Source organism: Paenibacillus sp. XY044, from assembly GCF_002257645.1.
Taxonomy (GTDB): domain Bacteria; phylum Bacillota; class Bacilli; order Paenibacillales; family Paenibacillaceae; genus Paenibacillus_AQ.
In genome coordinates this window covers 519,042-576,712 of sequence record NZ_NQMO01000005.1, presented here as the reverse complement: position 1 = coordinate 576,712, position 57,671 = coordinate 519,042, and the positions used below count along the sequence as shown (strand labels likewise).

Genomic DNA, 57,671 nt, shown 5'->3' with positions numbered 1-57,671 from the left:
TCGAAAATAAGGTCCGCCTGCATGGCGTCTTCAATCGTCACCTGCAGCATGGTGCGGCTCTCCGGATCCATGGTTGTCTCCCACAGCTGCTCCGGATTCATCTCTCCCAGACCTTTATACCGCTGGATATTGAATTTGGCTCCCTCTCCGAATTCGGCGATGATTTCATCGCGCTCCTTCTCGGAACCGGCATAACGGACCGTCTTGTTGCGCTCAACTTTGAAGAGCGGCGGCTGCGCGATGTACACGTATCCCGCTTCCAGCAGCTGTCGCATGTACCGGTAGAAGAAGGTCAGCAGCAGCGTACGGATATGCGCGCCGTCGACATCGGCGTCGGTCATGATAATGAGCTTGTGGTACCGGGCTTTGCTCAAGTCGAAGTCTTCGTCGCCAATGCCCGTACCCATCGCCGTTACAATTGCCCGAATCTCCAAATTGGACAAAATCCGGTCCAGACGCGCCTTCTCGACGTTCAGGATTTTACCACGGATCGGCAAAATCGCCTGGAAATGCCGGTCACGCCCCTGCTTGGCGGATCCGCCGGCAGAGTCCCCTTCGACGATGTACAGCTCGCAAATGGACGCGTCCTTCGAGGAGCAGTCCGCCAGTTTGCCGGGAAGGGCACTGACTTCAAGGGCGCTCTTGCGGCGCGTCAGTTCACGGGCCTTACGGGCAGCCTCACGCGCACGAGAAGCCTGCAGCGCCTTTTCAATGATCCGCCGGGATACGGCAGGATTCTCCTGCATGAAATCGGACAGCTTCTCCGAAAACAGCGATTCTACGATGCCGCGGACTTCACTGTTGCCGAGTTTGGTCTTTGTCTGACCCTCAAACTGCGGCTCCGGAATTTTGACCGAAATAATGGCCGTCAGGCCCTCGCGCACATCATCGCCGGACAAATTGGATCCGTCTTTGGCAAGGCCGCTCTTGCGGACATATTCGTTAATGATCCGGGTCAAGGCGCTCTTAAAGCCCGACTCGTGAGTTCCGCCCTCATGCGTATTGATATTGTTCGCAAAAGAGTAAATGTTCTCGCTGTAGCTCTCATTGTACTGCAGCGCGATCTCCGCCTGAATGTTGTCCCGGGAGCCCTCTACATAGATCGGCTCTTCATGAAGGACTTCCTTTTTCTCATTCAGGAACTTGACGTATTCAATAATACCGCCCTCGTACTTGAAGTAGTTGGAAGCCCCCGTACGCTCATCGGTCAGCGTCAAAGCAATGCCTTTGTTCAAGAAGGCCAGCTCACGAATCCGCGTCAGGAGAGTATTATAGTCATACTCCGTTGTCTCCGTGAAAATTTCCGGATCCGGCAGGAAGGTAACCGTCGTACCGTGCTCGTCGGTATCCCCGATGACTTTGACATCATACTGGGGTACGCCGCGCCGGTATTCCTGCTGATAAATATGCCCATTCAACCTAACTTGGACAACGACCTTGGTGGACAGTGCATTCACGACCGAAACGCCGACACCGTGCAGACCACCGGATACTTTATATCCGCCGCCGCCAAACTTGCCGCCGGCATGAAGCACGGTCATGACGACCTCAAGCGTCGATTTTTTCAGCTTCTCGTTCTCACCAACCGGAATACCGCGTCCGTTGTCGACAACCGTGATGCTGTTATCCTTGTGGACAATGACTTCGATATGATCGCATACGCCCGCCATCGCCTCGTCGATACTGTTGTCCACCACTTCCCACACCAGGTGATGAAGTCCTTTGGCGCTGGTTGATCCGATATACATGCCCGGCCGTTTGCGGACGGCTTCCAGACCCTCCAGAACCTGAATCTGACTCTCATCATATTGCGGTTGATTCATAGACATGCCTGTCACCTACTTCTATATATTCTACGTTTGCTGATTGGAGTGTACCTGCGTTCACAGTGTCCTAAGCGTTGGCGAAGAAGACATTCGCCCGCTTCTTAAGCGTGGATGAGGAAATTGGAGAGTAATAGACGGTGCTCTTCGTCACGACGATGGATTTGGCTTCCTCTTCGCCGATAAACTCCACGTTCTTCTCCTGCATTGCGTGGCTAACAAACTGCTTTGATATTTTGGAGGATTTCTCGATCGAAATGTCAAAGATCGCAACCAGCTCCGCAGAACGGATAATTTTTTCACCGCCTAGATGGATATACATAACCATTCCCCATTCCTTAAGTGTTGACCTGTCCCGCATGAACATGATAGATGTTCGCGTTCTTCAGCTTATCGGCATTCAAGCTTTCGATTCCCGTTGCCGTGATAAAGGTCTGAACCTTGCTCTGAAAAGTCTCAATCAATTGCGTTTGCCGGTAAGGATCAAGTTCAGACAGCACGTCATCCAGCAAGAGCACCGGATACTCTCCGATCTCCTCCTGGATCAGTTCGATTTCCGCCAGTTTAAGAGACAGAGCGGTTGTTCTCTGCTGTCCCTGGGAACCGTACGTATGAACTTCTTTGCCGTTAATGAAAAAGGCCATGTCGTCGCGGTGAGGCCCGGCAAGGGTCATCCCGCGGCGCACTTCTTGATCCTTCACTTGTGATAACTTTAACATAAATTGTTCAAAAAGATAAGCTTCATCTTCCTCCTCGGCGTCGCCAAACGACGGCTGATAGACAAGCTTTAGCGATTCCCCGCCGCTTGTAATGCCTTGGTGGATCGTTTCCGCCCACTTCTGCAGCTTTATTATGAATTGTTTCCTCTTTTTGATGATTTTAACACCATGCTCCACGAGCTGCTGGTCCCAGATTTCCAGCATTCCCGGCTTCACGCCGTCTTTCCCCCACATCTGCTTCAAGAGGTTGTTCCGCTGATTAAGCACCTTCTGGTACTGCTGGAGATGATAGAGATACCCCGGTTGAACCTGGCCGATTTCCATATCGAGAAACCGCCGGCGGATGCCCGGCGTGCCCTTCACAATTTCCAGATCTTCAGGGGCAAACATAACGACGTTCAGCGCACCAATAAAATCGCTCAGCTTCCGCTGCTCGAGCCCATTAATCTTCGCCTTCTTCCCCTGTGGGGACATCGTCAAATCGAGGGTAAGCGGACCGTACTTCTTATCCACAACAGCGGACAGATGCGCGGTTCCTCCTTCAAACGAAATCAGCTCCCGATCTTTGGAGGTCCGGTGACTTTTGGTTAATGCCAACACAAAAATAGCCTCCAGCAAATTGGTTTTGCCTTGGGCATTTTGTCCGATCAGCAGATTTACGTCTCCAAAAGAATCCAGCTGCAGCTTCTCGTAGTTGCGATAATGCTGCAGACTGATATTTTTAACAAACACGCCTTATCCTCCCCATCTTCGCCGGCCGCCGCGTAAAAGCGGCGACCTGGGGGCACTTTTATGCCTCTTGTGCTACCACAAATTCACCGCAGTCCGTCACTTTGACTTGATCGCCCGGATACAATTTCCGCCCCCGGCGATCTTCCGGCTCCCCATTCACGGTCACCATGTTCTCCGCCAGGAGGGCTTTGGCCATCCCCCCTGTGGATACGCAGTTGGCGAGCTTCAAAAATTGATCAAGCTTAATATATTCACTGTGGATAACTATTTTGTTCATCAGAAATCCTTTCGCTGTGGACAAGTTTTGCGTTAGTTGGTGGTCCGATATGGAAGGATAACGTACAGGCTCTTGCTGTCATCCACCGGCTTCAGAATGATCGGGCTCATGATGCCGGTAAAAGCAATTTTGAGCTGCTCGCTTTCCACCACTTTCAGCACGTCCAGCATATATTTCGAGTTAAACGAGATTTTCAGGGGTTCCCCTTGGAAATCAATGACGTCCAGCTCTTCGCGCACCTTGCCGAGTTCCGACGAGCTGGAAGAAATTTCGATACCGCCATGCTCCATCGTCTGCAGGCGTACGATATTCGTTTTCTCCTCTCTGGAGAGCAAATAAGCGCGGTCGATCGATTCGCTTAATTTTTTTGTGTCCAAAACCAGTTCTGTTTTGTAGTTTGTCGGAATAATCCTAGAAGTATCCGGATAAATGCCGTCCAGGATGCGGGAATAGAACAGAACCCGGTCGATTTTGAACAGCACCTGGTTGTCCGCTACGACGATGTCTACCAGCGTATTCTGGTCGGGAATGATTTTGCTCAGCTCGTTCAGCGTTTTGCCGGCAATGACCACATTGTGAAATTTCACTTCTTCGGTCCCTTCCAAATGTGCGGAGCGGGTGGCCAGACGGTGACGGTCCGTAGCTGTAAACTTCAGCTCGTTCTGATCCAGGTTCCACAGGACGCCTGTCAGGATCGGTGTCGTTTCATGAGTGGAGATGGAAAAGCCGGTTTGGCGGATCATGTTCCTGAGCAGTGCTCCCGGCAGGGAAATCGTTTGGTTCCCCTCGATATCCGGCAGTACTGGGAACTCCTCCGGATCCAGTCCGACCATTTGAATTTCAGTGGCTCCCGAAGAGATAAAGGTTTGGAATTGATCCTTTACCTCCATTTGGATTTCCTGAGAAGGCAGTTTCTTGATGATTTCCACGAAAAACTTGGCTGGCAGTACGACGCTGCCCGGTTGATCCACGGTAACGATCGTGCGTTCGTTATCCTCTACCGGAATAAACGATTGAATGGAAATATCAGTGTCGCTGGCTGTGAGGGTTACCCCCGAATGGTTCACGTCCAGCTTGATGCCCGTCAAGATCGGAATCGTAGTTCGGCTCGATATGGCCTTGGATACGTGCTGAATAGATTCATTAAGAACGTTTTTAAGGATGCTGATTTTCATAGTTTCACTCCTAGCAGAAAATTCGGCTTGCTTAACTTTTCCGGATTTGCCGGCTGCGTGCAGCCTATTTATGAATATTATTTTATTTAAATAATATAGTAATAGCAGTAGGGGCCCTGAATTTGTGGATAAGCTCAAAAACTTCAATAAAATCAAGCCTATTCACATGTGTATAGATTGTGCATAGGCTTTGAACTTGTTCAGGTTGGGTTTTTGATTTTTTCCGTGATGTTATTGATGACTTTGAACAGATCCTGGTCCTCTTTTAGAGACTGGGATATTTTCTCGTGGGCGTGGATGACGGTTGTATGGTCTCTTCCCCCGAAAGCCTCACCGATTTTGGGCAGCGAGAAATCCGTCAGTTCCCTGGACAAATACATGGCAATCTGTCTTGGAAAAGCGACGGCCTTAGTCCGTTTGCGCGCTTTGAAATCCTCCAGCTTCAGGTTGTAATACTCCCCGACCTTCTGCTGAATGTCCTGAATGGTGATCATCTTCGGACGGCTCGATGGAATGATATCCTTCAGCGCTTCGGCGGCCAGATGCGTGGTCACATCTTGATTGGTCAGCGAGGAATAGGCGACAACGCGAATCAGCGCGCCTTCCAGCTCCCGGATGTTCGTGTCGATCTGATTGGCGATATACATCATCGCTTCGTTCGGAATATCGAGATTCTCCGCCTTGGCCTTCTTCCGCAGGATCGCAATCCGCGTCTCCAGGTCCGGCGGCTGGATATCCGTAATCAGTCCCCATTCAAAACGCGAGCGCAGCCGATCCTCCAGCGTCGGAATTTCCTTGGGTGGCCGGTCACTCGAGATGATAATTTGTTTCTGTTCCTCATGCAGGGCGTTGAACGTATGGAAAAATTCCTCCTGCGTCGACTCTTTACCCGCCAGAAATTGAATATCGTCAATCAGCAAAATATCGACGTTCCGGTACTTGTTGCGAAAACTCTCGGCCCGGTTGTCACGGATCGAGTTGATGAATTCATTCGTAAATTTCTCGGAAGAGATATATACGACCCGGCTGGCGGGATTGTGCTCCAGAATGTAGTGTCCGATCGCATGCATCAAGTGGGTCTTGCCAAGCCCTACCCCTCCATACAAAAACAATGGGTTATACGCCTTCGCCGGTGCTTCCGCGACAGCCAAAGAGGCCGCGTGCGCGAACCGGTTGCCCGAACCGATGACGAACGTGTCAAATGTGTATTTCGGGTTAAGCATATGGGTCAGAGCCTCGTCAGGGGTCGCCTGAGGCATGGGCGCGGGCTGTTGTGGGGCGAGTTCGGCAGGTTTGTTCTCCTCGATGACAAATTTCACGTCAACCTGCTTCCCCAACACTTCATAGATCGTGGAGCTAACGAGTTTTGTATAGCGGCTTTCCAGCCATTCGACAGCAAATGTGGTGGGAGCGGAAATTACGATGGAATGCTCGCTCATTTGTATCGCTTTGGTTGCTTTAAACCAGGTGTCAAAACTCGGCTTGCTGAGCTTGGTATGAATAATAGATAGGATTTGCTGCCATAATTCGGAAGTATGGCTGTCCACAGACTGTCACTCCTTTAAATCTTCCAAATGTGGCTGGGATCGAGCCATGAGTGGAAATGTCGAAAAAAGATGAATGGTGCAGAATATATCCCCAGTTTCAAAAACGGGGGAAAATAAAAAAAGTGGACAAATTGAAATTGTTCACAAGTTTATCCACAGCTTGTTGATAATATATGGGGTGAAATCACATATTCACATCCAAAAACAATATAATCATAGCAAAAGAACGCCCGTTTATCAATGAAATGGCGTAAATTATCCACAAATTCAATAAGTTGTGTATAATTTTTATTCACACCACTATATATTGTTTATAAGGTGTTTAATTTTCGACAGCATCTCCCAAAATAAAAAATCAGTTGTGCACAGGTTATGCCGGATCTTAGAATTTTATTGCGAACCATGTGAACAAGTGGATAAATGGGGTTTGTGGATTTTTGAGGTGCGTTGAGCGGAGGGCTGTGGAAAACTCGGGTCGGCTGCCTTTATGATGTAATGACGTGGAATCAACCAAAGTTAGATGAATACCAAACGAATGCAAGGGGAAGGTGTCCACAGAAACGGAAAAGAGGAAAGAAGTACGAATTGGTGATTGTGGCCGTTGCCCGATGATTGTGCTGAAGCAAGAGCTGCTGGACAGATCGAGACAAATTGGAAGAGGAAAAACTAAAAAGAGGGAGAAGAGCGATCGCTAGGGTCAAATTCCGAAAAGTGGGGGAGCAGGTTTGAGTTGACTTTTGGGCCTGTTCATGATTAAATGTATAAAGGCATTTTCTGTGTGAATGAAAATGAATATTTAACCATAAAGGTTATGAAATCCTGTAAGGGGGTGTGCAATACATGAGACCGACATTTAAACCGAATGTAAGCAAGCGCAAAAAGGTGCATGGTTTCCGGAAAAGAATGAGCACGAAAAACGGCCGCAAAGTGCTGGCTGCTCGTCGCTTGAAGGGCAGAAAAGTACTGAGCGCGTAAATTTCGTACATGAAGACCACCGAGGTGGTCTTTTTTTCATAAGAAAAACGTCTATCGGCGTACATTCTATGAAGCCAGACCCGATTAGGGGAAGTTCTTCTTACGAGATCAGGATGTTTAGCCTCGGAAGTTTATACTTTCTGATTTCTTAAAAATGAGTTTTATTACTTTCTCATCTACAGATTTCTTCATGAAAAAGAGGGAGAAGCGGGCTTGGTAGCCGAGTAGAAGACGAAAATAGGACCCGATCCCGCTGAAATTAAAGAGACCGGGCCATGCTCAGAGATGAGCACCGTTTCTTTTTATGGTTTATTTCGCAGATTGGATGACCATACTAGGAAGTGGAATATCGCTATATATTATATGAAGCAAAATTTTGACCGCTGATATTTTTGGAGGAAAGGCCGCTGTACATTGGTATGGCGGGCAGCAAGCAGGGGATATTCGTGCATAAAAGTTTACGTTTACGAAACCGGGCAGACTTCAGCCGCGTATATAGGCATGGGAAGTCATTTGCCAATTACCAATTCGTCGTATATTGGTTCCGCAAAAAAGAGGTAGAGAAGTTCCGCGTCGGAATATCCGTCAGCAAGAAGGTCGGCAATGCCGTTGTACGCAACCGGATGAGAAGACTGGTCAAGGAAATTATGCGTCACCATGAAGACAAGCTTATTGAACACGTCGATCTGGTGTTCATCGTCCGAAAAGGCGCGGTTGAAATGTCCTATAAAGACCTTGAAAAAAGCGTTCTGCACGTACTTCGGAAGGCGTCGCTGCTGAAGCCTCCGGGGCGCTGAATGCTGGTTTCTTTGTCCAATTAATTATGGTATGATTTACGGTGAATGGAAGCGTTAAGAGAGGGGTTATGAAGTGTCGCTACTTAAGACTAGCCGAGGCAGGAAATGGATCCTCCTCATCGCTGTGATGATGCTCGCAGTGGTTGTATTAGCTGGGTGCGGAACGGGCAACACTGTGACGCATACTACAGAAGAAATGAAGAACGGCGGCTTTTGGCAGGCTAACGTCGTTTATTATTTCTCGCTCGCATTAGATACGTTCGCCGGTTGGTTTGGCGGGGCTTACGGCTTAGCCGTCCTTGTGATGGTAATTATCGTCCGTACGATTATTTTGCCATTGTCCATTAAGCAGGTTAGAAGTTCCAAGGCGATGCAAGCGATTCAGCCTGAACTTGCAAAGATAAAAGAGAAGTATAAGGATCAGCCGGAGAAACAGCAGCAGGAAACGATGAAGCTGTTTCAGGAAAATAAGGTTAATCCGATGGCGGGATGTCTGCCGCTGATTATCCAAATGCCGGTATTTATCGCACTCTATAATTCCATCGTGTACAACTCGCATCTTCGTGACCACTCATTCCTGTGGCTCCAATTGGGTAAGCCGGACCATACATTCGTCCTGCCGCTGGTGGCTGCTGCAACGACCTTCCTGCAGTCCCGCATGATGATGAAGATGAACCCGAGCCCGCAGCAGGGTGCCATGCAATTTATGATGCTGGTGTATCCGGTTTTGATTTTCTTCATGTCTTACCAGTTCCCATCCGCACTGCCGCTGTACTGGATTTACAGTAACCTGTACACCATCATCCAGAACTACTTCCTGTATCGTAACAACCATACGACAGCAAATGTAGCCGCCGTTTCTTCAGCTGGAGTTAGCGGAAATGCCAAGTCTGGAAACAAAGGCAGCAGCAACAAAGGCGGTAAAGGAAATAACAAGGGAAAGAAGGGGGCAAAAAAATCTAAATGAGCAAAGTCGTCGCTTCAGGAAAAACCGTTGAAGATGCTGTAAATCAAGGGCTAACCCAGCTTGGGGTAGGCCGCGACCGGGTCACGGTCCAAATCGTATCGCAGCCGTCAAAAGGATTCCTGGGACTGATCGGTGTCAAGGAAGCAAAGGTGGAACTTACATTGCTGCCTGAGCCCGCACCGGAACCAGTGGAGACGGCGAAACCTTTGCCACTAGATTTGAATGAACCCGAAGCTTCCGATGTGGAAGAAGAGAAGGACCCTTACGAAACGGCTGCCGAGTTTATCATTGACGTCGGAAAGAGCATGGGGCTGGATGTGAGCGTCGAAATTCAGCACGCAAGGGATGCTACGACACTTCATATTTTCGGTCCTGATTTGGGACTGATCATCGGCAGAAGAGGACAAACCCTCGATGCCCTGCAGTATTTGGCTAACATTGTGGCGAACCGGGTGTCAAGCAGTTACGTGCGGCTTGTGCTCGATGCCGAGAACTTCCGTGAACGCCGGAAGAAGACGCTGGAGGATTTGGCTGACCGGTTGGCAGGTCGGGTGATTCGGACCCATAAAGAGGTCGTTCTTGAACCGATGTCCCCGCAGGAGCGCAAGGTGATCCATTCCAGACTGCAGGATCATCCACAGGTGAAGACCTACAGTAAAGGGGAAGAGCCCAACCGGCGCGTAGTCATTACGATAAAGTAAAGAGAGAACTGTACAATGACTTTATTGAGCTTACCTTTAGCTTATGAAGTCATTGTTTTTTTTGAATCTTGAATGGGGTCACCCGGCGGTGCCGGCCCAGGGCAAAGCAGGTCTTGAGACGTCTTGTTATGGCAACAATAGAGCTAACAGAAACGGATGAACGTTTAATATAGGAAAAAGAGGTGACAGCCTTGCTTACGGATACAATCGCAGCGATATCGACGGCTGTAGGGGAAGCGGGAATCGCCGTCATCCGCGTGAGCGGACCGGACTCGATTTCTGAAGTCGAACGGATTTTTCACAGCAAAACGGCGTTAACGAAGGCGGAGTCGCATACGGTTCATTATGGGCATATTGTCGATCCGGATACCCAGGAGCGGGTGGAGGAGGTGCTGGTCACCGTGATGCGGGCTCCGCGGTCTTTTACCACGGAAGATGTGGTGGAGATCAGCTCGCACGGCGGCGTCATTTCGGTCAAACGGGTGATGGATCTGCTGCTGCAGCTGGAGATCCGTCTGGCGGAACCGGGTGAGTTCACCAAGCGGGCCTTTTTGAACGGCCGGATCGACCTTTCCCAGGCCGAAGCGGTGATCGACCTGATCCGGTCCAAATCGGACAGGGCCTTCTCCATCGCCTTGAAGCAGGTAGAGGGATCCTTGTCCCAGAGAATCGGGGAGCTGCGCCATACCTTGGTGGAAACGATGGCTCACATCGAGGTCAATATCGATTACCCGGAGCATGACGTGGAATCGCTGACGGCGGAGTTCATTAAGCAGAAGAGCAGCAAAGTCATGGAAGGCATTCAGAAGCTGCTGAAAACTGCTGAAGAGGGAAAAATTTTGCGCGAGGGCATCACCACGGCCATCGTCGGACGCCCAAACGTGGGCAAGTCTTCGCTGCTGAATGCGCTGGCTCATACGAACCGTGCCATAGTCACCGATATTCCGGGCACGACGCGGGATGTCATTGAGGAATTCGTCACAATCAACAACATCCCGCTCAAGTTGCTGGACACGGCAGGAATCCGGGAAACGATGGACGTCGTGGAGAAAATCGGCGTGGAACGCTCGAAGCATGCGGTCACCGAGGCCGATCTCATCCTGCTCGTTTTGAATGCAAGCGAACCGCTGCATGAGGACGAACTGGAATTAATGGAACAAATCCGTGGTAGACAATCCATTGTCATTATGAATAAAATGGACTTACCTTCGCAATTGGACAGGGATCTGCTGTCCAGGTACTATCCGGATGAATTGATCGTCCCGATGTCGGTGATGACCGAAGAGGGGATCGACATTTTGGAAAAGGCGATTTCATCGCTCTTTTTCAGCGGGAAGCTTGAGTCAGGCGATTTGACTTATGTCAGCAACGTCCGGCATATTGCACTCCTTAAAAAGGCGTACAAATCCCTTCAGGATGCCTACGAAGCGGCGGATCAGTTCATTCCGATCGACATGATCCAGATTGATGTCCGTCTTGCTTGGGAACAGCTTGGTGAGATTACAGGTGATACCGCAGCTGAGACACTGCTGGATCAAATTTTCTCCCAGTTCTGTTTAGGTAAATAAGTCGTTCGTTCATATAGATCCATGCATTTATTTTCAGAAAAATAAAGGAGGTTTGTCCGATGAGTTATGATGGAGGTAGCTATGATGTCATCGTCATCGGCGCGGGTCATGCCGGCTGTGAAGCTGCCTTGGCCGCAGCGCGGATGGGCTGCAACACACTGATGATTACCATCAATCTGGACATGGTCGCATTTATGCCGTGCAACCCTTCGATCGGGGGACCGGCCAAAGGGCATGTCGTCCGTGAAATCGATGCACTTGGCGGCGAAATGGGCCGTAATATTGATAAAACGTTTATTCAAATGCGGATGCTGAACACAGGAAAAGGGCCGGCGGTGCATGCACTGCGTGCTCAAGCCGACAAGTTCCTGTATCAACAAACGATGAAGGAAACGATGGAGAAGGAACCGAACTTGACGATGCGTCAAGGCATGGTGGAACAGCTGATTGTTGAAGACGGTGTCTGCGTCGGTGTAGTGACGAAAACCGGCACCTCGTACCGGGCCAAATCAACGGTACTGACTACAGGCACGTATCTTCGCGGTAAAGTCATTATGGGTGAGCTGACCTACGAAAGCGGTCCAAACAACCAACAGCCTTCGGTGAAGCTGGCGGAAAATCTGCGTGAACTGGGCTTCGATCTCGTTCGTTTCAAGACCGGTACGCCGCCGCGCGTACACAAGTCTACCATCGATTTTTCCAAGACGGAAATTCAGCCGGGAGATGAAAAGCTGAAGTTTTTCTCCTATGAAACGGAATCTTCCGATAATGAGCAGCTTCCTTGCTGGTTGACGTATACTTCGGTGGAAACCCACCGCATAATTAACGAAAACCTACACCGGGCACCGATGTTCTCCGGTATTATTGAAGGAACGGGGCCGCGTTACTGCCCGTCGATTGAGGATAAGATCGTGCGCTTCAGCGACAAGCCGAAGCATCAAATTTTCCTCGAGCCGGAAGGCAAGAACACCTCTGAATATTATGTCCAAGGGCTGTCTACGAGTATGCCTGAAGACGTTCAGCTGGCGATGCTGCGCAGTATCCCTGGCTTGGAGAAGGTTGAAATGATGCGCAACGGCTATGCGATCGAATATGACGCTATGGTGCCGACGCAGCTGTGGCCGTCCCTGGAAACGAAGAAGATGCCGGGCTTGTTCACAGCCGGTCAAATTAACGGAACCTCCGGTTACGAAGAGGCTGCTGGTCAAGGCATCATGGCGGGCATTAACGCCGCTCGCAAAGTACAAGGCAAGGAAGCGGTCATTCTGGACCGTTCGCAAGGCTATATCGGGGTTCTGATCGACGACCTTGTAACGAAAGGAACCAACGAGCCTTACCGCCTGCTGACATCCCGTGCGGAATACAGACTGTTGCTTCGCCATGACAACGCCGATCTGCGTTTGACGCCGGTGGGTCATGAGATCGGCCTGATTTCGGATGAACGGTTTGCGAAGTTTTTGGATAAGAAGGAAAAGGTCGAGCTCGAAATTGAACGCCTTCGTTCAACGAAGGTAGGTCCTTCCCATGTAAATGCGATGCTTGAATCGATCGGCTCAGCTCCCATTCAGGATGGCAGTAACCTGCTGACGATTTTGCGCCGTCCCGAAGTGACCCACAGCCATATTGAACAAATTTCACCTTCACCGTATGAACTGACGGAAGAAATGAAGGAGCAGGTGGAAATTCAAATCAAGTATGCAGGGTATATCGAAAAGCAGCTGATCCATGTGGAACGTCTGCAAAAGATGGATAAGAAAAAGATTCCGGAAACGATCGACTATAACGATGTTCAAGGTATCGCCATTGAAGCACGTCAGAAACTGAGCAGCATCCGCCCGATTTCGATCGGCCAGGCTTCACGGATTTCCGGCGTTACGCCGGCGGATATTTCGATTCTGCTGGTGTATCTGGAACACTATAATCGCGTTACAGCGGCAAGAGGTTAACGAATGGATCCGATACAAGAGCAGTTTGTACAACGTTTGAATGAACATGGCATTACACTAGTACCATCCCAGTTGGAACAATTTGAAATTTATTTCAAGGAATTGGTCGAATGGAACGAGAAAATGAACCTTACCGGGATTACCGAGCGGGAGCAGGTATACACCAAGCATTTCTATGATTCTATCTCCCTGGCGTTTTATGTGAGCATGGGGGAGATTAAGACAATGGCCGATATCGGCTCCGGCGCGGGATTCCCCGGAATTCCACTGAAGATCTGCTTTCCGCACTTGAAGCTGACGATTATTGATTCGTTGAATAAGCGGATTTCCTTCCTTCAGCACGTTGTGCAGGAGACCGGACTTAAGGATGTGGAACTCCTTCATGGCCGAGCCGAGGACTGGGGAAGGAAGGCGGGGTACCGAGATCACTTCGACCTCGTTACCGCCCGAGCAGTGGCCAGGTTGGCCATACTGAATGAATTCTGTCTCCCCTTCGTCAAAGTGAATGGTTTGTTCGCTTCGATGAAAGGAAGTGATCCAGCGGAAGAGGTACGAGAGGCTGCCAAGAGCTTGAAGGAGCTTCGGGGGAAGGTGGTTGGAGTTGACCAATTCTTGCTCCCCGTGGAGGAATCGGCTCGCCACATTGTTCAGATTCGTAAGACGGCGGCGACTCCAGGCAAATATCCGAGAAAGGCCGGAACTGCGATTAAAACTCCTTTGGTGTAATGAAAAAAACATGGTTATAAGGAAATTATACTAAGCAGTGTAGGATGTAGCAGTCGACTGATTTTCGATTATTAAACTGTCTGTAACCAGCCATATATAATGAATGAAGAGGATTGTTTCACGTGGAACAGTCCTCTTTTTTTTAGATTATAGAATTTATAAATTTTCAGCGGAGCTGGACCATTCTATAATCTCAGAAAGCTTCCGCTAAACGCGGTCTGTCTTCAATGAATGTACGTCGATAGACGTTTTCCTTAATGTGAAATAATGGATAAATGGCAGGAAAAATCGGGAACTTTGGAGAATAGGATTATATGAAGAAAAGTGGTAGAATAGAGTATAAACTGTATTCTATGAACTGGCTTCAAATGGTATGATATAGAGGGATGATCGTTGGTAAGTCGTCCGAATCTCAGACCGTGCAGTCATGTAAACCTTATACATAAAACGCGAACGGATCTGATGATTTCCATCTTCCATGTTGAAGTCGCTGAACGTATTTCTATGACTGGATCGCTGCTTTCAAAGCTCAAAGTTCAAAGCTAAAAAAAGTAGGGTTATTACCCTGATCCGTCATGGATGTCTCTATGACCTGTACATTGTTGTTAGGTGCTCTAGCGGTGCGATTACGAAATTAGGTGGTAATATACGGAATGAAAGAACAATTTTCTAAATTGTTTGGTTTGACGGAACGAAGCAATGGGGATGAAGTAAAGCAAATTCCGGTGGCGGAAATCGTGAGCAGTCCTTACCAGCCCCGGACCATTTTTGATGACGATAAAATCGACGAACTCTGTCAAACGATCAAGACGCATGGGGTTATCCAGCCCATTGTTGTTCGTATCCGTAACGCCAAATACGAGATTATTGCCGGTGAACGGCGCTGGCGTGCCGTTTCCAAACTCGGTATGGAAACCATTCCCGCCATTGTCCGTGAATTCAATGATTCCCAGGCAGCTTCCATTGCGTTGATCGAAAACCTCCAGCGTGAAGGTCTGACTTCCATTGAGGAAGCCGTTGCTTACCAAAAGCTCATTGATCTTCATCAACTTACGCAGGAGAGTTTGGCGCAGCGCCTTGGGAAAAGCCAATCGACGATTGCTAATAAAATCCGGCTGCTTCATCTTCCGGACGAAGTGAAGAACGCACTGATGGAGCGCAAAATTACGGAGCGGCATGCGCGCGCGTTATTGTCCCTCGATACCGAGGAACTGCAGCTGAAAGTGCTGGCTGAGATTGTAGCCAAAGAACTGAACGTGAAACAAACGGAGGCTAGAGTCGCGTTTTACAAAGAATCGGCCAAAATTAAAAAGGCAAAACGCATCTCATATTCCAAGGACGTCCGGCTGGCGTTGAATACGATTCGCCAATCCATTGACATGGTGTCGGGATCAGGGATGGCCATTAAAACACAGGAGAACGATCATGACGATCATTACGAGATCGTGATCAAAATTCCTAAACGTTAATACGATCGGGCTTAGCGGCTGAGCATCCGCTTTTTTCAGGAAATGTAAATGAGTAAACACCCAGACAAGCTTCTGCACAGTCCTGCATGATAACGGATGAATCCATTTTGCTTGAAGATCATGAATTCAAATGTCGCAGGCGGCTGAATTTCATAAGATGGAAGGATAGAGGGGAGGGGAGAAGTTCGCATCTCCCATTTTTCTCGTAATTGTTCTGAAATCGAAGTTGTTAATCGATGTTGATCGAATAATAGAGTAAAGGTTTTTCTTGTTATTCCAGTAAGGGGAAGCGCACTACTGCAGGGCGAAGCCGTTTCTGCGTATCTGTATACAAGCACCGGCAAGCTTGATTTGCCGCCGGGGGTCATACAGGTATAAGCAGCCGTTTGTTTTGCTGATGATCACAATCCCGCGACCTACAAGAAGAGTCTTCATACACATAGAGGTGAATTGAGTGTCCAAAATTATTGCCATAGCAAATCAAAAGGGCGGAGTCGGCAAGACGACAACCTCCGTCAATCTCGGTGCAGGATTGGCTTCGCTCGGGAAAAGGGTGCTGCTCGTCGATATCGATCCCCAGGGCAATACAACGAGTGGAGTAGGTGTCAACAAAGCGGATGTAGCGAACTGCATTTATGATGTGATTATCAATGATGTACATCCCAAAGATGCCATCTTGCAAACCCAAATCGAAGGCCTTCATATTATTCCGGCAACGATTCAATTAGCAGGGGCGGAAATTGAACTGGTGCCGACCATCTCAAGGGAGCTTCGGCTCAAAAAGTCGTTGCAGTTGGTAAAAGCAAATTATGACTATATTTTAATCGATTGTCCGCCGTCACTTGGTATACTTACTATTAACTCACTTACTGCCGCTGACTCGGTCATCATTCCGATCCAGTGCGAGTACTATGCCCTTGAAGGATTAAGTCAGCTGCTGAATTCGATTCGTCTCGTTCAGAAGCATTTGAATACTTCACTTAGAATCGAAGGCGTACTGCTTACCATGCTGGATGCCCGAACGAATTTAGGAATTCAGGTCATTGAAGAGGTTAAGAAATACTTTCAGGAAAAAGTATACCAGACGATCATTCCAAGAAATATCCGGCTTAGTGAAGCTCCGTCCCATGGTCAGTCGATCATTACGTATGATCCACGTTCGAAGGGCGCTGAGGTATATTTAGAGTTGGCAAAGGAAGTGATTTCTTATGAGTAAACGATTGGGCAAAGGACTCGATGCATTAATTCCTTCACTTTCGATTAATGAGGATGACAAAATCGTAGAAATCCCACTCAGTCAACTTCGTGCCAATCCTTACCAGCCGCGCAAGGACTTTAACGAGGAATCTATTCAAGAATTGGCCGAATCGATTCGTCAGCATGGGGTCATTCAACCGATTATTGTACGCAGCGTGCTCAAGGGATATGAAATCATTGCAGGGGAGCGGCGCTTTAGAGCTTCGCAATACTGCGGCAAGGCAACCATTCCGGCTGTAGTTCGTACATTCAGCGATCAGCAGGTCATGGAGATTGCCTTGATTGAAAACCTTCAGCGCGAAAACTTGAATGCGATGGAAGTGGCTGTTGCTTATCAAGGTTTGATGGATCAATACTCTTTAACACAGGAAGAACTGTCGTTGAAGGTAGGTAAGTCCAGATCCCATATCGCAAACTTTCTTCGATTGTTAGCTTTGCCGGATGAAGTAAAAGACTATGTTTCACGTGGAACAATTTCCATGGGTCATGCACGGGCGTTGGTTGGTCTCAAGGATCCGTCGCTCATTAAGCAGTTGGCGAAGCAATGCGTAAACAATGAGTGGAGTGTACGGGACCTAGAGGAAGCTGTGAAACAGCTTGACCGGAAACCGGTGGATAAAAACAAAGCGAAGGTCAAAAGGCGTGACCCGTATATTGATAATTTGGAAGAATCACTGCGGGAGCGGTTTAGAACGACAGTGAAGATCAAGCAAAACAAAGATAAAGGCAAAATCGAATTAAACTATTACAGCAAACAGGACCTGGAACGGCTGCTGGAGTTGTTGCAATAAAGATCAGTGGATGGGATGACGCGTCTAAGTGATTCCTGAAAGGGACCGAAGATGCGTCATTCTTTGTTCCTTGGAGCGGAGTGAAACGGGATATGAACTCAGTTGTATATCTGGATCATGCAGCGACTTCTTGGCCAAAACCACCGGGTGTTCTGGCGGCCATGCAAAAGGCAATGGAGGAAGCGGCAGCGAATCCGGGGCGGGGGAGTCATCAAATGGCCGTGCAAGCGAGCAGGGTTCTCTTTGAGGCCCGTCGTGTGTTGGCTCAGTTGTTTCGGGTGAAGAACCCCAATAACATCATTTTTACCCATAACACAACCCAAGCATTAAATATGGCGATCAAGGGGATTCTGAAGTCCGGTGACTATGTCGTTGCGACCATGATCGAACATAACTCGGTGCGGAGGCCGCTGGAATATTTAATGCGTACGCTGGATATTCAAGTGGATTACATTGGGGTAAATGATCAAGGAGAACTGAACATGCAGCAGCTGGAGGCTTGCTTATCTAAGAAGCCGAGGCTCGTTGTTTGCAGTCATAGCTCGAATTTATTGGGAAGTATTCTGCCGATCCAGAGGATTGGTGAGTTGGCACGCAGCAGCGGAGCGGTATTTTTGGTGGATGCGGCCCAAAGTGCCGGTGTGCTGGACATTGATGTGGAGGCTTGCTATATAGACATGCTGGCCTTTCCGGGCCATAAAGGGTTGCTCGGTCCGCAGGGGACGGGAGGACTCTACATATCGCCGGAGATTGACCTGGAGCCACTGATCCATGGAGGGACAGGCAGCCAGTCCGAGGAAAAGGAAATGCCCACCGTAAGGCCGGACCGGTATGAAGCGGGAACTTTGAATACGATCGGAATTGCTGGGCTTAAGGCAGGGGTGGAGTATGTATTGAAGGAAACTCCGCGGCGAATTTATCGGCATGAATGGGCATTAACCCAGACGATGATCGAGGGTTTGGGAGGACTGCCGGGCATGAATTTACTTGGTCCAGCACTCGGGAAGGATAGAACCGGAATCGTAGCCTTCACGGTCCAGGGAAGGGATTCAACGGAAATTGCCTTCCACCTGGATCGGCAATTTGGGATTGCAGTCAGAGCGGGGATGCACTGTACACCGCTGGCCCATTATGCGATGCAGACCGAAAAGACCGGAGCGGTAAGGGCAAGTGTAGGTGCGGACAGTACGGAGCAGGACGTTCAGCGGATGATTGAAGCGATGCACGAGCTGGTTCGTTGACTAAAGGCCTCGACGGAAAACTTTCAAAGTCGTTTTTTTAATTAAACCTCGATGGCAAGACAAAGCCGGTACACCCTGGATAGCTGAAGGGATGACCGGCAAAAATGGGTGGTTGGAAACAAACAACCCTATAAGTATCAAGTGACAGTGTATGTGGGATGACGATGCGTCGTGGAAAACGGGTAGGTCAAGATTGGGGAAAAGGAATGAACAGCATGTCGGACTTAAATGATTTAATCAGCGAACAATTACCAGGAATCATTGGCGGGATCGTACTCCTCATTTTGATCTTGCTCGTGTTGGTGCTGACACAAGGGGCAAAGCTAAGAAAAATTCGCCGTAAGTACGAAACGATGATGGCCGGCAGCGGGGTGGAAGATTTGGAGACGCTGCTCATCGATCTGAAAACACAGGTGGACAGCGTAGAGGATGAGCAGCAGCAGCAGCGAGAATCCGTGTCACTGGCATTGAACAAGCTCCAAACGATCAAAGGGAATATCGGCATCAAACGCTACAATGCATTCAGCGAACGAGGGAGCGATTTAAGCTTTTCGATTGGAATTGTTGATTCTAACCGGAACGGAGTCGTCATCACTGCGCTGTACAGCCGTGACAGTTCCTACGTTTATGCCAAACCGGTGGAATCCGGGCAGTCGACTTATCCCCTTTCTCTTGAAGAGGTAGAGGCGATTAATCTAGCCTTGCAAAAAGCGTAGTACGGGCTTTCCATTCCTTAATGGCAGAATGGAGGCTTGATGCAATAATCTCTGACAAACGCATCACCAAGCTGAGCCTGGTGTTCTGCAGCACAAAGTATTCCATGAAGCCGCCGACATTAACGATACCCGTCAAATGGATATCGCCAACCGGCGGTAATTCTTTATGTACACCTGCGCCGGGTTTGAGCGGGCCGTTAGCGACTTGAATGCAGCCAACGCTGGAGGATTGTCCTAGGCACGCATCAATGCCAATAACGAACGGATTGTCATACAGCGCATAGATAGAGGAGAGCGTCTCTTGGAGGTTCACGGCATGCACAGGCTCGTCCAGAGTGCCGAACAGATGAAACCAAGGGCTTTTATACCGGGCCAATGCAGTGCCTACCAAAGGACCGAGGCAATCGCCAGTGGACCGGTCGGTACCGATACATACGACGATGACCTGTTGATTTTCCCCGGCTTGAGAGAGATGAAACAGAAGACGATGAATAATAGCGGAATGGATTTCAGGGTCTGTATGTGGTATTTTTAAGCATGTAAGCTCCTGTTTGGGAGACGTTTTTGGCCACTGAGTCATAGTATCTTCCTTTCCTTGCAATTGGTAGTAACTAGTATATGGAAGGAAGAGTGTTTTTATACTTCATGCAGGCGTTCCATAGAAAAAGTATTGCGGACGGATGCGGTAGAAAAAGGGCAGGGGAGAAACGGATGGTGGCAAAGATGGAGACCTGGATGCTGATTGCCTTTGATTCGACACAGCAGGCGCTGCGCGCCGAGATGCTGCTTGAATATGCGGATATTGAAATGGATTTATTTCCTACACCAAAGGAAATTACGGCGGGTTGTGCACTATCGATCCAGTTCCCGCGGGAGGAGCTGGAGAGTGTGCAGACGATCATTGAGCAGGAACAGGTGGAGATTCGGGGAATCTACTTCAAAGACAACACAGAGGGATATAAGAGCATCGAAGATAGGAGGTAGAGTTGATTGAGTAAGTTATGGCTTGAAGAAACCATTCCCGATCCAGAGCAGGCCGTCAAGCAGGCGGTAAGTATCGGCGATAAGTTTCTGGACTGGGTGACGAATGTAGATATGTGGACCAACGTGCTGTTTTCGGGCATTCGGATCATTATCTTGTTCTTTGTTACCCGCGTCATTATCAAGGTCGTCTCCAAAATTATAGACAAGTCGCTGGCGCGTCATGAGCAGAGCAGGATGAACGTCAACCCGCGGAGGTTCGCCACGGTAGCCGAGCTGCTGAAAAACGTGACGGCAGTCACCTGCAATTTTATAATGGTGCTTCTGATATTGTCGGAATTCAACTTTCATTTGGGACCGCTCCTTGCAGGGGCAGGGGTGCTTGGTTTGGCCATAGGTTTTGGCGCGCAAAGTTTGGTTAAAGATGTGATTACCGGATTCTTCATTATATTGGAAGACCAATTTGCGGTAGGAGACGTCATCCAGACAGGGACCTTCAAAGGCACCGTAGAGATGATCGGCCTTCGGACCACTCGCATCGTGAGCCCTACCGGTGAAGTTCATATTTTACCTAACGGTTCCATTGCCAGCGTAACGAACTACTCCTTGTCCAATGCGCTTGCGATGGTTGACCTTCCGATGAAAAACGAGCGAAACCTGGATGAAACCGTAGCCCTGATTAAACAGGCGCTTACCGGCATTCAGCAGCGGGATCCCAACGTCATTTCGATACCGAATGTACTCGGGGTGCAATCTTTGAACACAAGTGAATACGTCATCCGGATCGTAGCCGAGTGTATGCCGAACACCAAAGGGGATGTCGAACGGCAGATTCAGGCGGACGTGAAGCAGGCTTTGGAATACGATGACATGATGAAACAGGCGCAGACCGAGCTTGCGGCAGGTAATGAAGGGAATAACGAAATGGGGGAAGGATAACGGTGGAACGTAAAGTGTTTCAGCTCGGAGATATCGTCCAAATGAAGAAAAACCACCCATGTGGAAGCAATGAGATGGAGATCATCCGCATGGGAATGGACATTCGAATCAAATGTGTCGGCTGCCAGCACAGCGTATTGATTCCCAGGGCGAAGTTTGAAAAAAACATGAAAAAGGTGCTTCGTTCGAAATCGGAAGAGGGGACGGAAGGACAGGTTTAGACCTCAATATCTTTTGGGCAACTAAGGCTTGCACAAATGATGGACATGTGCTATAATCAATTTTGCTGCGGAAAGGTACCCAAGAGGTCTAAGGGGGCTGACTCGAAATCAGTTAGGCGTCGCAAGGCGTGCGAGGGTTCGAATCCCTCTCTTTCCGCCACATTCCCTTTTTTAAGTGACTGCGCATAGAATACATACGGCGAAAACCTTCAGTTGACGAAACTGAAGGTTTTCTTATTTTATTAGATCCTGAGGCTTAATGAGAGTAGCAGGGTGTAAACCTGTTATGTGCCAATAACTCCTAAGGGTGCAGGGTCTTCATTATAAGCTGCCTGCAGACGGCTGCATATAAACCAAAGGAGGACCTAGAAGGTCCTCCGATTTGGCAGGCGATGCCATGATTTTTTGGAATTCATTCACATACACTTCAGCAAGTGAAACTCGGGTCAGCCTTTAGCAAATCTTTGCTTTAGACAAAAAGTGTTTTTAGCACTTCCCTCCGCTTCTTGAACGTGCTGTTTCTGACTTCCTGTGCTTTGTTGCGTTGATCATGTCCAACGGAACCACACCTCTCTCAAGCACCGCCTGATTGTATTATGTGCAGTTTTCGCACGGTTATTCATCCATTTTTAAAATTAGTGGACCCGGGCTTTCGTCATCTTTTTCCATTTGCGGTCTTTGTTCGAAGTCTCTGGAAAGGTATCACCCTTAGCCAGCTCCACCCGTTTCGGATCGTTGATTTCGGTATGAAAGCTGTTTTCGCCAACCTCCATGTACACGCCGGGATTCGGCGCTTTGTCGCCTGGCTCGAATTCCGTTTTTTCACCCATGGACAAGGCCTCCTTTACTCGTTAGAATGGACTGCCTCTGTAGTGTGTACCCTTGACGGATAATCATGTGCTATGGGGAATCAATACCTGCTTTGTACTTGCAATCATTAGGCCAATTTGATATATTAATATGGTGCGAGTTTAGGCTCGTTCCTTGCTCCTGACATGATCAGGGGCCGAAGTCCATAAGGAGGTGAAACATATGCGCAAATACGAAGTGATGTACATTATTCGTCCTGACATTGAACAAGATGCTGTTCAAGCTGCAGTCGAAAAATTCCAAGGCATCATCTCCAACGGTGGAGAAATCACTAAGCACGATGTGATGGGTAAACGCCGCCTTGCGTATGAGATCAACAAATTCCGTGACGGTACTTTTGTTCTGGTTAACTTCAGCGCCAATCCTGACGTTGTAGCCGAGCTTGAGCGCCTCATGAAAATTTCTGACGAAGTCATTCGTTATCTCATTACGCTTGACGTTGTTGCTTAATATCCGTTTACGGTATTAGTGATGAAATTCGCTCAAAGGAGGGGACTCGATTGTTGAACCGTGTTATTTTGATCGGCCGGTTGACCCGGGATCCGGAACTGCGCTATACACCTTCAGGGGTAGCCGTAACGCAGTTTACGCTCGCTGTGGATCGCCCGTTTACGGCGCAAGGCGGAGAGCGTGAGGCGGACTTTATTCCGGTGGTCACATGGAGGCAGCTTGCTGAGACCTGCGCCAATTATCTGCGCAAAGGCCGTCTGACGGCTGTAGAAGGGCGCATCCAGGTACGGAATTACGAGAATAACGAAGGTAAACGTGTATACGTCACCGAAGTCATTGCCGATAACGTACGCTTTCTGGAATCGTCCAACCGCGAAGGCGGAAGTGGCGGTGGAGGAGGAAGTACTCCGCGTGAAGAACCTTCATATGGAGGCGGCGGACGCGGCGGTAATAACAACTATTCGCGGAACAATTCCAATCAAGATCCTTTTTCCGATGACGGAAAACCGATTGATATTTCGGATGATGATTTGCCATTTTAAAAAGGAAAGGACTGAAACAGCATGGCTTTTAAACAAAGAGAAGGCGGAGACAACGACAAGAGACCGGCTCGCCGCGGCGGCCGTAACAAACGTCGTAAAGTGTGCTTCTTCACTGTGAACAAAATTACTCACATTGACTATAAAGATACCGATCTGCTGAAGAAATTCATCAGCGAACGCGGTAAAATTTTGCCTCGCCGTGTAACCGGCACAAGCGCAAAATACCAACGCATGCTGACGATTGCGATCAAACGCTCCCGTCAAATCGCATTGCTGCCATACACTACAGAGTAATCTGTACAATGGCCAGCGAGAAAGCCAGTACTTGGACATCCCAGGTGCTGGCTTTTTTTGCTGTGAGGAAATGTTCAAAATTATTCCATTTGTCTTACGGGAAATGAAAAAGTTATCATAGTGGTATTGCTGCATAGGCATTGGCGGCATGGTTGTAAGCGTACTCGCGGCAAAGTGAAGGGCAGGGGATTCCATTTCCCGGGCAATTTCCTGGTGATGATTTTTCGGTCTTGGAGGCTTAGCAAACAGCGTGTTCCTTAACGGCCAATGAGGGTATGATATAATGGAAAAACGGCGAGACGGGGGGATTACCATGGGACTAGGCAGAATCTACAGGAATTATTTTAAAAACAACATGTTCATGAGGGTTCTGCTGATCTTTACGATCGTTGCGATCTTTACGATTGTGATCCTGTCCTATCTGATGTTCTCTTCCCTGTCCCAATCGATCGTAGAGAAGGAACTCAACAACCAGAAGGCCGCGATGGAAAATGTCAGCCGGTACCTGGATCAGCGTTACCAATCGGTAGAGAATATTGCCAGGGATATGTACCGGAACGAAATGCTGTTCTCGAACATTTCCTTTTTGATGGAGCATCCTTATTCGCAATATGTGCAGCATCGCATGGACCAGTTTTATAACGAAACGAATAACAACTCGACGGACCCGCTGCAGTATTTCCAACAGGTGATGGACGAGAACGGGGATATCCGCAACATCATGCTGTACAGCTCGGAGCGGCAGTATCTTTCTGTATTCAAGCCAAACAAGCAGTACAAGCAGCTGACCACCGATCTGACCCACTCCTACATTCCGGACGTCATGGCGATGGATTATAAGGGTATCACTTCACCCAACTACTGGATACGGAAGGCGGCGGACCAATGGGCGCCAGAGCTGTATGCCATCCGGGTACCGATCAACAACCGGCAGCTCAAGAACGCGGGACAGTTTCTCGTTTACTTGGATTCTGGGGGCATTACCGATGCCCTGACCAGCTATAAGGACAGCTTCAAAGGGGATATTGCGGTACTTTCTGCGGACGGCAAGGTTTTGTATGATTCGGAAGGGAAATATTATGGAAAGACCTATCCATATATGGATGTGACTGATTCTCTGTACGACGGTGGGGATACCCGCCCGGCTGAGGTTAGCAGCCGAATGTATATCAACAAGCTGACCTCGGCCGATAACGGATATGTCGTGATTGGAGCCGTTCCGAAGAAGGTTGTTGAGGCCAGCTACTCAGGGATCCGGAAAACGATAATTACGATCAGCGGGATCTGTATTTTGTTTGCGATCTTTTTCCCGGCCTTCTTTGTGATTAATTTCGCCAACCGGACGAACCGGATTATCAAGATTACGCGCAAGGTGAAAAACGGGGATTTGTCCGCAAGGATCGATAACCCAGGAGAAGATGAGCTTGGCCAGATTTCCAGAAGCTTTAATGACATGCTGGACGAGCTGAACCTGTATATCGAGCGGGTGTACAAGGCCGAAATCAAACAGAAACAGACGGAACTGGTGGCGCTGCAGGCGCGTATCAATCCCCACTTTCTGTACAATACACTTGAAGTGATCCGGATGCGGGCTATTTCCCAGGGGGCCAAGGATGTCGGGGAGATGATTTACAGTCTGTCCGTGCTTTTCAAAAGTCTGGTTCAGAAGAAAAAGATTTACACGCTCAAGGATGAGCTGGAGGCATGCCGCCTATATCTGGAGCTGTTCCGGATACGCTATAAGGAGAAGTTCAGCTATACCATCGATTCGGACCCGACGCTGCAGGGCACATCGGTCATGAGGCTGTCGCTGCAGCCGCTGATTGAAAACTATATCGTTCATGGCATTCAGACGAATCGCGACGATAATCATCTGGACATACAGGTGAGGGAAGAAGGCGATACGTTGGTGGCCGTGATTACGGATAACGGTAAAGGAATCACGCCTGAGCGCCTGGCTGAAATCCATGAAGAACTCGGGAAGCCGGAGGAGTCCGGCGAAATGTTTGGGCTGCGCAGTGTACACAGCCGGCTGCAGTTTCTGTACGGCCCAGATTACGGGGTGGAAATTGACAGTCGGCCAGGAGTCGGTACGGTCGTCACCGTACGCTATCCTAACCGGGAAGGGACGGATACTGAAGATGTATAAAGTGTTTATAGTGGACGATGAGCCGTTCATTATTGAGGGGCTGTACGATATTTTAGATTGGGCCACGCTCGGACTGGAGATCGTCGGGCATGCAGAGAACGGCCGTCAGGCGCTCGAGGTCATGGCGTCCACGCCCGTGGATGTGTTGATTACGGATATTTCCATGCCGGTGATGGACGGACTGAGCTTGATCGGCGAGGCACGTAAAACCCGCAACGACCTGAAGGTGATCATCCTAAGCGGATACAACGAGTTTGATTACTTGAAACAGGGGATGAGGCTCGGCATCGAAAACTATTTACTGAAGCCGATCAATGTCGAGGAACTGGAATCGACGCTGCGCAATACCGTATCCAAACTGGACAGTACGAAAGCGGGCGGATTGTACAGCGCATTTGATGTGCAGATTTTGAAGGACAATACGCTCTACCGCTGGATGAATGGGCAGATCGCCCCTCCGGAATTTACGGAAAGGGCCGACCTGCTCGGCGTGGATTTGAACCGGCCCTATATGGCCGTGGCAGTTCTTCGGGCAATAGCCGATGAAGCGGTGTTCGAACAGGCCGACGGCTTGCTGAAAGACAGCACGGAACTGACGCTGTTCCGCGATGTGGACGGGGATACCGTGCTTATTGGCAGCCTGGAGGACCCTAAGGAGGGGAAAACACGTCTAATGACGGCGCTGGAGCAGCTGGAGGCTGATTTGGCGAGGCAGGGCTGCACAGTGCATATCGGCGTCGGCTCGGCGGTGAGCATGCCTGATGAGGCTTCTGTCAGTTACAGAGAGGCCAAGCAGTCGCTGGAGTATTTCATGGTATTCCCGGATCGACGGATCATCGATTACACCAGCCTGGAGGAGAATAGCGGCGGCCCGGAGCGCCATATCGCCATTGCCTGGGACGAATATGCCAAGCTGATTCTGGCGAGGGACGAAGCCGGGCTGAACCGAAAAATCAAGGAAGATTTTGAGCAGATGCAGACGGCAGGGCATATTCGGCCGGAGGATTTGCTGAATGCCGCCCTCGAGCTGGTGATCCGGTTCAAAATGGAGCTGGAACAGATCAAGCATACGGATGAGTCGGATATATTTAAGAACGGCCTTGGCAGGGTTCGGGAAAGCAACTCGCTGCAGGATCTGATTGCCGCGCTGCAGGAAGTGGCTGGGGCTGCTGTTCAGTCGCTGCTGCAGGACATGAAGAACCCTGTAGTGAATCAGGTGCTCGTCCATATTCACAACCATTATGCCGACGAACTGTCGCTGAAAACGCTGGGGGTACAATATCATATCCATCCTGTGTACCTGGGTCAGCTGTTTCATAAGGAAACCGGGGAAACGTTCGCCGAATACATCAACAAGTTCCGAATCGAGAAGGCGAAGCAGCAGCTGAAGAACACGAACCTCAAGGTACAGGAGATTGCACGGAACGTAGGCTACTGGGAGACCGGATATTTTTATAAACAGTTCAGGAAATATGTCGGGATTTCGCCGACAGATTACAAGGGGCTGGGTTGACCGGCTTTGGATACCCTAAATCAGATGAGACTTAACACCTACATCTCATCCGATTTAGGGTTTTTTTGTGACGTTTGATGCACATAAACTCAAATGAAAATGAAAGAAAAACAATAAAAGTAAGCGTTTCATCGAAAAAATGACAAAATTAGACAAAAAGAAAACCTTTTCTTTAATTTGTACACGGTTTTATTTAGTTTATCTTCTTTTTGTAACGGCTTACATCCGTTAAGGTTATCTTAGTTAAACAAACCGAGCCGGAAACAATAAAAGAAAAAGCCGGCTAGGCCGCTTGGTGGGCAGACATCATTGACTGCAACACAAAAAGGGAGGAACACACATGAGCAAGGGTAAGAAAAGCTTCTCGTTCGCACTGGCCATGTTGACGGCCTTCGCGCTAGTTCTCAGCGCGTGCGGAGGGGGCAACAAAGACGCGGAAAGCAGTGGTTCCGGATCTTCTGGGAGCTCCGAGAAGCCGGTTAACCTGATCTGGTACACGATTGGCACACCGCAAAAAGACGTTGACAAGGTTATGGCCGAGGTCAGCAAGTATACGAAGGAAAAGATTAATGCAACCGTCACCATGAAAATGATCGACTGGGGCGACTACACGCAAAAAATGCAGGTAAACGTGGCTTCCGGCGAACCAATGGACATTTTGTTCACATCCGCAGGCGGATTTGATTACGTACAGAACGCAAGAAAAGGCGCGTTCATGGAACTCGACGATCTGCTTGATAAATACGGAAAAGGCATCAAGGACACCATCGATCCTGCGTTCCTGGAAGGCTCCAAAGTCGATGGACACAACTACGGCATTCCGGCTAACAAAGAACTTCCTCAACAAGAAGTATGGCGCTTCAACCAAAACCTGGTGGACAAGTACAAGCTGGATACCTCCAATGTACGTTCCCTGGAAAGCATTGAGCCGCTGCTGAAAACGATTAAGGAAAAAGAGCCGAACGTAACGGCGTTCGCGATGGACAAAAACTACGTTCCTTATGTTCCTTATGACTATGTCATTCAGAACCTGCCAATGGCGGTGAAGCTGGATACGACCGATTACAAAATCGTCGACATCCTCGAAACGCCTGAAATGAAACAAGCGCTGACAACGATGCACAAATATTATCAAGCCGGTTATGTGGCTCCAGAAGCAGCAACGACGGGTTCCACCAACGATTTGATGACTTCCGGCAACTGGTTCATGGATCGTGCGCAAACCCAGCCGCTGGCTGACAACGCTTGGTCTTCAAGCTACGGCTACCCGGTTAAATCGACGCCTGCAAGTGATGCAATCATCACGAACACATCGGTTCAAGGTTCGATCATGGCGATTTCCGCGAACTCCGAGCATCCGGAGAAATCAATGGAATTCCTGAACCTGCTCAACACGGATCCGGTACTGCGCAACATGGTTGACTCCGGTATCGAAGGCACTCATTACAAGAAGGTTGACGACAAGCACATTGAGAACCTTCCAGAAGGCAAAAACTACGACATGCCGTCGTACTCTCTCGGCAACAACATGCTGCTCTACTTGAATCCGAACGACCCGGACGACAAGTGGGATCAATTCAAGAAATTTAACGCCGAAGGTAAAAATTCTCCAATCCTGAGCTTCAACTTTGACAGCACGAAAGTAGCAACCGAAATGGCAGCCGTACAGAACGTGAAAGAACAGTTCTGGGCATCCCTGATGACCGGTACCGTTGATCCGAACACGTACCTGCCAAAAGCGATTGCAGCATTCAAGCAAGCTGGACTCGACAAAATCATTGCTGAAGCTCAAACACAGCTCGATGCCTGGAAAGCTGCAAACAACAAGTAATAAAGAAAACAATTCGGAAAGGATCGGGCGGGTGGTTTAGCGCCCGGTCCTTTTTCACTGTATGACCAATCTATATGTAGGAGGGAAACAGAATGGCCGCATTTTTCAAAAGCCTCATTAAAAACAAAGTCATGCTGTTCATGGTACTGCCCGGTGCCATTTGGTTTTTCTTCTTTTCGTACCTGCCGCTGGTCGGTACGATTGTGGCGTTTAAGCAGTACCGGTTTAACCGGGAAGGCTTCTGGGCCAGTATCAGCAAGAGTGAGTGGGTAGGATGGGACAATTTCAAGTTCCTGTTCAGCACGAATGACGCGTTTACGATTACGCGAAACACGTTGTTGTACAACCTGACATTTATTATTCTCGGACTCATCCTGTCCGTAGCCATGGCGGTCCTGCTCTCCGAGCTAGTCGGCAAAATGATGGCGAAGGTGTATCAAACCGGGATGTTCCTGCCGTACTTCCTGTCCTGGGTTATCGTTGGATACTTCGCATTCAGCTTCCTGAGCATGGACCGCGGGATGTTCAACCAGATCCTCGGCTGGTTTGGCGCCGAGCCGGTTCAGTGGTATTCTGATCCGAAGTATTGGCCGTATATCCTCGTCTTGGTCAGCCTTTGGAAATCCGTCGGCTATAACAGCGTCGTGTATCTCGCCTCCATCATGGGCATCGACAAATCCCTGTATGAAGCAGCCATGATCGACGGCGCCAGCAAATGGCAGCAAATCAAGAACATTACGATTCCGATGCTCTCGCCGATCATCATTATCATGACACTCCTCGCAGTGGGCCGGATTTTCTACGCCGACTTCGGACTGTTCTATCAAGTCCCAAGAGATTCGGGTACGCTGTACTCCGTCACCAACGTTATCGATACGTACGTATACCGCGGTCTGAAAACGACGGGCGAAATTGGTATGAGTACCGCTGCAGGCCTATACCAATCGGTCGTCGGCTTTGTTCTCGTTATCGTGTCCAACTTTGTCGTCCGTAAAATCGACAAGGACAGTGCATTATTCTAAATCATTTCTTGAAGGGAGTGTCAGGTTATGGCGGAGGTCATTCAAAGAAAAAAACGGGATTTTCATCATGTTTCGCGCGGCGCGAACGCCGTTCTTCATACAATTGCGGCGATCTTTTCCTTCTTGTGCGTATTTCCATTCCTGTTTGTCGTCATTATCTCGTTAACCGATGAAAAAACGCTGGCAACGGACGGCTACCGTCTGATCCCGGCCAAATGGAGCTTCGAAGCTTACAAATTCGTATTTCAAAGCGGTGACACGCTGCTCCGTTCCTATGGCGTGACGATCCTCGTTACGGTCGTGGGTACGCTTGTCAGCTTGATCCTGATCTCGCTTTACGCATATGCCATTTCGCGGAAAAGCTTCCGCTACCGCAAATTTTTCTCCATATTCGCAATTTTGACGATGCTGTTTAACGGCGGGATGATTCCGACGTATATGGTCGTGTCGCAATTGCTCGGATTGAAAGATACACTGTGGGCGCTAATTTTGCCGCTCGCGATGAACGCCTTTTATATCATGATTCTGCGTACGTTCTACAGCACCAGCGTACCGGAGGCGATTATCGAATCGGGCCGGATCGACGGCGCGGGCGATTTCTACATTTTCCTCCGTATCGTGCTGCCGTTGTCGCTGCCGGGTCTGGCCACGATTGGTCTATTCAGTACGCTCGGGTATTGGAACGACTGGTTCAATGCCTTGCTCTATATCGACAATCCGAATCTGGTGCCGCTGCAATCGATGCTGATGCGGATCGAATCCAGCATTCAGTTCATCCAGCAAAACTCGGCGAACAGCTCGCTCAGCATGGCTGCACTGCAGTCCATTCCGCAGGATACGTCCCGTATGGCAATGGTCGTGCTCGCTACGCTGCCAATTATTTTTGCATATCCGTTCTTCCAACGTTATTTTGTACAAGGACTTACCGTGGGTGCCGTCAAAGAATAATAAACAACATCATTATATGGAGACAGGAGAGAAGTCGAGATGTTGATTTACAAAGACAAGACGAAACCAACTGTGGAGAGGGCCCGGCATTTGCTAGGTCTGATGACTTTGGAAGAAAAGGTCGGCCAGCTCGTGCAACCGTTCGGCTGGCAAACCTATGAACATAGAGATGGAAAGATTGTTTTAAAGGAATCCTTTAAGCAGCAGGTCCAAAACGGAGGCGTCGGTTCCCTGTACGGGGTGCTGCGCGCCGACCCCTGGACCGGCGTTACGCTGGAGAACGGGCTGTCCGCCAAGCAGGGGGCAGAGGCCGTTAACGAAATTCAGCGTTATGCCATCGAAAACTCCCGGCTCGGCATTCCGATCCTGATCGGGGAAGAGTGCTCGCACGGGCATATGGCGATCGACGGCACGGTGTATCCGGTGCCGCTGCTGCTCGGAAGCACCTGGAACGTCGATTTATACCGCGAGATGTGCCGTGCCGTGGCCGCGGAGACGCGGGCGCAGGGCGGGGCGGTTACGTACTCGCCGGTACTGGACGTAGTGCGCGATCCCCGCTGGGGGCGCACGGAGGAGTGCTTCGCCGAAGACCCTTACCTGATCGGCGAATTTGCCGCCGCATCGGTCCAGGGGCTTCAGGGCGATGCTCTGGACAGCGACGCTAGCGTTGCCGCGACGCTGAAGCATTTTGTCGGATACGGCAGCTCCGAGGGTGGACGCAACGCCGGCCCTGTGCATATGGGCTGGCGCGAGCTGCTTGAAGTGGACCTGTATCCGTTCAAAAGAGCGGTGGAAGCCGGTGCCGCATCCATCATGCCGGCGTATAATGAAATTGACGGGGTACCGTGCACGGTGAATACGGAACTGCTGGAGGACGTCCTCCGCAAGCAGTGGGGATTTGACGGCATGGTCATCACCGACTGCGGGGCCATCGACATGCTGGCCGCGGGTCATGATGTGGCGGAAGACGGCATGGATGCCGCCGTTCAGGCCATTAAAGCGGGCATCGACATGGAGATGTCCGGCGAAATGTTTGGCAAGTATTTGCTGGATGCAGTCAGCCAAGGCAAGCTTGGCATAGGCGTCCTGGACCGGGCGGTGCTGCGGGTGCTCGTACTCAAGTTCAAGCTGGGCTTGTTTGACCGGCCGTATGTTGATCCGGACCGGGCGGAGCAGGTGATTGGCCGAACGGAACATGTGGAGCTGGCCCGCAAGCTGGCTGAGGAAGGTATCATTCTCTTGAAGAACGCGAATAATGCGCTGCCGCTGGACAAGCAGGCGGGCACCATTGCGGTGATCGGGCCAAACGCTGATCACGGTTATAATCAGCTGGGCGATTATACGTCGCCGCAGCCGGCGGACAAGGTGGCGACCGTGCTGAAGGGCATTCGGGCGAAGCTCGGCGCTGAATCCAGCCGGTTGCTGTATGCACCGGGCTGCCGGATTAAAGGTGATTCCCGGGAAGGGTTTGACACGGCGCTGTCCTGCGCGTCTCAGGCAGACACCGTAGTGATGGTTATGGGAGGATCGAGTGCACGCGATTTCGGCGAAGGCACAATCGACCTGAAGACCGGCGCCTCGAAGGTGTCGGACAACTCCTGGAACGACATGGAGTGCGGCGAAGGCATCGACCGCATGACGCTGGGATTGGCGGGCGTGCAGCTGGAATTGATGCAGGAGATCCATAAACTTGGCAAGCGGCTCGTCGTGGTGTACATCAACGGCCGTCCGATTGCCGAGCCGTGGGTGGACGAGCATGCTGACGCGATCCTGGAAGCGTGGTATCCTGGGCAAGAGGGCGGACACGCGGTGGCGGACATTATGTTCGGCGACGTCAATCCGTCCGGACGGCTCACCGTGTCGATTCCGAAGCATGTCGGCCAGCTGCCGGTGTATTACAACGGCAAACGCTCGCGGGGCAAGCGGTATATGGAAGAGGATTCGAAGCCGCGGTATCCGTTCGGTTACGGCCTCAGCTACACAACCTTTGGCTACGATCAGCTCCGCGTCAGCACGAATTCCATAACGGAAGATGAAACGGCGACCGTGTCCGTGAACGTGACGAACACCGGCAGCCGTGCCGGGGCGGAAGTGGTGCAGCTGTACATTTCCGATGCCGTCAGTGCCGCAAGCCGTCCGATGATGGAGCTCAAAGGGTTTACGAAAGTGGAACTTGAACCGGGTGAATCCCGGACCGTGGAATTTAAGATCGGCAGGGAACAGCTGCAGTACGTGGGCAGGGACCTGAAGCCCGTCGTGGAACCGGGGCTGTTCCGGATCCATGTCGGCAGACATGTAAACGACACGAAGAGCACGGAGTTGGCCGTGCGGGAGGGTAAATAAATGGAACGGATCAGACGCTTTATCCGTGAATTGTCAGACAACCGCTGGCTGGAGCAGACAGAGCTCCGCAGCTGGGATATCACCCGCTCTTATTACAAACTGCCTGGCGAATATGAGAATACGGCTCCTTACCCGGAAGGGAAGGGGCTGGCCTCTTTTCCAAGCAAACAAGGAACGACATATTTCTTCCGGACACGGCTTGAGCTGCCGGAAGGCTGGCCATCCGAGCCGGTTGGTCTCGTCTTCGCATCGGGCGGAGAAGGCCTGCTTCGCGTTAACGGGGTTTCCTTTCAGGGCCTCGACCGCAACCATACGTACGTGACGCTCGATCCCGCAGTGATCGGGGAAACACCGGAACTCGAAATTGAACTGTTCGACCCGGTTCCGGAACCGGTCGATCCTTTGAACCAGCAGGCGGTCATCAACCCGCCGATCACGTCCGTCACGAGTCAGCTCGTGAGGCCGAACCATGCGGTGCTGAGCCTGATGTATACAGTCACCGTCGTGCGCGACTCGCTGGTGCTGCTGCCCCAGGAGGATTTCCGCCGGGTGCGCCTGATGGAAGTGCTGTACCAAGCGATGGACCGGTTCGTAAGCTTGGATTCGGCGGCCATCCGTGATGGAAAGACCGTTGCTAATATTGAGGAAGCGTTAAGAGAGGGTGTCCGCGAAGTAGGCGGCAATGCCGAGGGGCTGGAGCATATGGTCGGCCAGTCGCACATCGATATCGCCTGGCTGTGGCCTGTTCGCGAAACGGTGCGCAAGGCGAGCCGCACATTCTCGACGGTCGACCGGCTGATGGAGGAATATCCGCAGTATCGTTATGCGCAAAGCCAGCCGCAGCTTTTTGCGTTTCTGAAGGAAAACGATCCTGAGCTGTTCGAACGGGTCAAGGCGCGGATCGCGGAAGGACGCTGGGAGCTGGTCGGCGGCATGTGGGTCGAGCCCGACCTGAATCTGCCGAGCGGTGAATCGCTGATCCGGCAGATTCTGTACGGCCAGCGGTTCTATCAGGAGGAATTCGGCCAGACGTCGAATATCGAATGGCTGCCGGACACGTTCGGCTACTGCGCGTCGCTGCCGCAAATTTTGAAACACGGCAAAGTAGATTATTTCATGACGACCAAACTCGGTTGGAACGATACCAACCTGTTTCCATATGATTTGTTCCATTGGGTGGGCATCGATGGAACACCGATTTTGTCTTATCTGAACCACGGTGTGAACGAGAACACGCTGCCGAAGGATGTTCACGACCACTGGCAGTCCTATCGGGAAAAGGCACTGCATCCCGAGCAGATGCTCCTGTACGGACACGGGGATGGCGGCGGTGGCGTCACCCGCGAGATGCTGGAGTATATCGACCGGTCCGATCTGATGGTTGGACAGCCGGCGAACCGCTACAGTACGGCGGCCAAGTTCTTCGAAAGCATTGAGCAAGCGGGGCCGGTACTTCCGACGTGGCGCGGCGATCTCTACCTGGAACTGCATCGCGGCACGTATACGACGCATGCTCGCAACAAACGCAGCAACCGTAAGGCAGAGGTGCTGTACCGGGAAGCCGAGCTGTGGAACACGCTGGCTGGGCCGCAAATGGATGCGGCAAAGCGTACAGAGGTGACCCGGCAGCTGCATGACGGTTGGAAGCTGATTCTGCTGAACCAGTTCCATGACATTATTCCGGGATCGGCGATTACCGAAACGTATGAAACGTCGGACAAGGAATACGGCGATATTTTCGCCAAAGGGGAGCAGGCACTGGACGAGGCGCTGCGTGCACTGGCGCCCGAAATCAACGTTTCCAGCACGGACGGCACTCCTTATGTCGTCTTCAACAGCCTCGGATGGAGTCGGAGCGCAGTGGTCCATATCAATGCCGATCAAGGCGAAGGTGCCTTGTTGGCAGCTTACGACGAGCATGGCGCGCGCCTGGAGACGGATATCGTCGATGGCGGAATCTCCGTCCGGGTTTCCGACGTTCCGGCACTGGGTTACAAAACCGTTTGGGTGAAACCGGAGGCTGGCGTGAATGCTGCTTCCGCCGGAGAAAAAGCGTTGGGTGATACATGGGAAACCTCCGCTTACCTCGTGCGGTTTAACGAGCGGGGTGAAATCATCAGCCTGCTGGATAAAGCCGCCGGCCGCGAAGTCGTGAAGCCGGGTGAACGGGCGAACCGTTTCCACTTCTTCCACGACCGTCCGACGCTGTGGGATGCCTGGGACATTGACACCCGTTACGAACAGCAGCCGGCCGGTGAGGCAGAGCTCCTCGAGAAGCAGTTGATTCTGGCCGGACGCACCAAGGACGTGCTCCGCTTCCGCTGGAAGATCGGACAGTCCGAAATCACGCAGGACATGATCTTCTATCACCATGACCGGCGGATCGATTTTAAAACGCATGTCCATTGGAACGAGGCGCACAAGCTTCTGAAAGTGGGCTTCCCGGTAGATGTGGTCACCGATAAGGCGACCTACGAAATTCCGTTCGGCTCCCTCGAGCGTGCCACCCATCGTAACACGAGCTGGGAGCAGGCGCAGTACGAGGTGTGCGGACACCGCTTCGTAGACGTGTCGGAGCATGGATACGGCATCAGCCTGTTGAACGACTGCAAATACGGCTATGACGTTCAAGGCAGCACGATCCGCCTATCCCTGCTTCGTGCGCCGAAATGGCCGGACGTGACGGCAGATCTTGGCGAGCATGATTTCACCTACTCTTTGCTGCCGCATCAAGGCGGCTGGAGGGAGTCGCATACCGTCCGTCAGGCGACGGAGCTGAACGTGGACATGCCTGTTCGCCAAGCTGGATCCGGTACGCAAGGCTCACGCCCGTCTACGGGATCGCTGATTTCGCTATCCGGCGGCCACGTCGTGCTCGACACGGTGAAACCAGCGGAGGACGGCAGCGGCGTCATCCTGCGGTTCTATGAATCGACCGGCGGACGCGAGCAGGTTGAGTTGACCTGGCCGGGTGCTATCAAAGAGGCTTACCTGTCCAATGCGCTCGAGGAGCCGGCTCATCCGCTGCAGCTCCAGGAGGGAAAAGTGCAGTTGTCTTTTGCCCCTTATGAAATCAAAACCGTCCTGCTTAAGCATTAAGCAGGTTGAATAACACAACATATAGAACTTTTTTAGATCAACAAGCAACACATGATTTGATGTGACATCATTTCACTCGACAATTCAGCCAAGTAAAGGGGCGTATCGCTTTGGAACAATTCAGACTTCCTAAAATACCGATGCCGACGCTGGAGATGCCGCAGGCGATCCAGGACGTAATCAAAGAAGCCGAGCAGAAGCTGGCCCACCGGCCGAAGCTGCTGCAGCTGTTCAAAAACTGCTTTCCGAATACGCTGGAAACGACGACCAAACTGATGGACGATGGGACAACCTTCGTCATTACGGGCGACATTCCGGCTTCCTGGCTGCGCGATTCCGTGGAGCAAGTCGTCCATTACGTGCCTTTTGCCAAAGAAGACAAGGATCTGCAGCGCATTATCAGCGGATTGATCAAGCGCCACGTGCAGTACGTCCTGATCGACCCGTACGCCAATGCGTTCAATGAATCGGCCAATGACTGGCACTGGAACACGACCGACGAAACGGACATGTCCCCTTGGGTGTGGGAGCGCAAATTCGAGATCGATTCGCTGTGCTTCGTCATTCGTCTGGCGTACCTGTATTGGAAGGAAACCGAGCTGACCGATATTTTCGATGCCAATTTCAAAAAAGCTATGCACGCTATGATCGACGTGTTCAAAACGGAGCAGCACCATTTCGAGAAGTCTCCGTACCGTTTCACGCGCAACAACGGCATTCTGACCGACTCGCTGCGTAATAACGGAATGGGTATGCCGGTCAACTATACGGGCATGATCTGGTCGGGTTTCCGCTCCAGCGACGACGCATGCGACTTCCATTACAACGTTCCGGGCAATATGTTTGCGGTCGTGGCGCTTCGCCAGATGCAGGAATTCGCCGAATGGGTCTTCCGCGACATGGACATGCTGGCTGAGCTCAAGGAACTGGAGATCGAGGTCAACTATGGCATTCAGCTGTACGGCATTTACCGCCATCCGCAGTTCGGGCCGATTTACGCGTACGAGACCGACGGCTTCGGCAATTACTGCCTGATGGACGACGCCGGTACGCCGGGCCTGATGTCCATCCCTTACCTGGGATACACGACGGCCGACGATCCGATTTATCAAAATACGAGACGGTTTGCGCTTAGCAAGGAAAATCCGTTCTACTTCGAGGGTAAGGCGGCCAAGGGTATCGGCAGCCCGCATACGCCGGAGGATTATATCTGGCATATGGCTTTGTCCATGCAGGGCTTAACCGCCCAGACGGCCGAAGAGAAGCTGGAGATGATCTCCATGCTGGAAGCTACCGATGCGGATACAGGCTTTATGCATGAAGGCTTCCATGCCGACGATCCGACCATTTTTACGCGAAAATGGTTCGCCTGGTCCAACAGCCTGTTCTCCCAGCTCGTGTATAAGGCTATGAAGGATGGTCTGCTATGAGCGGCCATATCATCATTCTGTGCGATCCGGATTTCCCGGCTGCGGGCAAGCTCCCGCAGGCTGGGGATTTCCAGCATGCTGCAGAAGTGGCGGTCGTTCGCGCCGAAGAACTGGCCAATGCGCTTCGCGGACTGGATCAGGGTTGTTTTGTCAATTTACACGCGCCTTATTTTCCAAAGACCGTCTGGACGGAGATTTCCGCCTTCCTGCATCGGGGGGGCAGCCTGATCAGCGCGGGCGGGGCGCCTTTTAAAATTCCTGTGGTACGGGATAACGGGTCTTGGATTTCGGAGACTGAGCAAACCGGTTACCATCAGGAACTATATATTCACGAAGCGCTGCGGGTGGACACCGCTAAGGTGACGGAACTCGCCGTTTCGGCCCGCATCCCGCTGCTGGACGGCCAAGAAGGCCTGTTTGAGCTGGCGGATGCCTGGAACCTGGTGCCGCATACGACCAAAAGCGCCGATTTGCCGCAGCAGATGGGCTCAGCCGGCCCGATGAGCACGCAGATCTACCCGCTGCTTACAGGCATCAGCGCCGAAGGACGGGAGATCGCCGCGCCGGTCGTGCTGTGGGAGAACTCCCGCGTGACGTTCGCCGGATCACGCTGGATGTTCGTGTTCCTGCCGCTGACCGAAACGTTCTGGAGCGGCAAGGGTGCTTCGCACCTGATCGACTGGGCGCGTTTCTGCGCCCGGGGCGTGACCGAGCTGTCGCTGAAGCCGAATTACGCTTCGTACGAAGCCGGGGAACACGCAGTGCTGACGCTGCAGACGCAGATTTTGCAGCGCGGGGAATCGCGCAGCACGGCGCCTGAACTGTGGAGCTTCGAGCTGGAAGTCCGCCATGAGGGCGGAAGCGGAGAGGCCTGGAACCACCAGTTCCAGGCGCAGGTGACGAAGGAACAAAACTTTGTGCGCATTCCGGTGCCGCTGGCCGTGAAGAGCGGGCTGTACCGCATCGTGTGCCGCGCGGAGGGACCGGACGGTGAGGTCCGCGTGCTGCGCCAGGGCTTCTGGGGCCGTGACGACCTCCTTCTGGCCGAGGGCTCGCCGATTACCCGCAGCCGCGACTATTTCATCAAGGACGGGCGGCCGCTGCCCGTCGTGGGCATGACGTACATGACCTCCGACGTGGCCCGGAAGTTCCTGTTCCTGCCGAACGTGGACGTCTGGGAGCGGGACATGGCCCAGATGGCCAAAGCGGGAATCAACTGGATCCGTACCGGTGTTTGGACGGCTTACCGGAATATGATGCAGGTCGACGGGCATGCCTCGGAGGAAGTGCTGCGTGCGATCGACGCCTTCTTCCTGACGGCGAAGCGCCACGGCCTGCAGGTGACCTTTACGTTCTTTTCCTTTACGCCGGAGACGTGGGAAGGGTTGAATCCTTATCTCGACCCGCAAAGCGTCGAGGCCCAGAAACGCTTCATCCGCAGCATCGTCAGCCGCCACACGGCCACGACGCATGTGGACTGGGATTTGATCAACGAACCGTCGATGTTCGATCCGCCGCGGATTTTCTCGGATGGACCGCGTTCCGCCCGGGATCCGTTTGAGCACCAAGCATTTGTGGAGTGGCTGGAGCGCCGCCACGGCGATATCCGCAGCCTTCAGGAAGCATGGAACATGACGCCGGACCAGCTGCCCGACTTTGCTTCGGCAGCCATTCCGGAAGCGGAAGAGATCAACTTCGACGTACAGGATATGCACAAAGCGAAGAAGGGAACAAGATGGCTCGATTACTGCTTGTTCTCGATGGATATGCACAATCGGTGGGCGGAGCAGCTCGTCGGCACGATTAAGGAGCTGTGCCCGGATCATTTGGTGACGGTCGGGCAGGACGAAGCTCTCGGCGCCCAGCGTCCGTCTCCGTTCTTCTATGAGCAAGCCGTCGATTATACGACGGTGCACTCCTGGTGGCTGAACGACTATCTGGTATGGGACGGCATTTTCACCAAAACGCCGGATAAGCCGAATCTGATCCAGGAGACCGGTATTATGTACGTAGAGACGCCGGATGGCCGCTCCAAGCGGTCGGAGGCCGAGCTGCGCAGCATTCTGGAACGGAAATACGCCTATGCCTTCTCGACAGGAGGGGCCGGCGCGATCCACTGGATCTGGAATACGAACTTCTATATGGACAACGCCAACGAATCGCATATCGGAGCGCTCCGCGCCGACGGCACGGAGAAGCCGGAAGCGGACGTGTCCTACGACTTTGGACGCTTCATCGCGGCTACGCGGGACTTGTTTACGGACCGGGAGCTCGAGGACATCGTCGCTGTCTTCCCGTACTCCAACGACTTCTCGAACCGCGCATTCGCGTTTCAGTCAACGACGCGGCTGACCCGGCTGCTGGCCTATGACCTGAAGCTGCCGTTCCGCGCGGCGTCGGAATACCATCTGGACGCCCTGCGGCAGAAGGCGCCGAAGCTGATCCTGCTGCCGAGCCCGCATAACATGGACAGCCGGGCACTGGACGAGCTGCTGGAGCTCGTCAAGGACACCGGCGCGACGCTGCTCGCCACCGGCCCGCTCGGCCTTGACGCCTACTGGCGGCCGACGACGCGGCTGGACGCCGTTCTCGGCGAGCGCCGGCTTGGCAACGTGCGCCGGGAGGAAATGCTCGGCTTGAACGGCCGCGCATTGCCGGTATCCTTCGGGCACCGGCGGATCGCCGAGGTGGCCAAGGAAATCCCGGCTGCAGGCAATAGCGGCAGCATGGATGCCCTCGTGGATGTGCCGCTGGGCAAAGGCCGGCTCATCTGGAGCCCGCTCCCGCTCGAACTGAACGGCCGCGACGAGCCGATCCTCGAGCTGTACCGGTACGCGGCTGCCGCAGCCGGCGTGGAGCGCGAGCTCGAGTGGCTGGCCGGCGGAGACCTGCCGGGCGTTTATGGCCGGAAGCTCAGCTTCAAGGACGGCAGCCTGTACGTGTTCGTCTCCGAATTCGGCTGGGATGCCCCGGTACAGGTCAAGGACCCGCAAACCGGAGCCGTCTACAGCTTTACGCTGGAAAACGACCGCAGCGTGCTGTTTGCCACCGATCGGAAAGGAAGCATTACGGCCGTTTACCGTCCGGAAGAGGTTGACATCCAAGTGGACTAAGGGCGTTAATTCGGTACAATACGGTTGAGACATTGGCCGGAAATTTTCAGGGATGCAGTCGCCCGGCCGAACGGGCCGGGTATCAAACCAATCCTTGTAAGGCAGGGGAAAAGGATAATTTTGGTGCGGGATCCAGGGATCCTGCGCCTTTCCGCTGCCGTATCGAGAACGGAGGGGTGTCCACTATGAGTGGACACTTGTTTTTAACAACCGGTAAGGGGCCGGGAAGAAGTCCGCTCCCTCACTAAGCTAAAGGCATTTGGCAGTGACTGCTGAACTTTCGGATCATAGTGTCAGAGTGTCCACTTATATGGAGAGAACCCTGGGATTGACCACCAAAACTGGGCAACCGTGAGGGGGATATTTTGGTCTTGAACCGAAGGTGCGGGCCTGCAGAAATCGTCTGTTTTACGGATCGTCAAAATTTTTTCTTCCATTATATATAGGTTGTATTGAAGACTTACTTCGAATGTTAATTTGTACACGATGGATGGACACTGGCGGACGGACATGGTCATTCCCTAAGTTATTTATGCCAGCATTGTGCCATCCATGATGGTGCAAATTTATCCAGGGCAAGGCCTGGCCATGGATCTGGGCCTCGGCCCAATATGCTTATCTGTGTAGGGGATGAACGTTCCGATGAGGAACGAGCAGCCCAAGGAAAGGAGACCCGATTTCTATGTCAACTAAGCCGAAACGAACTGCGCATATCATCTCCCATACCCACTGGGACCGGGAATGGTATTTGCCATATGAAAAACATCATGTCCGTCTCATTCGTTTGATGGACGTGCTTATGGATACATTGGAGAACGACACCGAGTATAAGAGCTTCTACCTGGACGGACAAACGATCATTCTGGAGGATTACCTTCAGGTGCGCCCCGAGAAGAAGGAGCGGCTCGAAAAATACATCCGCGAAGGCCGCATCTTCATCGGCCCATGGTATATTCTGCAGGATGCGTTCCTGACCAGCGGCGAGGCCAACATCCGCAACATGCAGATCGGCCATAAGGACGCCCGCCGCTACGGGCAAATTTCCAAGGTGGGATATTTCCCCGATACCTTTGGCATCGTCGGCCAGGCACCGCAGCTGATGCGTCAATCCGGCATCGATAACGCCTTGTTCGGCCGCGGCGTCAAACCGACCGGCTTTAACAATACCGTTGCCGACTCCGAATATGAGTCTTCCTTCTCTGAGCTCATCTGGGAAGGGCCGGACGGCTCTAAGGTACTTGGCATTCTATTTGCCAACTGGTACAGCAACGGCAATGAAATTCCGGCCGATCCCGAAGAGGCGAAGGCATTCTGGGACCGGAAGCTGGCGGACGCCGAGAAGTATGCATCGACGCCGGAGCTTCTCTTCATGAACGGCTGCGATCACCAGCCGATCCAGACCGATTTGGCTGAGGCGCTGGAGACGGCACGCAAGCTGTATCCGGACATAGAGTTCGTCCATTCGAACTTCCCGCAGTATTTGGAATCGGTAAAAGGCCATCAAGAGAACGAGCTGTCCGTAGTCCGGGGTGAGCTTCGAAGCCAGCGGACCGATGGATGGGGGACGCTTGTGAACACGGCATCTTCCCGGGTATATCTCAAGCAGATGAACCAGCTCGGACAAGCACTGCTGGAAAAGGTAGCCGAGCCGCTTGCGGCGTATGCGCACCTGATCGGTCAGGCTTATCCGCATCATCTGTTTACGTATGCATGGAAAACGCTGATGCAGAACCACCCGCATGACAGCATTTGCGGCTGCAGCGTTGATGAGGTTCACAGCGAGATGGTAACCCGCTTTGCGAAGAGCCGCGATGTGGCGGAGTCGATCATTGAAGACAGCAAGCGGGCAGTGGCCGATGCGGTAGATACGTCGTCCTTCGCGCAGTTCGGCGAAGATGCGCTGCCGTTTGTGGTGTTCAACACCACCGGATGGGAGCGGACCGGCACGGTATCCATCGAACTGGACGTTCAGCGGATTTACTTCCGCGACGGAATTCCGTTGGATGAAATCAGCCGCCGGATTCAGGCGCTCGAGCTGGGTGATCGCGTGGTACTAGGCCCGGACGGTACGCCGGTGCCATTTACGCTGGAGGACCTGGGCCAGCGTTTCGGCTACGATCTGCCGGATGACCGGTTCCGTCAGCCATATATGGCGCGTGCAGTGCGGATTACGCTGCAGGCGGACGCTGTTCCAGCGCACGGACTTCGGGCGTACGCACTCGTATCCGGTCAGGCAGCGGCGCAGCCATCGGCGAATGCTCCGGCATCCTTGATCACCGGGGACAACGTGTTGGAAAATAACAACCTGCGGGTAGCGGCTCAGCCGAACGGAAGCCTTACGGTAACCGATAAGCGAAACGGACGCGAATACCGCGACCTGCTCATTTATGAGGATACCGGGGACATCGGCAACGAATACATGTACAAGCAGCCTGAAGGTGAAACTCCACTGACGACGCGCGATGTACAAGCATCGATCCGGGTTCTGGAGGATACCCCTTACCGTGCTACGCTCGAAATCGTTCATGACTGGGAGGTGCCCGCATCGGCTGATGAGCTTCTTCAGAAGGAGCAGATCGAAGTGGTCTATTATCCGGAGCGCAAAGCTCAAAGGGTGAAAGAAACCGTGCCGATGAAGATCCGTACCCTGGTTAGACTGGAGAAAGACGGCAAGGGCGTTATGGTCGAGGCCTCGTTTAACAACCAGGCCAAGGATCACCGCGTCCGTGTACTCCTGCCGACCAATATTGAAGCCAGCCGGCACCGCGTGGATTCCATGTTTGAAATCGTAACACGGGATAATGAGCCCACAATCGAGTGGCAAAATCCGAGCAACGCCCAACATCAGCAGGCTTTTGTCGATGTGAGTGGGGAAGCGGCCGGTCTGGCGGTAGCCAACCTTGGCTTGAACGAGTATGAAGTTTTGCGGGACGGCCGGAATACCATTGCGGTCACCCTGCTGCGTTCGGTAGGCGAGCTTGGCGACTGGGGCTGGTTCCCGACGCCGGAGGCACAATGCCTTGGCGAACATGCCGTTCAGCTTGAAATTATCCCGCACGACGGCCGCGGGGAGGAGTCCGGAGCTTACGCGGAAGCTTACCAATTCCAAATTCCGTGGACAAGCGTGCAAACCGGAATCCATTCCGGCGATCTGTCTGCGGCGCATACTCCTTTTGCCTGGGGTGGAGAGGGAGTCGCTTTCTCTGCATGGACGGTTAATGAGGATTCCGGAGACCATATTGTTCGCTGGTACAACATGAAACAACAGCCTGCCCGCCTTCGGGTAGAACTGCCTCAATCGGTGAGCCGTGTATATAAAACGACCATTTTGGAAGAGGCGGAAGGCGCTTCGGTAGAACAGGTATCTGAGTCTTATGAGCTGGAAGCAGGACCGTGCGAAATCGTATCGATAGGTATTGAGCGCTAGTTTGTTAGTTGTGTGGAATAAAATGGTTTTAATAGATTTATTGAAAAAGTGATTTATAATAGGGGTGTGAGGGGGGCTTTTTCCCCCTCCGGCAGCCCCGGCTCCTTGACAATTAAAATATTTAAATTCCCATCTATTTCCCAGAATTCCCTGCTATTTTTTAATTGACAGATGATTTCCGTTCCAGTAAATTTGAACGTAATATATTGTTGAATAGCACGAAATGATTCGGAAGATTCCTATGCTGTTAGTCTGTGACTTCCATAAATTACAAGACACCTCACTCACATGTCACAGAACCTGACACGCTTTTTTATATATTCGCAATGTAAGCGGTTTATAATTTAATCATTTTTAAAAGATGGATTTTCCGGACATCAAACCTTCCTGATTTTAACATTAAAATTTGGTGAAAACGGATCGCCTCTTTCATCAAAATCCCATTGATACAGCTTATTTTTAGCCATTTTAAAAAATATATTAAAACTGCCTAAAAAAAATATTGACGTGATATTAATTTACACGTATTATTTACATTAAATTTATTAGGAAGTTTTAACCATTTCAAATATAGTCCTTTTTGCTGATTCAAATTGACCGATGGTCATTTAAAGCATTAATGCTTTATTGCGCTATAATGCATCTCGCAGCCAGCATCGCGGAATCTACCGTTCTTTATTCCTGCACGATCCCGCAACGGTCCTGCCTTACATCTGGATATATTATTTTTTAATATATTGCTTTACTTTGCTACCGTCGTCTTGTTGCAATATGAAAGGTCTACAAGAGGGGGAGTTGTTTCAACGTCATTCGGGGGTCTGTTACGGTAACCGAAGTAGGTGTAAAGTCCCTGATGGTTCTCACGGCTAGATTCGCTGGGACCATTGGAGAGGTCTTGGGTTGTTCTCGTTTCTATGCGGGACGCCATTATTTTTCAAATCACAAAGGGGAGGAAAATGGTACATGACAAGTAAGAAAAAGTGGCTCTCATTACTCGTTTCATTATCGGTAATCAGCACAGTGTTCGTAGGCTGCGGCAGCAAGGACGATGCAAGCAGCACACCTAAAGACGAGGGTAACACAGATTCGTCTACAACTACGGGCACGGAAGGAACTAAAGAGGCGACCGGTCCGGTGGACGGCGGAACGCTGACTTACGGAAGCTTCTCCGATATCGTTAGTGTCAACCCTCTTTTCGTTCAAGATACGGCTTCTGGCGATGCGGTACAGTTCATGTATGCGAAATTGTTTGACATTAACCGCACAGGTGAAGTAGCGGCTGAGGCTTGGTCTATTGCTGCTGAGCCAATGACGATCTCTGAAGACGGGCTCACATACACGATTAAACTGAAAGACACTGCGAAATGGAGTGACGGACAACCGATTACGGCTAATGACGTTGTATTCACGTTTAATTCCATTCGTGATCCTAAAGTGGGTTCGCCGGGCATCACCGGCTTTGATAAAGTAACGAACATTGAAGCTGTTGACGAGCACACGGTTAAAATTACGCTGAAATCTGTTTACGCTCCATTCCAATACGTTCTGGCTACTGAAATCGTTCCAGAACATATCTTGAAAGATGTTAAACCGGAAGAACTTCAAAAGAACATCTACGGTACAGACCCTGCCAAAACCGTTTCCAGCGGACCATGGGTATGGAAAGAGTGGAAACAGAAACAATATCTGTCCTTCGAGAAGAACCCGAATTACTGGGGTCCGGCTCCGCATATCGACAAGATCGTATATAAAATTTATGCCGACCAAAACACAGAAGTTCAAGCCCTTATCAAAGGCGACGTTGACCTTCTCGGCGGTATCCCGGTAACCCAAGTCGAAGCTGTGAAGAGCAGAGACGGCTTGACAGTTATCCAGGAGCCAGGTCCGCAATACGAATACCTCGGCTTCAACTTTAACCCGGACAACTTCAAGGACAAATTCGTACCTTGGGCCGGACAAAAAACAAGACAGGCGGTCGCTTACGCGCTCAACCGTCAAGGTATGATCGACAACGTTCTGAAAGGCACAGGCAAGCTGATGAACGCTCCGTTCCTGCCAGGTTCCTGGGCAGATCCGGGCGATGCGGCAGTCAATTATGCCTTTGATCCGGAAAAAGCGAAGCAGCTGCTGGCTGAAGATGGATGGACTGCAGGCAGCGACGGCATCCTGACGAAAGACGGACACCGTTTCTCCTTCGAGCTTCAATACAACTCGGGTAACAGCCGCCGCGAGCAAGTGGCGAGCGTTATCCAGCAAAACCTGAAGGACGTAGGTATCGAAGTGGTGCCTAAAGCACTGGACTTCGCTGCATGGGTTGACCAAAACCTGACTCCAGGTAAATACCCAGCGATCCTGATGGGCTGGTCCTTGAACAACCCGGATCCGGATGGAGAATCTACATTTAGCTCCAAGTTCTTCCCGCCAAACGGCCAGAACCAAGGCTTCTACAAAAATGAAAAGCTCGACAAGCTGTGGGAAGAAGGAACGGCTGTCGTAGACCAAGAGAAGCGTAAAGAGATTTACAAACAAATCGGTCAAGAAATTTCTACAGACCTTCCATACGTGTTCATGTACCAATACGGTACGCCAACCGCGTATAACAACAAGGTGAAATTTGCGGAAGAGGATGCTCCTGAATCCTCCTTGGCTTACGGATACTTCTTCCACCTGAACAACTGGTGGGTAGACGCGAAATAATTAGACAACATAGGCAGTTACAACGGTGCTAGAGGGGGAGGAAACTTCCCCTCCACCCTTTTTTGTGTTTAAAAAGGATGATGATTAGGCGTCCGTGTCCGTAAAATCTCTAGGAGGATCAACAATGACTGAATACTTCATCCGCCGCTTACTGCAATCGATACTGGTCTTGTTTCTGATCTCTTTGGTTGCATTCGGCCTTATTCACGCTGCGCCAGGCGGTCCCACACAGATGATGATGGCCCCTGGAGTATCGCCTGAAACCGCAAAGATTCAAGCCCACAATATGGGTCTGGATAAGCCGGTCCCTACCCAGTATGTCATTTGGCTGACGAACATGCTGAAAGGTGACCTGGGTCATACATTTAAAAACAACCTGCCAGTAGGTGAGGTTTTGTGGCCAACGGTTGGCAACACGATCAAACTAATGGCGTTCGCCTGGTTTATCGCGTTATTAATTGCGATCCCTTGGGGGATATACAACAGTACGAAAGTGTACGGCATATCCGACCAGACGGCCAACTTCGTCAGTTATATAGGCTTTGCGATGCCTGCGTTCTGGTTCGGGATCATCCTGCAGGAATTGTTTTCCTTAAAACTAGACTGGCTCCCGCTGTCCGACATGTATGACATGGATAAGCAAGGGAACTTCGGTAACCTGCTGTATCACCTGATTCTGCCATGCTCCGTCTTGGTGCTTGGTTTCTTGGCTTCGTATTCCAAATACGCGCGTTCTAGTATGCTCGAAGTGCTGGAGCAGGACTATATCCGTACGGCCCGTGCGAAGGGCGTGCCTGAACGCAAGGTCATTTTCCGGCATGCGCTGCGCAATGCTTTGATTCCGATTATTACGATCATCGGCCTGGATCTGCCGATTCTGGTCGGCGGTGCGACGCTGACGGAAAGCGTATTTAACTGGCCGGGCATGGGGCGCTTGTTCGTCGAAATGGCCCGTTCGCGCGAGTATTCGGTACTGATGGCGATTACGCTTATAACGGCTGTGGTCGTTGTTGCCGGCAACTTCCTTGCTGACATTCTGTACAAGATCGTCGACCCACGCGTGAAACTTGGAAGTAAAGGAGGAAAATCGGCATGAGTGACATGAACATCGAGACAGCTCCTAATGTTCAGGCATCTGAGCATACGGAACCGGCAAGCGCGCCACTTCCCCCTTCCAAGAAGCCTCCGGGCCCGTGGATGACGGTCGTGAAGAAATTTCTCCGTAATCCTTATGCCGTAACCGGGCTTATCGTATTGCTCTTTTTTGTCGTGATATCCGTACTGGCAAACGTTATTTCGCCCTATGACCCGGCTAAGATCGACCTGATGAACGCCAACTTGAAGCCAGGCTCTGGCGATCACCTTCTGGGCACAGACGAGCTGGGACGCGATATTTTCTCGAGACTGCTGCACAGCGGTCAGATTTCCCTGCTGGTCGGATTTTCCGTCGCGGCCATTTCCGTTATCATCGGTACATTGGTCGGTGCGATTTCCGGCTTCTTCGGCGGCTGGATCGATACGATCTTTATGCGTCTGATTGACGTCATGAACTCGATTCCGACGCTGTTCCTGAACATTTTGGTTATGGCGATTTTCGGAACGAAAATCCAATATATGATTATGATTTTGGCCTTTACAAGCTGGATGGGCGTGGCCCGGCTCGTTCGCGGTACGTACCTGCAGCTTCGTGAAATGCAGTATGTGGAGGCTGCCCGAGCAATCGGCGTTTCCAAAACAGGCATTATTTTCAGACATTTGCTTCGTAACGCAAGCTTTCCGATCATCGTTAACGCCACCCTAATGGTAGGGGGCGCGATTCTTTCCGAGTCCGGATTGTCCTACCTGGGTCTGGGTATCCAGGCACCGGCCACAAGCTGGGGACTTATGCTGAGCAACTCGCAGGAATTTATGCTGATTGACCCGTTGCAGGCCATTTATCCAGGGGTTTGTATCCTGGCGGTCGTGCTTGCCGTCAACTTCATCGGCGACGGTATCCGCGATGCGATGGACCCTAGACAGAAGAAGATTTCCCGGAGGAGGCTGGACAAATGGCGGAAAAACTACTCGAAATCCGGAATCTGACCACGGCATTTATGTCCGAGAATGGTTTCGTCAAAGCGACGGACCGGATCTCACTCAATATCGAAAAAGGACAGACGCTCTGCCTCGTCGGCGAGTCCGGCAGCGGCAAAAGTGTTACCTCTTTATCCATCATGCGTCTGATAGATTATGCAGGGGGCAGTATACTGGAAGGTAACATCCGGTTTAATGGCGATGACCTTGCATCTAAAGAGCAAGACCAAATGAAATCAATCCGCGGCAACAAGATCGCGATGATTTTCCAGGACCCGATGTCTGCGCTTAACCCCGTCTTTACCGTGGGCGAGCAGATTGCGGAAAGCCTGCGCTTGCATCAGAATAAGAGCCACAGCGAAGCTTGGAAAGAAGCAATCGAACTGCTTCGTCTGGTAGGTATACCGGCTCCGGAAATGAGAGCCAAGCAGTACCCGCACGAGTTGTCGGGCGGTATGTGTCAGCGCGTCGTCATCGCGATTGCACTCGCCTGCAAACCGGAACTCTTGATCGCGGACGAACCGACGACCGCGCTGGACGTGACGGTGCAGGCTCAAATTTTGGAACTCCTGATGAAGCTGAAGGAAGAGCTCGGCATGGCTATTCTGCTGATCACGCATGATATGGGCGTAGCCGCCGAGGTTGCCGACCACATTGCGGTTATGTACGCGGGCTCGATCGTCGAGCAGGGTACCGTTGAAGAGATTTTCTCAAATCCTTCGCATCCGTACACGGTTGGCCTTCTGCAGTCCATCCCGGGATTTGAAGGCAAACGCGGCAACGAATTGTACACGATCAAGGGCACCATTCCGGGTCTGGGCAATCTGCCGAAAGGATGCCGCTTTAACCCGCGCTGTCCGCATGTGATGGATAAATGCCGTCAGGTGGAACCGGGCGATATCCAGATCGGCGAAGAACACAGCACGAAGTGCTGGCTGTATGAAGGCAAGGATCGTAATGGAGTTTCGGTAAGCGGTGGAATAGGGGGAAATGCAAATGGCTAAGAACTTGATCGAAGTAGAGCACGTGAAGAAGTATTTCCCTATCCATAAAGGACTGCTGAACCGCGTTGTGGGCAACGTCAAAGCGGTCGACGACGTGTCCATCACGATCCGCGAAGGTGAAACCTTCGGACTCGTAGGCGAGTCCGGATGCGGCAAGTCGACGCTGGGCCGGGTCATTCTCCGGCTGCAGAACGCTACTGCCGGTGCCGTTAAATTTAACGGGCGCGATATTCATTCCATGGGCTCCAAGGAATTGAACAAAATGCGCGAGGAAATGCAGATTATTTTTCAGGATCCGTTCGGTTCCCTGAACCCTCGCTTCCTGGTCAAGGATATTATCGGCGAACCACTGAAGGTCCATACGAAGATGTCTTCGTCGCAGATCGAAAAACGCGTCATCGAGCTGATGGAGCTGGTCGGTTTGGACGCTTCCCGCCGGAACCGGTATCCGCATGAATTTTCCGGCGGTCAGCGCCAGCGGATCGGGATCGCCCGCGCCATCGCACTGAATCCGAAATTCATCGTGGCCGACGAAGCGGTATCCGCACTTGACGTGTCGGTTCAATCGCAGGTCATCAATCTTCTGATGAAGCTGCAGCGTGAAATGGGCCTGACGTTCCTGTTCATCGCCCACGGCCTGAACGTCGTCCGGCACATTTCCGACCGCGTCGGCGTCATGTACCTCGGCAAAATGGTTGAAGTCGGCGAAACGGAAACGCTGTACGCCAACCCGCTGCATCCTTACACCGCGGCGCTTCTGTCCGCAATTCCGAAGCCGTCGCCAACGAAAAAGCGCAACCGGATCGTCCTTCAGGGCGATGTGCCGTCTCCGGCCAATCCGCCGTCCGGCTGCCGTTTCCATCCGCGCTGCCCGTTCGCTCAAGAGAAATGCAGCCAAGTGGAACCGGCCCTGACGGAAGTGATTCCTGGGCGCCAGGTGGCCTGCCACTTCCCGATCGGCGTGGAGGGCGGCTCGGATCTGAACAGCTTGAAGTAATATTCTATTCCGATTTTAGAGTGATATGCTAATTGTATACAGGAAGGATTGGGGTCCTTCTGAACGTTCCATATACAGCCCTGCTTGCGGCAATGCGCCGGAGCAGGGCTGTTTTTTTAAAAATTAAGAAAGTCTAGGCTTCAAAGACCCGGCATTCATCTATCCGCAAGAAAAATTTCCTCTAAATGCGGTCTGGCTAACTTGGATGTACGTTGATAGAAATATCCTCATTCCGGTAATGCTGTTACCTTTTTAAGGTTTTCTTTTGTTTCGTTTGCGTTTACAATGTAAATGTCGTTTGACTATGACTTTATACCCAAACGGCAGTGGGCAAGCTTGTGCGTCAAGCCTTCGCCCCTCGTGTATATATAGAAGGGAGGGATGGAAGTACGAGCTCGACCTGGCTATAATTCATTTTTTATTCTAAATTTAAAGAAGGAATCCCTTAATGAAAAAGAGAACAAAAACATATATAACGTTAACTGTGATTTTGCTGCTTCTGGCCGGAGGGGCTTATCTCTTCCGCAAGCAGCTCGCAGTCATGGCCTTTGACCTGTTCCTGTCCAAGCAAGTGGAAAGCTCGCTGCAGAAATCGTATCAGCCGTTGACGTCCCAGGATAACGTGCCGAGCAAGCCGGTAGAGAAGATTGCGTACCAAAGCAAGCCGTTCTCGGTGCTGCTGCTCGGATCCGACCAGCGGGACAGCGAACCTTCGCGTTCAGATACGATCATTTATTCCGTCGTGCGTCCAAAGGATTCCAAAGTGCTGCTCATTTCGATTCCGCGGGACACGTATACGGAGATTGTAGGCAAAGGCAAAAAGGATAAAATCACCCATGCGTATGCCTTTGGAGGTCAGCAGATGTCCAAGGATACCGTCGAAGCGTTCCTGGACCATCGTATCAATTATTATGCCACCATCAATTTTAAGGGTCTGAAGGACGCGGTAGACGCGCTGGGCGGCGTGGAGCTGCCGATCGGCAAAGATATTGTCAACAAAGGCAAGGATCACGAGAAATTTACGGTCAAAGCCAATAAACCCATTTACAGCGGCGAAGAAGCGCTGAACTATGTGCGCTATCGGGAAGACAGCGATTTTAACCGGACGAAGCGCCAGCAGGTCTTTTTGGATGCGGTGGCCAACCGGATGCTGAACCTGAATCAAATTTCCAAAATTCCGGATCTGCTCGAAATTATGGGTGACAATTTCAAAACGGATATGCAGCCCAATTTTATTATCAGTTTAGCGAAACAAGTGCTGGCCGGCGATAAGGCTGAGATGACCGCCTATACGATCATGGGCGAAGGCATGAAGATTGACGGCATCTATTATGATGAACCAATCAAGAAGGATGTTCAGAATGCCAAGAAGCTGATTGACAGCTGGGAGAATCCCGATACCCCTTCGGATCAGCTGTTGACGCCGGATATGCTGGATAAGAAGGAAGAAACGACTGCTGCAAAGTAAGAAAAACGTCTATCGATGAACATGTTTAGCAGCCAGACCGCATTTAGCGGAAGGTGGAAGTTATTCTTGCGATATAAGGAAGTGGCTTCTCCGAGGTTTAGTACTTCTTATATCTAAAAAACGAGCCTTCTGGTTCGCTTATAGAGAAAACAAACCGCAATTTGTTAAGGTCTGAATTGCGGGATCTAAAATGCGGGGCGATGATCGGCAGCCACAGGTTCGGCTGCTGATTTTGCGTCCCCATTGAAACAATGGACAGTTTGAAACGTATGGAGTTAGGGGAACCTTGAAAAGGGTAGAGGAGGATCAATTTTCATGAATATAGCGTTTTTTCTGCTCCCTAAACAGGAAGTGGTCAGTGTCACCATGGACTCGACGCTGCGGCAAACGCTGGAACGGATGGAGTATCACAGGTACACGGCCGTACCGATCGTCGGAAAGAACGGGGAATATGCAGGAACGGTAACGGAAGGCGATCTGCTCTGGTATATGAAGAATTCCGGTGGAAAGGTGACCTTTGAGAACACGTCCAAATTTCTGCTGAAGGAAGTTCCGCTCAAAGTGTTTAATAAGCCGGTGTCCATCGACGCGAATATGGAAGATCTGATTAACCTGGCGAAAGTGCAGAACTTTGTGCCGGTGGTGGATGATATGAACCGGTTTATCGGCATTGTGCGCAGAAGCCAGATTATCGAATATTGCGAGAAGTTCGTCTCCAAGGAATCGAAGGAACCGGAGGAAACTAAGGCATCCATAGAGACCCGTTAATCCGCTGGTTTTAGAGGAAGATGGGCAAGATTTTGAATAGGCAATGACAAGAGACCTGCTTGGATTGGGATGTACGGGATGGCAGGTCTTTTTTGCCTTATCATTTATTCATTTGGGGTCCCCGCAAGATTAACACGGCATAAGGGGAATTACCCCACTTTGTGGGATGTTTGCCGCCGTATTATGCCCGGGGTGGCTTTTCGTGAGAGACTATATTTTATGCTATAATGGAGAATAAAGCTTTTTCACTTAAGTAAGGAGTATTTGCTGATCGGGGCCGCCGAAGAATAACTGAATAGGCATCGGAGGATAAAGCCCCACATCGTGGGGTTATTTGAGGGAGTGTGACCTAGAGGCATGCCAAAGGATTTGGATGTAGCCAAACGCGCTAAAGTCATTGAATGGCTGAAAACCGAAGTCGTAGACCACGTATCCCGTCTTTTCAAAGCCTTGTGGGAAGGCAGCACCACCCGGGTGGGTGACAGTCTCGCCAGCTTGATCATGAGCTCTTACATACTGGCCCGCAGGCTCGGCATGTCCTACAAGGACATGGATAATCTGCTGCTCGACAAACTGAAGAAGCATAAACAGGAAGGTCACCAGCTTGAAGATTGGTACCAGGATATTTCCGCGCTGGAAGAACATATGCGTAAGAGGTGAACACATTGAAAATGCGCTGGTCGGTAGTTTGGAGTGTCGTCTATTTGCTCCTGCTGCTATCTTTACTATCTCCTTTCTCGATTGTGACCGTCTTTTTTCTGATACTGCCGGGCGCAATCCTATTCGCAACACTAAACGTCAAATCGTTCGTACTGCATGTGCTCCCGGTTTGGTTGATTGCCTACCTTGTACATCCGGTGTATTTGCTGCTCGCCGTTTATTTTATGATCCCTGCTCTGATTATGGGTCGGGCTTATAAGAGAAGGGTTCCGGCTATCCGGACATTAATGCTGGGTGCGGGCACCATTCTGGCGGAGCTGCTGATCCTGCTGTTGATCGGAACGGCATTCTTCCATTTTGATCTGTCGAGCTATGTCCATGACATTGTCAAAATGACGATGTCCCCGCTTCGCGATGTGGGAGGAAGCAACCCGCTGATTTCGGATATGGCTTGGTCTCCCGAGGAGATGCAGATGGTAAGCGACGCCACGGTGCAGATGATTCCTTTCGCCATGATTGTCAGTTCCTTTATGATGGCGGTGATCACGCACGCGCTTGCCCGTCCGATCATGGAAAGCATGGGCTTCTCTGTTCCAAGACTGAAGCCGGCCCGCGAATGGATGCTGCCGAGATCTCTGATCTGGTATTATCTGATTGGTGTCATTATTGAAATTTTCGCAAGCGGATCAAAAAGCAGCTTTCTCGATTTGATTGCCGCGAACTTGCTGCCGCTTCTGCATATTTGCTTTATGATTCAAGCGATTGGCTTCTTCTTCTTTTTGGGGCACAAGCGGAAATGGCATCCCGTCATTCCGCTGCTGTTCGCGATTCCCATTCTGTTATTCCCGCCGATGCGGATTATCGGCATTCTGGATCTCGCATTTCCGCTTCGTCAATTTATGACCAAATCAAAACGTTAGGGTGGGTGTCATGCCTAAATTTCTACAGAAACGCTGGCACGGCTATTATACCGTCTGGGCGTTTGCGCTGATGCTGGTTCTGGTCATTATTGTGACCCGGTATAACTGGGCGCTGGGAATCGTCAGCCTCTGCCTTGTCGTAGCGCTTTGCTATGCGGTGCTGAAGAAGGAAATGGACTTCCGCAAAAAACTGCTTGAATACATTGGCGGCCTATCCTTCCGGGTGAAACGGGTGGAAGGAGAAGCGATCAACACGCTGCCCTTCGGGATCGTGCTGTACAGTGAGGACCGCGATATCGAATGGAATAACCGGTTCGTGTGTACCATGTTCGGTCAAAAGTCGCTTGTGGGCTCCAGCCTGTCCGAGCTGTTTCCCGATCTGATGCCGCTGCTTGCCGAGAAAAGGGACGGGGGCCGGGAAGCGCATAAAGATGGGCCTAAGGAGATTCAGACGGAAATCCAGGTGGGGGAGCTGCATTACCATCTGATTCTGAATACCGATGAGCGGCTGATTTATCTGTACGACGTAACGGAGATGGTCGTGCTCCGGGAGAAATACGAGGCCGAGAAGCTGGCGATCGGTATTATTATGATGGATAACCTGGACGAGGCGGCCCAGGGCATGGATGACCAGCAGCGCACGACGCTCATCGCGAAGGTGACCAGCGAAATTACGGAATGGGCGAAGCATTACGAGGTGTATCTGCGGCGTCTCTCGTCCGACCGGTACTTGATGATGCTGAACTACAGATCGCTGCAGGAACTGGAGAAAAGCCGCTTTGTCATTCTCGACGAGGTCCGCGAAATGACCGCGGAGCTGAAGGTGCCGATGACGCTCAGCATCGGGCTGGGCTTTGGCCCGGACAGCATCAGCGAGCTGGGCGAGCTGGCGCAGTCGTCGTTGGACATGGCCCTCGGTCGCGGCGGCGACCAGGCGGCCGTTAAGGCCGGCCAGCGGCTGTCCTTTTACGGCGGCAAGTCCAACGCCGTGGAGAAGCGCACGCGGGTCCGGGCGCGCGTCATCGCGCACGCGCTGCGCGACCTGATGCAGGAGAGCGACAAGGTGTTCATCATGGGGCACAAGATGCCGGATATGGACGTCATCGGCGCCTCGATCGGCGTGCTGAAGGCGGCGCAGATGTACAATGTTGAAGCATACATCGTGCTTCCGGGCACGAACCCGTCCATTGAGCGGATGATGACCCAGATTCAGAAGGACGAGAAGCTAGTCGAGCGCTTCATCTCGCCGGAGCAGGCGCTGCAGTTGATCAGCCCGCACAGCCTGCTGGTCGTAGTGGACACGCACAAGGCGTCCATGACGATTGAGCCGAAGCTGGTCCATCACGCCAGCCGGGTCGTCGTGGTCGACCATCACCGCCGCGGCGAAGAGTTCATCAACGACGCCGTGCTGGTGTACATGGAACCTTACGCTTCATCCGCGTGCGAGCTGGTGACGGAGCTGCTGCAGTACATCCATGAGAAAATCCAGCTCACGCCGCTAGAGGCGACCTTGCTGCTGGCTGGGATTACGGTGGATACGAAGCATTTTGCGCTGCATACCGGCTCCCGGACCTTTGAGGCAGCAGGCTTCCTCCGCCGGAGCGGAGCGGATACGATTCAGATCCAGCGGATGCTTAAGGAAGATTTGCAGGAATATCTGGCAAAGTCAGATATCATTAAGCATGCTAAAATGGTATATGATCATGTCGCTCTGGCCGTCACGGCTCCGGGGACGGTCATTCCGCAGCTGCTCATTGCGCAGGTGGCGGATACGCTGCTGAACATGACGGATGTGGTGGCCTCCTTCGTGATCAGTGAACGCCCGGACGGCTTGATCGGGATCAGCGCCCGTTCCTTCGGGAAGATGAACGTGCAGGTCGTAATGGAGCGCCTCGGCGGCGGAGGCCATCTGACCAATGCAGCCGTGCAGCTGAAGGGCACCGTCAAGGAAGCGGAGGCCCAACTGCTCGAAGTTCTTGCACAAATTGAGGAGAAAGAGGGGTTGTTCGAATGAAAGTCATTTTTATTAAAGATGTTAAGGGTCAGGGCAAAAAAGGGGACATTAAAGATATATCGGAAGGCTACGCAACGAATTTCCTCATTCCGCGCGGACTCGCCCGCGTGGCAACAGATGGCAACATGAAGACGCTGGAGAACCAGAACGCGGCTGAACAGAAGCGCAAGCAGCAGGAGAAAGAAGAAGCGCAGGTCCTCGGCAAAAAATTGGAAGAGATGGCCGTGCAGCTTAAAGCGAAAGCCGGGGAAGGCGGACGGCTGTTCGGAGCGATTACGAGCAAGCAAATTGCGGATGCACTCTCGCAGCAAGGCATCAAGATCGACAAGCGCAAGATCGAATTGGATGAGCCGATCCGGACGTTGGGCGTGACGCAGATGACCGTGAAGCTCCATTCGGATGTCAAAGCTACGCTGAAGGTTCAGGTCACGGAGGAATAAGATGGACGGAGAGCTCTTTTTCGACCGGATT

At 51.5% G+C, this 57,671-nt stretch carries 48 protein-coding genes and 1 tRNA gene (2 of these 49 cut by a window edge); 41 read left to right on the top strand and 8 right to left on the bottom strand.

Going from position 1 to position 57,671, the window contains the following annotated elements; genetic code table 11:
• From gyrB to dnaA, 6 genes are all read right to left on the bottom strand, one after another.
• A protein-coding gene (gene gyrB / locus CJP46_RS22415; RefSeq protein WP_094597837.1) for a DNA topoisomerase (ATP-hydrolyzing) subunit B crosses the window boundary here: on the bottom strand, positions 1-1,829 show its 5' portion. Its footprint begins 82 nt before the window's first position; the window shows 1,829 of its 1,911 coding nt (coding positions 1-1,829); its start codon is at positions 1,827-1,829; the stop codon falls past the left edge of the window.
• A gap of 64 nt (positions 1,830-1,893) precedes the next feature.
• Positions 1,894-2,145, bottom strand: a complete 252-nt coding sequence (remB, locus tag CJP46_RS22410) for an extracellular matrix regulator RemB (protein ID WP_094597836.1) — start codon at positions 2,143-2,145, stop codon at positions 1,894-1,896.
• Positions 2,146-2,161: 16 nt separating this feature from the next.
• The gene (recF, locus tag CJP46_RS22405) at positions 2,162-3,274 is read right to left on the bottom strand and encodes a DNA replication/repair protein RecF (protein WP_094597835.1); all 1,113 of its coding nucleotides are present in this window, start codon (positions 3,272-3,274) and stop codon (positions 2,162-2,164) included.
• Positions 3,275-3,332: 58 nt separating this feature from the next.
• Positions 3,333-3,551 carry a S4 domain-containing protein YaaA gene (gene yaaA / locus CJP46_RS22400; RefSeq protein ID WP_076172508.1) on the bottom strand — a complete coding sequence of 73 codons (219 nt, stop codon included), beginning with the start codon at positions 3,549-3,551 and terminating at the stop codon, positions 3,333-3,335.
• A gap of 32 nt (positions 3,552-3,583) precedes the next feature.
• The gene (gene dnaN, locus CJP46_RS22395; RefSeq protein WP_094597834.1) at positions 3,584-4,726 is read right to left on the bottom strand and encodes a DNA polymerase III subunit beta; all 1,143 of its coding nucleotides are present in this window, start codon (positions 4,724-4,726) and stop codon (positions 3,584-3,586) included.
• Positions 4,727-4,926: 200 nt separating this feature from the next.
• Positions 4,927-6,273, bottom strand: coding sequence for a chromosomal replication initiator protein DnaA (gene dnaA, locus CJP46_RS22390; RefSeq protein ID WP_094597833.1), 1,347 nt, complete (start codon positions 6,271-6,273; stop codon positions 4,927-4,929).
• An 840-nt stretch (positions 6,274-7,113) separates the two neighbouring features.
• Here dnaA and rpmH point away from each other — a divergent pair.
• The 12 genes from rpmH to CJP46_RS22330 all read left to right on the top strand — a co-directional run bounded on the left by rpmH (position 7,114) and on the right by CJP46_RS22330 (position 19,427).
• On the top strand, positions 7,114-7,248 hold the full coding sequence (gene rpmH / locus CJP46_RS22385) for a 50S ribosomal protein L34 (RefSeq protein WP_019914530.1): 135 nt from the start codon (positions 7,114-7,116) through the stop codon (positions 7,246-7,248).
• 446 nt (positions 7,249-7,694) lie between these two features.
• Complete coding sequence (gene rnpA / locus CJP46_RS22380) at positions 7,695-8,045, top strand: ribonuclease P protein component (RefSeq protein WP_076172607.1); 351 nt, start codon at positions 7,695-7,697, stop codon at positions 8,043-8,045.
• A gap of 73 nt (positions 8,046-8,118) precedes the next feature.
• Entirely contained in the window at positions 8,119-9,012 is an 894-nt protein-coding gene (locus CJP46_RS22375; protein WP_094597832.1) for a YidC/Oxa1 family membrane protein insertase, read from the top strand.
• Complete coding sequence (gene jag / locus CJP46_RS22370; RefSeq protein WP_094597831.1) at positions 9,009-9,713, top strand: RNA-binding cell elongation regulator Jag/EloR; 705 nt, start codon at positions 9,009-9,011, stop codon at positions 9,711-9,713. The genes CJP46_RS22375 and jag overlap by 4 nt, the downstream gene beginning before the upstream one ends.
• A gap of 191 nt (positions 9,714-9,904) precedes the next feature.
• Positions 9,905-11,281, top strand: a complete 1,377-nt coding sequence (gene mnmE, locus CJP46_RS22365) for a tRNA uridine-5-carboxymethylaminomethyl(34) synthesis GTPase MnmE (RefSeq protein WP_094597830.1) — start codon at positions 9,905-9,907, stop codon at positions 11,279-11,281.
• 59 nt (positions 11,282-11,340) lie between these two features.
• Positions 11,341-13,227, top strand: coding sequence for a tRNA uridine-5-carboxymethylaminomethyl(34) synthesis enzyme MnmG (gene mnmG, locus CJP46_RS22360; RefSeq protein WP_094597829.1), 1,887 nt, complete (start codon positions 11,341-11,343; stop codon positions 13,225-13,227).
• A 3-nt stretch (positions 13,228-13,230) separates the two neighbouring features.
• The gene (rsmG, locus tag CJP46_RS22355; protein WP_094597828.1) at positions 13,231-13,953 is read left to right on the top strand and encodes a 16S rRNA (guanine(527)-N(7))-methyltransferase RsmG; all 723 of its coding nucleotides are present in this window, start codon (positions 13,231-13,233) and stop codon (positions 13,951-13,953) included.
• 653 nt (positions 13,954-14,606) lie between these two features.
• Positions 14,607-15,422, top strand: a complete 816-nt coding sequence (gene noc, locus CJP46_RS22350; RefSeq protein WP_094597827.1) for a nucleoid occlusion protein — start codon at positions 14,607-14,609, stop codon at positions 15,420-15,422.
• 454 nt (positions 15,423-15,876) lie between these two features.
• Positions 15,877-16,638, top strand: a complete 762-nt coding sequence (locus CJP46_RS22345; protein WP_076172495.1) for a ParA family protein — start codon at positions 15,877-15,879, stop codon at positions 16,636-16,638.
• On the top strand, positions 16,631-17,470 hold the full coding sequence (locus tag CJP46_RS22340; protein WP_094597826.1) for a ParB/RepB/Spo0J family partition protein: 840 nt from the start codon (positions 16,631-16,633) through the stop codon (positions 17,468-17,470). Before CJP46_RS22345 ends, CJP46_RS22340 begins: the two co-directional genes overlap by 8 nt.
• A gap of 92 nt (positions 17,471-17,562) precedes the next feature.
• Positions 17,563-18,711 carry an aminotransferase class V-fold PLP-dependent enzyme gene (locus tag CJP46_RS22335; protein ID WP_094597825.1) on the top strand — a complete coding sequence of 383 codons (1,149 nt, stop codon included), beginning with the start codon at positions 17,563-17,565 and terminating at the stop codon, positions 18,709-18,711.
• Between the two features lie 215 nt (positions 18,712-18,926).
• The gene (locus CJP46_RS22330; protein WP_094597876.1) at positions 18,927-19,427 is read left to right on the top strand and encodes a DUF4446 family protein; all 501 of its coding nucleotides are present in this window, start codon (positions 18,927-18,929) and stop codon (positions 19,425-19,427) included.
• On the opposite strand, the gene yyaC is transcribed toward CJP46_RS22330, so the two are convergent.
• Complete coding sequence (gene yyaC, locus CJP46_RS22325) at positions 19,402-20,007, bottom strand: spore protease YyaC (protein ID WP_094597824.1); 606 nt, start codon at positions 20,005-20,007, stop codon at positions 19,402-19,404. The two genes, CJP46_RS22330 and yyaC, sit on opposite strands and share 26 nt — an antisense overlap.
• A 143-nt stretch (positions 20,008-20,150) precedes the next feature.
• Here yyaC and CJP46_RS22320 point away from each other — a divergent pair, with 143 nt between their 5' ends.
• The 4 genes from CJP46_RS22320 (at position 20,151) to CJP46_RS22305 (ending at position 21,728) form a co-directional block, all read left to right on the top strand.
• Positions 20,151-20,411 carry a putative Se/S carrier protein gene (locus CJP46_RS22320; RefSeq protein WP_094597875.1) on the top strand — a complete coding sequence of 87 codons (261 nt, stop codon included), beginning with the start codon at positions 20,151-20,153 and terminating at the stop codon, positions 20,409-20,411.
• Positions 20,412-20,417: 6 nt separating this feature from the next.
• Positions 20,418-21,347 carry a mechanosensitive ion channel family protein gene (locus CJP46_RS22315; protein ID WP_373558024.1) on the top strand — a complete coding sequence of 310 codons (930 nt, stop codon included), beginning with the start codon at positions 20,418-20,420 and terminating at the stop codon, positions 21,345-21,347.
• A 2-nt stretch (positions 21,348-21,349) separates the two neighbouring features.
• Entirely contained in the window at positions 21,350-21,568 is a 219-nt protein-coding gene (locus tag CJP46_RS22310; RefSeq protein ID WP_094597823.1) for a DUF951 domain-containing protein, read from the top strand.
• Positions 21,569-21,637: 69 nt separating this feature from the next.
• A tRNA-Ser gene (locus tag CJP46_RS22305) sits at positions 21,638-21,728 on the top strand.
• Positions 21,729-22,203: 475 nt separating this feature from the next.
• Here CJP46_RS22305 and CJP46_RS22300 read toward each other — a convergent pair.
• On the bottom strand, positions 22,204-22,398 hold the full coding sequence (locus tag CJP46_RS22300; protein ID WP_094597822.1) for a YjzC family protein: 195 nt from the start codon (positions 22,396-22,398) through the stop codon (positions 22,204-22,206).
• Between the two features lie 202 nt (positions 22,399-22,600).
• Between CJP46_RS22300 and rpsF the strand changes: the two genes are divergently transcribed.
• The 25 genes from rpsF to dnaB all read left to right on the top strand — a co-directional run.
• Positions 22,601-22,888, top strand: a complete 288-nt coding sequence (gene rpsF, locus CJP46_RS22295; protein ID WP_094597821.1) for a 30S ribosomal protein S6 — start codon at positions 22,601-22,603, stop codon at positions 22,886-22,888.
• Between the two features lie 50 nt (positions 22,889-22,938).
• On the top strand, positions 22,939-23,430 hold the full coding sequence (gene ssb / locus CJP46_RS22290; RefSeq protein WP_094597820.1) for a single-stranded DNA-binding protein: 492 nt from the start codon (positions 22,939-22,941) through the stop codon (positions 23,428-23,430).
• A gap of 21 nt (positions 23,431-23,451) precedes the next feature.
• Complete coding sequence (gene rpsR / locus CJP46_RS22285; protein ID WP_076172485.1) at positions 23,452-23,724, top strand: 30S ribosomal protein S18; 273 nt, start codon at positions 23,452-23,454, stop codon at positions 23,722-23,724.
• 313 nt (positions 23,725-24,037) lie between these two features.
• The gene (locus tag CJP46_RS22280; protein ID WP_094597873.1) at positions 24,038-25,873 is read left to right on the top strand and encodes a sensor histidine kinase; all 1,836 of its coding nucleotides are present in this window, start codon (positions 24,038-24,040) and stop codon (positions 25,871-25,873) included.
• On the top strand, positions 25,866-27,386 hold the full coding sequence (locus CJP46_RS22275; protein ID WP_094597819.1) for a response regulator transcription factor: 1,521 nt from the start codon (positions 25,866-25,868) through the stop codon (positions 27,384-27,386). Before CJP46_RS22280 ends, CJP46_RS22275 begins: the two co-directional genes overlap by 8 nt.
• Before the next feature lie 340 nt (positions 27,387-27,726).
• The gene (locus CJP46_RS22270; protein ID WP_094597818.1) at positions 27,727-29,217 is read left to right on the top strand and encodes an ABC transporter substrate-binding protein; all 1,491 of its coding nucleotides are present in this window, start codon (positions 27,727-27,729) and stop codon (positions 29,215-29,217) included.
• Positions 29,218-29,309: 92 nt separating this feature from the next.
• The gene (locus CJP46_RS22265) at positions 29,310-30,239 is read left to right on the top strand and encodes an ABC transporter permease (protein ID WP_094597817.1); all 930 of its coding nucleotides are present in this window, start codon (positions 29,310-29,312) and stop codon (positions 30,237-30,239) included.
• A 27-nt stretch (positions 30,240-30,266) separates the two neighbouring features.
• A complete protein-coding gene (locus CJP46_RS22260) occupies positions 30,267-31,187 on the top strand; it encodes a carbohydrate ABC transporter permease (protein ID WP_094597816.1) in 921 nt (306 codons plus the stop codon).
• 39 nt (positions 31,188-31,226) lie between these two features.
• Positions 31,227-33,530, top strand: a complete 2,304-nt coding sequence (locus tag CJP46_RS22255; RefSeq protein ID WP_094597815.1) for a glycoside hydrolase family 3 N-terminal domain-containing protein — start codon at positions 31,227-31,229, stop codon at positions 33,528-33,530.
• Positions 33,531-36,629: an alpha-mannosidase gene (locus tag CJP46_RS22250; RefSeq protein ID WP_094597814.1), complete on the top strand. Its 3,099-nt coding sequence runs from the start codon at positions 33,531-33,533 to the stop codon at positions 36,627-36,629.
• Positions 36,630-36,739: 110 nt separating this feature from the next.
• The gene (locus CJP46_RS22245) at positions 36,740-38,059 is read left to right on the top strand and encodes a glycoside hydrolase family 125 protein (RefSeq protein WP_094597813.1); all 1,320 of its coding nucleotides are present in this window, start codon (positions 36,740-36,742) and stop codon (positions 38,057-38,059) included.
• Positions 38,056-41,172 carry a beta-galactosidase gene (locus tag CJP46_RS22240; protein WP_094597812.1) on the top strand — a complete coding sequence of 1,039 codons (3,117 nt, stop codon included), beginning with the start codon at positions 38,056-38,058 and terminating at the stop codon, positions 41,170-41,172. The genes CJP46_RS22245 and CJP46_RS22240 overlap by 4 nt, the downstream gene beginning before the upstream one ends.
• Positions 41,173-41,854: 682 nt before the next feature.
• The gene (locus CJP46_RS22235) at positions 41,855-44,599 is read left to right on the top strand and encodes an alpha-mannosidase (RefSeq protein WP_094597811.1); all 2,745 of its coding nucleotides are present in this window, start codon (positions 41,855-41,857) and stop codon (positions 44,597-44,599) included.
• Between the two features lie 963 nt (positions 44,600-45,562).
• Complete coding sequence (locus CJP46_RS22230; protein ID WP_094597810.1) at positions 45,563-47,296, top strand: peptide-binding protein; 1,734 nt, start codon at positions 45,563-45,565, stop codon at positions 47,294-47,296.
• A gap of 124 nt (positions 47,297-47,420) precedes the next feature.
• A complete protein-coding gene (locus CJP46_RS22225) occupies positions 47,421-48,392 on the top strand; it encodes an ABC transporter permease (protein ID WP_094597809.1) in 972 nt (323 codons plus the stop codon).
• On the top strand, positions 48,389-49,378 hold the full coding sequence (locus CJP46_RS22220; protein ID WP_256992462.1) for an ABC transporter permease: 990 nt from the start codon (positions 48,389-48,391) through the stop codon (positions 49,376-49,378). Before CJP46_RS22225 ends, CJP46_RS22220 begins: the two co-directional genes overlap by 4 nt.
• Positions 49,345-50,373, top strand: coding sequence for an ABC transporter ATP-binding protein (locus CJP46_RS22215; protein ID WP_094597808.1), 1,029 nt, complete (start codon positions 49,345-49,347; stop codon positions 50,371-50,373). Before CJP46_RS22220 ends, CJP46_RS22215 begins: the two co-directional genes overlap by 34 nt.
• The gene (locus CJP46_RS22210; protein WP_218831046.1) at positions 50,366-51,370 is read left to right on the top strand and encodes an ABC transporter ATP-binding protein; all 1,005 of its coding nucleotides are present in this window, start codon (positions 50,366-50,368) and stop codon (positions 51,368-51,370) included. The genes CJP46_RS22215 and CJP46_RS22210 overlap by 8 nt, the downstream gene beginning before the upstream one ends.
• Before the next feature lie 448 nt (positions 51,371-51,818).
• Positions 51,819-52,838 carry an LCP family protein gene (locus CJP46_RS22205; RefSeq protein ID WP_094597806.1) on the top strand — a complete coding sequence of 340 codons (1,020 nt, stop codon included), beginning with the start codon at positions 51,819-51,821 and terminating at the stop codon, positions 52,836-52,838.
• 315 nt (positions 52,839-53,153) lie between these two features.
• On the top strand, positions 53,154-53,606 hold the full coding sequence (locus tag CJP46_RS22200; protein WP_094597805.1) for a CBS domain-containing protein: 453 nt from the start codon (positions 53,154-53,156) through the stop codon (positions 53,604-53,606).
• Between the two features lie 357 nt (positions 53,607-53,963).
• Positions 53,964-54,266, top strand: coding sequence for a MazG-like family protein (locus CJP46_RS22195; RefSeq protein WP_094597804.1), 303 nt, complete (start codon positions 53,964-53,966; stop codon positions 54,264-54,266).
• Between the two features lie 5 nt (positions 54,267-54,271).
• The gene (locus CJP46_RS22190; RefSeq protein ID WP_094597803.1) at positions 54,272-55,186 is read left to right on the top strand and encodes a DUF2232 domain-containing protein; all 915 of its coding nucleotides are present in this window, start codon (positions 54,272-54,274) and stop codon (positions 55,184-55,186) included.
• 10 nt (positions 55,187-55,196) lie between these two features.
• Positions 55,197-57,200, top strand: a complete 2,004-nt coding sequence (locus CJP46_RS22185) for a DHH family phosphoesterase (RefSeq protein ID WP_094597802.1) — start codon at positions 55,197-55,199, stop codon at positions 57,198-57,200.
• Entirely contained in the window at positions 57,197-57,640 is a 444-nt protein-coding gene (rplI, locus tag CJP46_RS22180) for a 50S ribosomal protein L9 (RefSeq protein WP_094597801.1), read from the top strand. Before CJP46_RS22185 ends, rplI begins: the two co-directional genes overlap by 4 nt.
• Position 57,641: 1 nt before the next feature.
• On the top strand, positions 57,642-57,671 hold the start of the coding sequence (gene dnaB, locus CJP46_RS22175) for a replicative DNA helicase (protein ID WP_094597800.1). 1,332 nt of this gene lie beyond the right edge of the window; the window shows 30 of its 1,362 coding nt (coding positions 1-30); its start codon is at positions 57,642-57,644; the stop codon falls past the right edge of the window.

What these genes read in the sequence shown, in the direction of transcription:
- CJP46_RS22230 (WP_094597810.1), top strand. Translation starts at nt 45,563, where the DNA reads ATGACAAGTAAGAAAAAGTGGCTCTCATTACTCGTTTCATTATCGGTA.
- CJP46_RS22185 (WP_094597802.1), top strand. Translation starts at nt 55,197, where the DNA reads ATGCCTAAATTTCTACAGAAACGCTGGCACGGCTATTATACCGTCTGG.
- CJP46_RS22200 (WP_094597805.1), top strand. Translation starts at nt 53,154, where the DNA reads ATGAATATAGCGTTTTTTCTGCTCCCTAAACAGGAAGTGGTCAGTGTC.
- rpsF (WP_094597821.1), top strand. Translation starts at nt 22,601, where the DNA reads ATGCGCAAATACGAAGTGATGTACATTATTCGTCCTGACATTGAACAA.
- rplI (WP_094597801.1), top strand. Translation starts at nt 57,197, where the DNA reads ATGAAAGTCATTTTTATTAAAGATGTTAAGGGTCAGGGCAAAAAAGGG.
- remB (WP_094597836.1), bottom strand. Translation starts at nt 2,145, where the DNA reads ATGTATATCCATCTAGGCGGTGAAAAAATTATCCGTTCTGCGGAGCTG.
- jag (WP_094597831.1), top strand. Translation starts at nt 9,009, where the DNA reads ATGAGCAAAGTCGTCGCTTCAGGAAAAACCGTTGAAGATGCTGTAAAT.
- CJP46_RS22330 (WP_094597876.1), top strand. Translation starts at nt 18,927, where the DNA reads ATGTCGGACTTAAATGATTTAATCAGCGAACAATTACCAGGAATCATT.
- CJP46_RS22270 (WP_094597818.1), top strand. Translation starts at nt 27,727, where the DNA reads ATGAGCAAGGGTAAGAAAAGCTTCTCGTTCGCACTGGCCATGTTGACG.
- CJP46_RS22275 (WP_094597819.1), top strand. Translation starts at nt 25,866, where the DNA reads ATGTATAAAGTGTTTATAGTGGACGATGAGCCGTTCATTATTGAGGGG.
- noc (WP_094597827.1), top strand. Translation starts at nt 14,607, where the DNA reads ATGAAAGAACAATTTTCTAAATTGTTTGGTTTGACGGAACGAAGCAAT.
- CJP46_RS22195 (WP_094597804.1), top strand. Translation starts at nt 53,964, where the DNA reads ATGCCAAAGGATTTGGATGTAGCCAAACGCGCTAAAGTCATTGAATGG.
- dnaN (WP_094597834.1), bottom strand. Translation starts at nt 4,726, where the DNA reads ATGAAAATCAGCATCCTTAAAAACGTTCTTAATGAATCTATTCAGCAC.
- CJP46_RS22260 (WP_094597816.1), top strand. Translation starts at nt 30,267, where the DNA reads ATGGCGGAGGTCATTCAAAGAAAAAAACGGGATTTTCATCATGTTTCG.
- CJP46_RS22265 (WP_094597817.1), top strand. Translation starts at nt 29,310, where the DNA reads ATGGCCGCATTTTTCAAAAGCCTCATTAAAAACAAAGTCATGCTGTTC.
- CJP46_RS22280 (WP_094597873.1), top strand. Translation starts at nt 24,038, where the DNA reads ATGGGACTAGGCAGAATCTACAGGAATTATTTTAAAAACAACATGTTC.
- CJP46_RS22250 (WP_094597814.1), top strand. Translation starts at nt 33,531, where the DNA reads ATGGAACGGATCAGACGCTTTATCCGTGAATTGTCAGACAACCGCTGG.
- mnmG (WP_094597829.1), top strand. Translation starts at nt 11,341, where the DNA reads ATGAGTTATGATGGAGGTAGCTATGATGTCATCGTCATCGGCGCGGGT.
- CJP46_RS22205 (WP_094597806.1), top strand. Translation starts at nt 51,819, where the DNA reads ATGAAAAAGAGAACAAAAACATATATAACGTTAACTGTGATTTTGCTG.
- yyaC (WP_094597824.1), bottom strand. Translation starts at nt 20,007, where the DNA reads ATGACTCAGTGGCCAAAAACGTCTCCCAAACAGGAGCTTACATGCTTA.
- CJP46_RS22240 (WP_094597812.1), top strand. Translation starts at nt 38,056, where the DNA reads ATGAGCGGCCATATCATCATTCTGTGCGATCCGGATTTCCCGGCTGCG.
- CJP46_RS22340 (WP_094597826.1), top strand. Translation starts at nt 16,631, where the DNA reads ATGAGTAAACGATTGGGCAAAGGACTCGATGCATTAATTCCTTCACTT.
- CJP46_RS22215 (WP_094597808.1), top strand. Translation starts at nt 49,345, where the DNA reads ATGGCGGAAAAACTACTCGAAATCCGGAATCTGACCACGGCATTTATG.
- CJP46_RS22220 (WP_256992462.1), top strand. Translation starts at nt 48,389, where the DNA reads ATGAGTGACATGAACATCGAGACAGCTCCTAATGTTCAGGCATCTGAG.
- CJP46_RS22320 (WP_094597875.1), top strand. Translation starts at nt 20,151, where the DNA reads ATGGAGACCTGGATGCTGATTGCCTTTGATTCGACACAGCAGGCGCTG.
- CJP46_RS22255 (WP_094597815.1), top strand. Translation starts at nt 31,227, where the DNA reads ATGTTGATTTACAAAGACAAGACGAAACCAACTGTGGAGAGGGCCCGG.
- yaaA (WP_076172508.1), bottom strand. Translation starts at nt 3,551, where the DNA reads ATGAACAAAATAGTTATCCACAGTGAATATATTAAGCTTGATCAATTT.
- CJP46_RS22235 (WP_094597811.1), top strand. Translation starts at nt 41,855, where the DNA reads ATGTCAACTAAGCCGAAACGAACTGCGCATATCATCTCCCATACCCAC.
- rsmG (WP_094597828.1), top strand. Translation starts at nt 13,231, where the DNA reads ATGGATCCGATACAAGAGCAGTTTGTACAACGTTTGAATGAACATGGC.
- rpsR (WP_076172485.1), top strand. Translation starts at nt 23,452, where the DNA reads ATGGCTTTTAAACAAAGAGAAGGCGGAGACAACGACAAGAGACCGGCT.
- rpmH (WP_019914530.1), top strand. Translation starts at nt 7,114, where the DNA reads ATGAGACCGACATTTAAACCGAATGTAAGCAAGCGCAAAAAGGTGCAT.
- CJP46_RS22335 (WP_094597825.1), top strand. Translation starts at nt 17,563, where the DNA reads ATGAACTCAGTTGTATATCTGGATCATGCAGCGACTTCTTGGCCAAAA.
- CJP46_RS22225 (WP_094597809.1), top strand. Translation starts at nt 47,421, where the DNA reads ATGACTGAATACTTCATCCGCCGCTTACTGCAATCGATACTGGTCTTG.
- CJP46_RS22210 (WP_218831046.1), top strand. Translation starts at nt 50,366, where the DNA reads ATGGCTAAGAACTTGATCGAAGTAGAGCACGTGAAGAAGTATTTCCCT.
- CJP46_RS22300 (WP_094597822.1), bottom strand. Translation starts at nt 22,398, where the DNA reads ATGGGTGAAAAAACGGAATTCGAGCCAGGCGACAAAGCGCCGAATCCC.